This is a genomic window from Ignavibacteriales bacterium, assembly GCA_016709765.1.
Classification (GTDB): Bacteria; Bacteroidota; Ignavibacteria; order Ignavibacteriales; family Ignavibacteriaceae; genus IGN3.
The window spans coordinates 980,417-1,038,087 of sequence record JADJMD010000013.1 but is presented as its reverse complement, the minus strand read 5'-3'; the positions used below and the strand labels follow the sequence as shown (position 1 = coordinate 1,038,087).

At 33.8% G+C, this 57,671-nt stretch carries 59 protein-coding genes and 1 riboswitch (2 of these 60 running past the window's edge); of the genes, 27 read left to right on the top strand and 32 right to left on the bottom strand.

Annotation, left to right across the window (positions count from 1 at the left end; genetic code table 11):
• The 14 genes from IPJ23_14200 to IPJ23_14135 all read right to left on the bottom strand — a co-directional run.
• Nucleotides 1-2,520, bottom strand: the 5' portion of a protein-coding gene (locus IPJ23_14200) for a response regulator (protein MBK7631828.1). It extends 1,656 nt beyond the left edge of the window; only the first 2,520 of its 4,176 coding nucleotides appear in the window; it begins with the start codon at nt 2,518-2,520; its stop codon lies off the left edge, out of view.
• A gap of 251 nt (nt 2,521-2,771) precedes the next feature.
• Nucleotides 2,772-3,110: a DHCW motif cupin fold protein gene (locus IPJ23_14195; protein ID MBK7631827.1), complete on the bottom strand. Its 339-nt coding sequence runs from the start codon at nt 3,108-3,110 to the stop codon at nt 2,772-2,774.
• 3 nt (nt 3,111-3,113) lie between these two features.
• Nucleotides 3,114-3,692: a YdeI/OmpD-associated family protein gene (locus tag IPJ23_14190; protein ID MBK7631826.1), complete on the bottom strand. Its 579-nt coding sequence runs from the start codon at nt 3,690-3,692 to the stop codon at nt 3,114-3,116.
• A 7-nt stretch (nt 3,693-3,699) separates the two neighbouring features.
• A complete protein-coding gene (locus IPJ23_14185; GenBank protein ID MBK7631825.1) occupies nt 3,700-4,857 on the bottom strand; it encodes a hypothetical protein in 1,158 nt (385 codons plus the stop codon).
• Between the two features lie 196 nt (nt 4,858-5,053).
• Nucleotides 5,054-5,899 carry a hypothetical protein gene (locus IPJ23_14180; GenBank protein MBK7631824.1) on the bottom strand — a complete coding sequence of 282 codons (846 nt, stop codon included), beginning with the start codon at nt 5,897-5,899 and terminating at the stop codon, nt 5,054-5,056.
• A complete protein-coding gene (locus tag IPJ23_14175; GenBank protein MBK7631823.1) occupies nt 5,856-6,911 on the bottom strand; it encodes a hypothetical protein in 1,056 nt (351 codons plus the stop codon). The genes IPJ23_14180 and IPJ23_14175 overlap by 44 nt, the downstream gene beginning before the upstream one ends.
• Nucleotides 6,908-7,312 carry a hypothetical protein gene (locus IPJ23_14170; GenBank protein MBK7631822.1) on the bottom strand — a complete coding sequence of 135 codons (405 nt, stop codon included), beginning with the start codon at nt 7,310-7,312 and terminating at the stop codon, nt 6,908-6,910. The genes IPJ23_14175 and IPJ23_14170 overlap by 4 nt, the downstream gene beginning before the upstream one ends.
• 46 nt (nt 7,313-7,358) lie before the next feature.
• Nucleotides 7,359-8,291 carry a hypothetical protein gene (locus tag IPJ23_14165; protein MBK7631821.1) on the bottom strand — a complete coding sequence of 311 codons (933 nt, stop codon included), beginning with the start codon at nt 8,289-8,291 and terminating at the stop codon, nt 7,359-7,361.
• A gap of 49 nt (nt 8,292-8,340) precedes the next feature.
• Nucleotides 8,341-9,321 (bottom strand): hypothetical protein, encoded by a 981-nt coding sequence (locus tag IPJ23_14160; GenBank protein MBK7631820.1) that lies wholly within the window; start codon nt 9,319-9,321, stop codon nt 8,341-8,343.
• A 52-nt stretch (nt 9,322-9,373) separates the two neighbouring features.
• Nucleotides 9,374-10,450 carry an OmpA family protein gene (locus tag IPJ23_14155; GenBank protein ID MBK7631819.1) on the bottom strand — a complete coding sequence of 359 codons (1,077 nt, stop codon included), beginning with the start codon at nt 10,448-10,450 and terminating at the stop codon, nt 9,374-9,376.
• Between the two features lie 36 nt (nt 10,451-10,486).
• Complete coding sequence (locus tag IPJ23_14150; protein MBK7631818.1) at nt 10,487-11,563, bottom strand: OmpA family protein; 1,077 nt, start codon at nt 11,561-11,563, stop codon at nt 10,487-10,489.
• 65 nt (nt 11,564-11,628) lie between these two features.
• Complete coding sequence (locus IPJ23_14145) at nt 11,629-12,129, bottom strand: rubrerythrin family protein (GenBank protein MBK7631817.1); 501 nt, start codon at nt 12,127-12,129, stop codon at nt 11,629-11,631.
• 227 nt (nt 12,130-12,356) lie between these two features.
• Nucleotides 12,357-13,250, bottom strand: coding sequence for a metallophosphoesterase (locus IPJ23_14140; GenBank protein ID MBK7631816.1), 894 nt, complete (start codon nt 13,248-13,250; stop codon nt 12,357-12,359).
• Nucleotides 13,251-13,452: 202 nt separating this feature from the next.
• On the bottom strand, nt 13,453-13,917 hold the full coding sequence (locus IPJ23_14135) for an 8-oxo-dGTP diphosphatase (protein ID MBK7631815.1): 465 nt from the start codon (nt 13,915-13,917) through the stop codon (nt 13,453-13,455).
• A 206-nt stretch (nt 13,918-14,123) separates the two neighbouring features.
• Between IPJ23_14135 and IPJ23_14130 the strand changes: the two genes are divergently transcribed.
• A complete protein-coding gene (locus IPJ23_14130) occupies nt 14,124-14,411 on the top strand; it encodes a hypothetical protein (protein ID MBK7631814.1) in 288 nt (95 codons plus the stop codon).
• Nucleotides 14,412-14,484: 73 nt separating this feature from the next.
• On the opposite strand, the gene rfaD is transcribed toward IPJ23_14130, so the two are convergent.
• Nucleotides 14,485-15,459, bottom strand: coding sequence for an ADP-glyceromanno-heptose 6-epimerase (rfaD, locus tag IPJ23_14125; protein MBK7631813.1), 975 nt, complete (start codon nt 15,457-15,459; stop codon nt 14,485-14,487).
• A gap of 160 nt (nt 15,460-15,619) precedes the next feature.
• A riboswitch (SAM riboswitch) is annotated at nt 15,620-15,737 on the top strand.
• A 62-nt stretch (nt 15,738-15,799) separates the two neighbouring features.
• On the opposite strand from rfaD, the gene metH reads away from it, so the two are divergent.
• Nucleotides 15,800-19,492 (top strand): methionine synthase, encoded by a 3,693-nt coding sequence (gene metH / locus IPJ23_14120; protein MBK7631812.1) that lies wholly within the window; start codon nt 15,800-15,802, stop codon nt 19,490-19,492.
• Nucleotides 19,493-19,742: 250 nt separating this feature from the next.
• Complete coding sequence (locus IPJ23_14115; protein ID MBK7631811.1) at nt 19,743-20,075, top strand: RNA-binding protein; 333 nt, start codon at nt 19,743-19,745, stop codon at nt 20,073-20,075.
• A 56-nt stretch (nt 20,076-20,131) separates the two neighbouring features.
• Here the strand turns inward: IPJ23_14115 and IPJ23_14110 are convergent, their stop codons facing one another.
• The 3 genes from IPJ23_14110 to IPJ23_14100 form a co-directional block, all read right to left on the bottom strand.
• On the bottom strand, nt 20,132-20,569 hold the full coding sequence (locus IPJ23_14110; protein MBK7631810.1) for a hypothetical protein: 438 nt from the start codon (nt 20,567-20,569) through the stop codon (nt 20,132-20,134).
• Nucleotides 20,570-20,573: 4 nt separating this feature from the next.
• Nucleotides 20,574-20,966 (bottom strand): DUF134 domain-containing protein, encoded by a 393-nt coding sequence (locus IPJ23_14105; GenBank protein ID MBK7631809.1) that lies wholly within the window; start codon nt 20,964-20,966, stop codon nt 20,574-20,576.
• An 87-nt stretch (nt 20,967-21,053) separates the two neighbouring features.
• The gene (locus IPJ23_14100; GenBank protein MBK7631808.1) at nt 21,054-21,461 is read right to left on the bottom strand and encodes a DUF2721 domain-containing protein; all 408 of its coding nucleotides are present in this window, start codon (nt 21,459-21,461) and stop codon (nt 21,054-21,056) included.
• A gap of 254 nt (nt 21,462-21,715) precedes the next feature.
• Between IPJ23_14100 and IPJ23_14095 the strand changes: the two genes are divergently transcribed.
• Complete coding sequence (locus IPJ23_14095; GenBank protein ID MBK7631807.1) at nt 21,716-21,967, top strand: RNA-binding protein; 252 nt, start codon at nt 21,716-21,718, stop codon at nt 21,965-21,967.
• Nucleotides 21,968-22,553: 586 nt separating this feature from the next.
• Here the strand turns inward: IPJ23_14095 and IPJ23_14090 are convergent.
• A complete protein-coding gene (locus IPJ23_14090) occupies nt 22,554-24,614 on the bottom strand; it encodes a S9 family peptidase (protein ID MBK7631806.1) in 2,061 nt (686 codons plus the stop codon).
• 443 nt (nt 24,615-25,057) lie between these two features.
• Here IPJ23_14090 and IPJ23_14085 point away from each other — a divergent pair, with 443 nt between their 5' ends.
• The 9 genes from IPJ23_14085 (at nt 25,058) to IPJ23_14045 (ending at nt 35,123) form a co-directional block, all read left to right on the top strand.
• Complete coding sequence (locus IPJ23_14085; protein ID MBK7631805.1) at nt 25,058-25,870, top strand: T9SS type A sorting domain-containing protein; 813 nt, start codon at nt 25,058-25,060, stop codon at nt 25,868-25,870.
• A gap of 18 nt (nt 25,871-25,888) precedes the next feature.
• Nucleotides 25,889-26,314 carry a hypothetical protein gene (locus tag IPJ23_14080; GenBank protein MBK7631804.1) on the top strand — a complete coding sequence of 142 codons (426 nt, stop codon included), beginning with the start codon at nt 25,889-25,891 and terminating at the stop codon, nt 26,312-26,314.
• 289 nt (nt 26,315-26,603) lie between these two features.
• Nucleotides 26,604-26,981 (top strand): hypothetical protein, encoded by a 378-nt coding sequence (locus tag IPJ23_14075; GenBank protein ID MBK7631803.1) that lies wholly within the window; start codon nt 26,604-26,606, stop codon nt 26,979-26,981.
• 374 nt (nt 26,982-27,355) lie between these two features.
• Entirely contained in the window at nt 27,356-28,597 is a 1,242-nt protein-coding gene (locus IPJ23_14070; protein MBK7631802.1) for a TlpA family protein disulfide reductase, read from the top strand.
• Between the two features lie 277 nt (nt 28,598-28,874).
• Entirely contained in the window at nt 28,875-29,126 is a 252-nt protein-coding gene (locus IPJ23_14065; GenBank protein ID MBK7631801.1) for an RNA-binding protein, read from the top strand.
• Between the two features lie 240 nt (nt 29,127-29,366).
• Nucleotides 29,367-30,320, top strand: a complete 954-nt coding sequence (locus IPJ23_14060) for an NmrA/HSCARG family protein (protein ID MBK7631800.1) — start codon at nt 29,367-29,369, stop codon at nt 30,318-30,320.
• A 219-nt stretch (nt 30,321-30,539) separates the two neighbouring features.
• Nucleotides 30,540-32,681, top strand: coding sequence for a TonB-dependent receptor (locus IPJ23_14055; GenBank protein ID MBK7631799.1), 2,142 nt, complete (start codon nt 30,540-30,542; stop codon nt 32,679-32,681).
• Between the two features lie 17 nt (nt 32,682-32,698).
• Nucleotides 32,699-33,343, top strand: coding sequence for a hypothetical protein (locus IPJ23_14050; protein ID MBK7631798.1), 645 nt, complete (start codon nt 32,699-32,701; stop codon nt 33,341-33,343).
• A gap of 307 nt (nt 33,344-33,650) precedes the next feature.
• Nucleotides 33,651-35,123, top strand: a complete 1,473-nt coding sequence (locus tag IPJ23_14045; GenBank protein ID MBK7631797.1) for a tetratricopeptide repeat protein — start codon at nt 33,651-33,653, stop codon at nt 35,121-35,123.
• Between the two features lie 98 nt (nt 35,124-35,221).
• On the opposite strand, the gene IPJ23_14040 is transcribed toward IPJ23_14045, so the two are convergent.
• A complete protein-coding gene (locus tag IPJ23_14040; protein MBK7631796.1) occupies nt 35,222-35,785 on the bottom strand; it encodes a hypothetical protein in 564 nt (187 codons plus the stop codon).
• 386 nt (nt 35,786-36,171) lie between these two features.
• On the opposite strand from IPJ23_14040, the gene IPJ23_14035 reads away from it, so the two are divergent.
• The 4 genes from IPJ23_14035 (at nt 36,172) to IPJ23_14020 (ending at nt 37,833) form a co-directional block, all read left to right on the top strand.
• Nucleotides 36,172-36,423 carry an RNA-binding protein gene (locus IPJ23_14035; protein ID MBK7631795.1) on the top strand — a complete coding sequence of 84 codons (252 nt, stop codon included), beginning with the start codon at nt 36,172-36,174 and terminating at the stop codon, nt 36,421-36,423.
• A gap of 311 nt (nt 36,424-36,734) precedes the next feature.
• Entirely contained in the window at nt 36,735-36,974 is a 240-nt protein-coding gene (locus tag IPJ23_14030) for an RNA-binding protein (protein ID MBK7631794.1), read from the top strand.
• Nucleotides 36,975-37,141: 167 nt separating this feature from the next.
• Nucleotides 37,142-37,369 carry a hypothetical protein gene (locus tag IPJ23_14025; GenBank protein ID MBK7631793.1) on the top strand — a complete coding sequence of 76 codons (228 nt, stop codon included), beginning with the start codon at nt 37,142-37,144 and terminating at the stop codon, nt 37,367-37,369.
• Between the two features lie 302 nt (nt 37,370-37,671).
• Nucleotides 37,672-37,833, top strand: coding sequence for a hypothetical protein (locus IPJ23_14020; GenBank protein MBK7631792.1), 162 nt, complete (start codon nt 37,672-37,674; stop codon nt 37,831-37,833).
• A gap of 104 nt (nt 37,834-37,937) precedes the next feature.
• Here the strand turns inward: IPJ23_14020 and IPJ23_14015 are convergent, their stop codons facing one another.
• Nucleotides 37,938-38,321 (bottom strand): DUF559 domain-containing protein, encoded by a 384-nt coding sequence (locus IPJ23_14015; GenBank protein ID MBK7631791.1) that lies wholly within the window; start codon nt 38,319-38,321, stop codon nt 37,938-37,940.
• A 378-nt stretch (nt 38,322-38,699) separates the two neighbouring features.
• On the opposite strand from IPJ23_14015, the gene IPJ23_14010 reads away from it, so the two are divergent.
• Nucleotides 38,700-38,933 carry a hypothetical protein gene (locus IPJ23_14010; GenBank protein MBK7631790.1) on the top strand — a complete coding sequence of 78 codons (234 nt, stop codon included), beginning with the start codon at nt 38,700-38,702 and terminating at the stop codon, nt 38,931-38,933.
• A gap of 106 nt (nt 38,934-39,039) precedes the next feature.
• Complete coding sequence (locus tag IPJ23_14005) at nt 39,040-39,450, top strand: antibiotic biosynthesis monooxygenase (GenBank protein ID MBK7631789.1); 411 nt, start codon at nt 39,040-39,042, stop codon at nt 39,448-39,450.
• A 371-nt stretch (nt 39,451-39,821) separates the two neighbouring features.
• Here IPJ23_14005 and IPJ23_14000 read toward each other — a convergent pair whose 3' ends face one another.
• Nucleotides 39,822-40,283 (bottom strand): isoprenylcysteine carboxylmethyltransferase family protein, encoded by a 462-nt coding sequence (locus tag IPJ23_14000; GenBank protein MBK7631788.1) that lies wholly within the window; start codon nt 40,281-40,283, stop codon nt 39,822-39,824.
• 402 nt (nt 40,284-40,685) lie between these two features.
• Here IPJ23_14000 and IPJ23_13995 point away from each other — a divergent pair, with 402 nt between their 5' ends.
• From IPJ23_13995 to IPJ23_13980, 4 genes are all read left to right on the top strand, one after another.
• Nucleotides 40,686-41,438, top strand: a complete 753-nt coding sequence (locus IPJ23_13995; GenBank protein MBK7631787.1) for a hypothetical protein — start codon at nt 40,686-40,688, stop codon at nt 41,436-41,438.
• 85 nt (nt 41,439-41,523) lie between these two features.
• Entirely contained in the window at nt 41,524-41,892 is a 369-nt protein-coding gene (locus tag IPJ23_13990; protein MBK7631786.1) for a zinc ribbon domain-containing protein, read from the top strand.
• A 240-nt stretch (nt 41,893-42,132) separates the two neighbouring features.
• Complete coding sequence (locus IPJ23_13985) at nt 42,133-42,552, top strand: hypothetical protein (GenBank protein MBK7631785.1); 420 nt, start codon at nt 42,133-42,135, stop codon at nt 42,550-42,552.
• A gap of 489 nt (nt 42,553-43,041) precedes the next feature.
• Nucleotides 43,042-43,917, top strand: a complete 876-nt coding sequence (locus IPJ23_13980) for an OmpA family protein (protein MBK7631784.1) — start codon at nt 43,042-43,044, stop codon at nt 43,915-43,917.
• Nucleotides 43,918-43,995: 78 nt separating this feature from the next.
• Here the strand turns inward: IPJ23_13980 and IPJ23_13975 are convergent, their stop codons facing one another.
• From IPJ23_13975 to lhgO, 7 genes are all read right to left on the bottom strand, one after another.
• Entirely contained in the window at nt 43,996-44,334 is a 339-nt protein-coding gene (locus IPJ23_13975; GenBank protein MBK7631783.1) for a DUF4234 domain-containing protein, read from the bottom strand.
• Nucleotides 44,335-44,451: 117 nt separating this feature from the next.
• Complete coding sequence (locus tag IPJ23_13970; protein MBK7631782.1) at nt 44,452-45,759, bottom strand: citrate (Si)-synthase; 1,308 nt, start codon at nt 45,757-45,759, stop codon at nt 44,452-44,454.
• A 119-nt stretch (nt 45,760-45,878) separates the two neighbouring features.
• Nucleotides 45,879-47,243 carry an MBL fold metallo-hydrolase gene (locus tag IPJ23_13965; protein MBK7631781.1) on the bottom strand — a complete coding sequence of 455 codons (1,365 nt, stop codon included), beginning with the start codon at nt 47,241-47,243 and terminating at the stop codon, nt 45,879-45,881.
• Entirely contained in the window at nt 47,240-47,935 is a 696-nt protein-coding gene (locus tag IPJ23_13960) for a hypothetical protein (GenBank protein MBK7631780.1), read from the bottom strand. Before IPJ23_13960 ends, IPJ23_13965 begins: the two co-directional genes overlap by 4 nt.
• A 115-nt stretch (nt 47,936-48,050) precedes the next feature.
• A complete protein-coding gene (locus tag IPJ23_13955) occupies nt 48,051-48,692 on the bottom strand; it encodes a hypothetical protein (GenBank protein ID MBK7631779.1) in 642 nt (213 codons plus the stop codon).
• Nucleotides 48,689-49,732, bottom strand: a complete 1,044-nt coding sequence (locus tag IPJ23_13950) for a DNA methyltransferase (protein MBK7631778.1) — start codon at nt 49,730-49,732, stop codon at nt 48,689-48,691. Before IPJ23_13950 ends, IPJ23_13955 begins: the two co-directional genes overlap by 4 nt.
• 5 nt (nt 49,733-49,737) lie before the next feature.
• Nucleotides 49,738-50,952, bottom strand: a complete 1,215-nt coding sequence (gene lhgO / locus IPJ23_13945; protein ID MBK7631777.1) for an L-2-hydroxyglutarate oxidase — start codon at nt 50,950-50,952, stop codon at nt 49,738-49,740.
• A 190-nt stretch (nt 50,953-51,142) separates the two neighbouring features.
• Here lhgO and IPJ23_13940 point away from each other — a divergent pair, with 190 nt between their 5' ends.
• The 3 genes from IPJ23_13940 to IPJ23_13930 all read left to right on the top strand — a co-directional run bounded on the left by IPJ23_13940 (nt 51,143) and on the right by IPJ23_13930 (nt 52,659).
• Entirely contained in the window at nt 51,143-51,421 is a 279-nt protein-coding gene (locus IPJ23_13940) for a hypothetical protein (protein ID MBK7631776.1), read from the top strand.
• Entirely contained in the window at nt 51,418-52,053 is a 636-nt protein-coding gene (locus IPJ23_13935) for a YceI family protein (GenBank protein MBK7631775.1), read from the top strand. Before IPJ23_13940 ends, IPJ23_13935 begins: the two co-directional genes overlap by 4 nt.
• Before the next feature lie 81 nt (nt 52,054-52,134).
• Nucleotides 52,135-52,659: an LOG family protein gene (locus IPJ23_13930; GenBank protein ID MBK7631774.1), complete on the top strand. Its 525-nt coding sequence runs from the start codon at nt 52,135-52,137 to the stop codon at nt 52,657-52,659.
• Nucleotides 52,660-52,774: 115 nt separating this feature from the next.
• On the opposite strand, the gene IPJ23_13925 is transcribed toward IPJ23_13930, so the two are convergent.
• From IPJ23_13925 to IPJ23_13915, 3 genes are all read right to left on the bottom strand, one after another.
• Entirely contained in the window at nt 52,775-53,818 is a 1,044-nt protein-coding gene (locus IPJ23_13925) for a glycosyltransferase family 9 protein (GenBank protein MBK7631773.1), read from the bottom strand.
• 109 nt (nt 53,819-53,927) lie between these two features.
• Nucleotides 53,928-56,897, bottom strand: coding sequence for a DUF2723 domain-containing protein (locus IPJ23_13920; GenBank protein ID MBK7631772.1), 2,970 nt, complete (start codon nt 56,895-56,897; stop codon nt 53,928-53,930).
• 72 nt (nt 56,898-56,969) lie between these two features.
• Nucleotides 56,970-57,203, bottom strand: a complete 234-nt coding sequence (locus IPJ23_13915) for a hypothetical protein (GenBank protein ID MBK7631771.1) — start codon at nt 57,201-57,203, stop codon at nt 56,970-56,972.
• A 240-nt stretch (nt 57,204-57,443) separates the two neighbouring features.
• Here IPJ23_13915 and IPJ23_13910 point away from each other — a divergent pair, with 240 nt between their 5' ends.
• On the top strand, nt 57,444-57,671 hold the 5' portion of the coding sequence (locus IPJ23_13910) for a hypothetical protein (protein MBK7631770.1). 153 nt of this gene lie beyond the right edge of the window; the window shows 228 of its 381 coding nt (coding positions 1-228); the start codon lies at nt 57,444-57,446; its stop codon lies beyond the right edge, outside the window.

The following is a 57,671-nucleotide window of genomic DNA, read 5'->3' as shown; positions in this document are numbered from 1 at the left end:
ATAACGCCTGATTAAATAAAGTCCGCTCAGGATAATAATTAAATAAAACAAATATGCCCATGCGGTCGTCCACCACGGTGGTTTGACAATCAAGGCAACGGAGGTTCCGACTTCATTCCACACACCATCATTGTTAGAACCCCTAACTTGAAACACATATTCACCCGGCGGTAGATTAGTATAAGTAGCAGTTCTGTTAGTTCCAGAGTAAATCCAATCGGCATTAAAATTCATAAGCCTGTAAGAATATTGATTTTTTCCGGGAGCAGAATAATCTAACGCTGCAAACTCAAACGTTACCACATCATCATTATATGAAATAATAATTTTATTTGTTTCGGATATGGTTTTTTGTAAAACCGAGTTTTTGCTTTTATGAGAAACATACTGATCTTCAAGTTTAAAATTTGTTAATACAACATTAGGAACATAGTGGTTGTCTTTTATCTGCTCTGGATAGAAATAATTTAAACCTTTAATTCCACCAAAAAACAACTCGCCTTTTTTGCTTCGAAAATATGCCCCGGTATTAAACTCATTACTCTGCAAGCCATCATTAACATTATAATTTCTAAAGGAAGCATCTTGAGGATTAAATTTAGACAATCCTTTATTTGTACTTAGCCACAAATTACCTTTTTCATCTGGTAACACTCCATAAACCACGTTGTTTGGTAATCCATCTTTTTCTATAAAGTGAATAAAGACACCGCTTGAAATATTGAATTGATTTAAACCGCCACCCGATGTTCCTATCCAAAGTAAACTATCTGGTTTAATTGGATCGGGGCAAATTGAATTAATAATATCATTGTTTATACCGTTAGGGTTTGCGGGATCATTTTTATAAGTATAAAATAAATTCTTTTGTAAGTCAAAAGAGATCAGGCCATTTCTTGATCCAATCCAAAAAATTCCTTTGGCGTCTTGATAAATTACAGGTCTTGTTCGTTGGTTATATGTGAAAGACTCTTGATAACGATAATTTTGAAACATACCTTTATCAGCATTAACCAATTTACAAATAAAGCTTTCAGTAGCTACCCATATGTTCTTTTGATGATCTTCAAAAACAGTATAGACTTCTCTTTGAGGCAAACCGGAATTATTTGCCGGATTAAATTTATATAGATGGATTTTTTCATTTTTGGGATCGTAACTATATAGACCTTGATTAGTAGCGGCCCAAATTTTTCCATCATTGGCTTTTATCATTGACCAAGCCCCCGTATTTCCAAAATCATCTGGTCTATTCGAATCAGCTTCGTAACTCTTTATTTCCCCGGTTTTACGATTCCAACGAAACAATACATCTGTGCTTATCCAAACAATATTATCACTTTCTTCCAAAACAGCCCGTACGCTAAAACCGGTTATTCTGGAGCCGGGATTGCTTTTATTTATTAAAGTAGAAAACCGGTTAACCTTTGGGTCATAAAAATTAATTCCCATTCCTGCGGTTCCCACCCAAAGAATACCGGTTCTATCAACATATAAGCTTGAAATGCTATTGTAGCTTATTGAGCTTCGATTGTAAAAATCATTTCTAAAGTAATTATATGAAAATGTATTTGGATCAAAACTCATTAGTTCGCCCGGTGTTGCCAGCCACAGAATTCCCTTGCTGTCTTCAACGATCTGCATCACGCTTCCCCAGCCATATCTATAAACATCATAATGATGTGGAAATAATTTGTATTCTCCAGTGTGCCGATTAAATTCTACCAACCCACTTAATGTGCCAAGCCAAAGTATCCCGCTAGAGTTTTCGAGTATGGAATTAACCGCATTATCAAAATCATTTGTCGGGGCTTTAAGATTTTTTGTTTGGATTTGGTAATGTGTAAAAGTTTCATCCTTGGAGTTAAATTTATCTAAACCATTTAGAGTGCCAACCCAAAGAACGCCATTAGAATCGAAAAACAAATTTGTTACAATGTTGCTGCTTAAACCACCAGGTTTGTCAGATTGAGAAGTAAATTGTTTGAATTTAATATCATTAGAATTATTTCCTGTAAAGGATAGTTTATAAATTCCCTGGCCCCTTGTTCCAATCCATATATTTCCTAGGGGATCTTCTATTATTGATTTAATCTCTTCTGAATTATAAGTTTTAAAAGTGCTAGAGCGAAATTGAAAATGATGAAACGTTTCAGTTGTTCTTTCAAAATAATTTAAGCCGCCGTTTAATGTACCGACCCAAATGTATCCCCGGCTATCTTCAAATAGTGTTGTTATAAAATTATCTGTGATTGTTGTAGAATCAAAAGGATCGTGCTGGTACACAACAAAATTATAGCCATCATACCTGTTTAATCCGTCTTTAGTGCCAAACCACATAAAACCTTTTTGATCTTGTAAAATGGATGATACAAAATTTTGTGAGAGCCCATCGTCACCGGTCAGGTGTTTAAAATTAATTTCTTGTGAGCTAATTTTTATGGTAAATAAAAAGAAAACGATTAAGAAAAGTGATAAAATAGGTTTGGGATAAAACCGGGTATTATTTTTATTAAGCACGATTTTATTTTTTAAATAAATAGTTTTGGTGTTAAAAGTCGCACAAGGCATACTTAATCTGCATGTTTTATTATCAAAAGAAATATAAAGAATAATTATTTAAAACAGCAGATTGGCAAACCTAAGGTGATAGGTAGCATTACAATAGTAATTCACATGTGTTACGAGCAAATAGAAGCATTTTTAAACAGTTAGTAACTATTATTTCACCGTTGGAATACGCACAAATGGTTCATGTTTGATGATTTTTCTTATTTAAGAAAATCACCATCAATAATTAAGAGCTTAACTTTTTCTTTCGAAACGGAACGATGCGAACTTAAGTCATCAGAAACGATATAAGTCATTCCTTCTTTTAATATATTGTTTGTACCGTTCTCATGTTCATTAATAACTTCTCCGCTTAAACAATGAACGATATGTCCCTTCTTGCACCAATGGTCTGCCAGATAACCGGCACTATATTCTACAATGCGAACTCTCAACCCATCAAACGGTAAAGTCTGCCAGAATGAAGTTCCTGTTTCTCCTTTATGTTCTTCTTTGGAAATATTATTCCAATCGATCATTTGAAAAGGTATTTTATTCATAATTTATTTCTTTCCATAATTCATTGCTTTTATTTTTTTGCCAAGTGCACAATCTGTTATTAGTTCCTCCAATCTTTTCAATCTTGTCTGTTCTTGCTTTGCACTCATAATCCAGCGGGTTGTTGTTTTTTGGTAAGAAGGTGCTGTAGATTGAAAAAACTTCCATGCGATCTTGTTGGATTTAAATTTTTTATAATAAAGTCCGTCAAGTATTATGGCTGAATTTTCATAAGAATAGATTTTTGACTTATCTTTTTTGCGAAGTCCATAAACCGCCAAGCCTTCTGTTTTCATCAATCCAAGCTTTGTAAGTTCTTTAACTTTCTTGATATTAACCTTACTCCAATTACTTTTTGGATTTCTTGGTGTAAACCTGATACAATAACTTTCTTCATCAACACTTCGGCGAATACCGTCTATCCAGCCGAAACAGATAGCCTCATCCACAGATTGAGACCATGTTATCGTTGGTTTGCCTGTTGATACTTTATAATATCCAACAAAAAGTTCTTTTTCTTTTTTGTGATTTATTTCAAACCACTTGCGCATATCTTTTTGTGTTGGAAAGAAAATTAATTTCATAGAATACTTAATGCGTGTAATTAGTTACAAAATAATTAAAGTATTTACATTCTTTTAATGCTTCTATAACGAATTGTGTGTTTGAATATTCATTAACAAGTTTTTTGAAATAAGTTTTATACTTATCAAATTTTATAGCTTCTTTATCCTTTGTTTTTTTGCTGCTATACCACATATAAATTTCTGGATGTTCTTCATTATAAAAACGATTTTGTTCGCACTTTGCCGCCATAAAAAAGCACAGTGCAGCAAATTCTTTGTTCTTTGTTTTCATAGCCGCTTTTAGATAATTATCTTCTGCTTTTGAGCAATCATATAAATCATAATTCTCACCATTAGAATATCCCCAGCCTAATTCACCGCGACTGTTAAAACAAGAAGCCATCCAGCTATTGCCGTAGAAAGTTATATTGTAATATCCATTAGCCAAAAGAAAATAATATTCGGAAGCTTTCTCATTGTTCTTCTCAGTAACTGCTAAATTTTTTAACTCGATCATTCTTCTTGAAAAACTAAGCAAGCGATATGTTACTTTATTTTCTGCCCGATAATCACAATCGTGACAATCATTAATATGAATTAAAAATGGATCTGCCGGAAACTCTTCAGTCACATCTGAATTTTGATGATAATAATCTATATTTTCTAAATGTGACCCAATTTTCGAAACAGCTTCTTCAAACATTCCTTTTGCAATGTATTTTTTAGCTAGTATGGTTTCTAATTCACGAAGAGAGTAGTAATAATTATCCATCAAAAACTTTATCCAATCCGATAGATGCTTCTCATCCCAAGGCGTATCCCAATAATCATACGATTTAATCATTTTATAAATTTTCTCAATTGGCTGTTTATAGTAATCGTTTGAAATATTGTAGTTGAATGGATTTTTTGAAGCGAAAAAAGTTTCCCAGGGCTTGTTTTTTCCGGAAATACCAAAAGAAAGGTGGGCTTTTATAGTATCACCCTGAATCCAATACTGTTTAGCAAGAGTGTTCATTATATAAAGCAAAGCATCTTCAGCTCTGAGATTTTTAAGCGACGGTGTTTCTTTTAACCATCTTATATCCTGATTAAGCCAAATCTCTGTTGTTGTATCAATGTTTTTGATAGAATTTACTTTACATATAACTTCTGCAATTTGAACTCGTTTGACAAAGTCCATATTGTTTTTAGGACACAATCTTTTAGCTTCAAAAAAATATTTTTCTGCATCTTGCGGATGACCTTGTAAGGCAGAAACATATCCTGCGGCAAAATTCCACAGATAAGTTTTTTGAGTTTTATTTTCGTCAGCGATTTTTGTAACAATTTTATATAGAGAAGAATCACTGCGGTAATAACCATTGTCATAATCAGGGTTAATATAATTTTATTGTTTCCGTAAGCAAGGAGTCCCAATCAAACTTGAAGCTAATCAGCGCTTGTCTGCTCCTGCTTGGGCAAGTATCAAATAGTCTAGCAAATAGAACGTTTGATTTTGCTGTGTTGCCTAAAGACTTGGTTGCACCAGCATAATGCCCGAAGGACCAGAGATAGCTTCCTGTTTTTTGTTTACCAAAATATTTATCAAACAAGTTTAAAGTTTTTATATACTGCTTTGAATAATGGGCCAATCTTATTGCCTGATAAGCATACCTTTCTTTAAAAAAAGAACTGTTTGATTTATTATATAAATCTATAGCGGTATTAAGTAATCCATCCATTACAACCGAGTCTTTTTTGGGTTCTTCCCATTTATCAGAATAGGCAACAAAAGGTTCACACAGCTTGGCGTATTTTAAATATTCTAAAGCCAAAATTAATTTGTTTTTATCTGCATAAAGTAAAACAGAATTTGATTTCCACAGTTCACTTACTTTGGAAGATTCATCAGATAAAATTTCTAAATCATTTTTTTTTGTAGCATAAATAAATTTTTCAACGTCGTCAATAGACGGCTTATTATCAAAATACAGTAACCATTCTTTCAGGTTATCGAATCGTGGACCGATACTTCCATCCTCATCGACATCATTAAATATATAGTCTGAGAGAAAAAACGGTTTTAGATAATTGATATCAAAAAGCGAAGCTTCAAATATTTTATAATAATTGTCATATTCATCATAATAAGGTCCGCATCCTCTTGAGTTATCCGAATTAAAGAAAAGAACAAAGCTGCTAATTAAAGCAACCAACAATATTTTCAAGCTTATCTTTATCATAGTTTTTTATAACCTCCCCATTAAGGTGATAGATAGAAACATTAAATTTTTTGTTTTTAATATGCGGAGCAATTAATTCTGCCGCGTTAAGTGTTGTTTCAAAATCAGTTTCTTCTGTGCGAAGATAATCTCCGATTAAAATATAATTACCTTTTAAAGAACATTCTTTAATAGCACGATAAATATTTTTATTTTCTTTTACAAAGTTCGGATTATTTTCTACCTCGCTAGTTCTAAGATCATTGATAAGATTTTTTAATTTACCATTTCGGAACCAGCAAGCCCAGCTAAATGCAGGCAGAACGACATCAAGATCAAGTGGATATTTATCAAAGTTTACCAAATATCTTTTGGCAACGTCTTTATCATAAATAGAGTTTCTTGTTCTCATATCAGAAACATCAGACATATTGTAAAACATCAACATCCCGCGTTTAATAGGTGGAACACCAGTTTGGGTAAAAAACTTTACCTGATGCAATCTTATAGTCGCCGTCAATTCTATCTTGTCTTTTTCGGTTAGCTGTCTGATTTGAGTAATAAGATTAAAATACTTTTCTCTAGTTGTTTCTGTCCAATCGCAATCAAGTTGTAGTTCTTTAATTGTTGTTTTATCAAAAACAGCAAGTTTGCCAAATATTTTTTTATGAATGTTTTGTGATAATTCGGTAACGAGAGAATCTGGGATATTAATAAGCGTTCTGTTTGTTATAAACACAACAGGAATTATTTCAACGCCATCAACTTTTTTTGTCTCAATCGTTACGTCGCCAACGGGAACTGCCGCGCTTATGATTGGATTCCAATCAACATCAAAAAACCTCACATAAAGTTTTTTAATTTTAGTTTCCTTTAGCCAATTTAATTCTTTGTTGGATAACTCAAATTTGGTTTTCCAAAAATAAACTCCGAGAGAAACGTTTTTATTGGAATTGTTTGAGCAAGATAAAGTAAATAGAGAAACGAATCCTGCGGTAAAGAAAAGTAATACAACAAGTGTTTTTTTTATCAAATTTTTCTGCGAATAGATGTTTTATAAAAAATAAAAGGCGCTATTGTTATCCACACCAAAAATAAACTCCAGACTCTGCCTTCTGCAAGATTGTAATCGTGGAAAAGTTTTTGCCAGGAATTACCCATTATGTAATGACCAAATCCAAACTCAAATAGAATTGTTAAACCAAGCCAGATTAAGCCAACAAGAACCGCGTGTTTTATAGATTCTATTTTCCATTTACGGAAGATGAAGTAAAATATTATTCCAAATAAAATAACTCCGGTTGCTGTTGAAATTTGGTGAGCCGCCAAATCTCCTAATGGTTTTTTGTAAATAAGCTCACGTAAGGTTGCATTAAAAATTGCTACAAAAGGAAATGCGAACCACCATAGAATATGTGCGTATGTGTTTTTCATAATAATTTTTTGGGACTCACTTTCTAAGTGGTCCACACCCTTGAATCTATTTTTTTTGAATTAATGAACCCAACTCTTTCAGTGGAAGTTCGTTCATAAGCAATTGTCCATAATGCGGGTGACCATTGTTTTTAATGTGCTCTTCCATGTTAAATTCATTTGCCGGGCGATACCACATTCTAATAAACTGAATTGATGTCTTTGGCAAAGATTGATCCCAATAATCTTTATTAAACCGCATTATTTGAAGACCATCTTGTTTTCCATTAACATTTAAAATAGCATCATCACTGCCGTAATAGGCTGGCGCATTAAGCTCCTCTTCAGTCATTTTATCAACCAATGGTTTAATAAAATCATAGAGCGATTTATCTTCCTTAGCATAAGCCGTCAGCTTTGCATTAACAACTTCTCTTACGGTTAATGGAATCCAGAACTCGGGTCGGCTGGAATTAAAAACTATTAAATTGCCGTCTCCATATAATCTCACTCCCGGTGCAATCTCTTTTACAAGAGGAAAAACGGCAAACAAACCTTTTAACTCACCGATATCAAAATTATTTCCATGTCCGGCTTCCGTATTATTAATATCGATTTCGTAATGCGGTGGCTCTATTGTCCATTTTGTTTCTTTTTCATTCTCAACAATGAATAACTGAAATGCAAAATCCATCTCACATCTATATGCAAAATTATAGTCTCTAGTTTTATATTCTTCATCCCAGATACTGTTAAAAGTTATTGGCAGATCAAATCCCTTTGGCTCTGCCAGCATTTTTAAATTCTTATGAAACCTTTCTGCAACAGAAATTAAATTGTTCTCAAAATTAGCTTTATCTTTTTTAGGAAGATTATTCAAGCTGCTTTTAACAGACCACTTGCCGGGTTTTTCAGACAGAAATCGATTTCCACTTTGTGGAAAAATTATTGAAGACAATAAAAAACACAAAACTAAAATTTTTATTTGATTTGAAAGCATTTTTAATATTCTTTTTTGTTTAAAACAACTTGTACTTCTGTTGGATTAGTTATTTCTTTATAGGCTCCAATGGCGCCAACTCTGGATTATAGGGTTCGAGGGGTGCCAGCTCAGGCATTCCATTTTCATCATGAATCACCGGATCCAAAGGCGCCAATTCAATATAGGGTTGGTTTAAAATGAGTTTTATTTCAATTTTTCTAAAATATTCACCAGCATCACTTTCGTTTTTACTATAATAGCTTCCTATAGATTCAATGGTGTATTTTTTATCAGAACCCTTCAACATAAATGTGTCAAATGGTTTATAATCAGTAATCAATAATGGAGTACAATTTTCAGATTTAGATAAATTATGATCGGGAACGAAAGTAACGTTTGAAAAATCTATATTGCTTGGTGTATCATATGGCATAAGTTTACTTTCAAAGTCATCCCATGAATACGCTTCTCCATTTCCAGTAGAATTGTAAAGACCACCTGTAGGTTCTATCCATATTACATAGGAAGGATTGAGCGGCTGTAAAATACCAAAGGGTGCCATAAAAGATTTAACTTCTACCACCACTCTATCCAATTCATTACTACCTGAGCTAGATGAAATATAGGTACATGTAAAAATTTCATTTCCTTTTTTGTCGTACTTATAACCCATTGATTTATTTTGTTTAATAACCATTACAGGATATTTTTTTTCAAAAGAGGGTTTTGAAAAATCGGCATTTTCATACTTTTCAATATGTGAATACCCCTTTAGAACTGGACAATGATCCAATGGATCGCATTCTTTTCTGGTTTTGGGATTATTGACATATCTTTCCACCCTACTTTTCATGATCTCTGCACTCATAAAACCTGATACTTGGGTTATACTTATTTCATATTCAGGGTCTTTTTTATCGGGATAAGGATGTGTTGTTGAATCATTTACAGTAATAGTATAATATGCCTCAACATAATCGGATTGAGCATATATACGATTGGTAAACAAAAAGATTAGTACAAATCCGATTTGTGCAAAAATTTTCATCATAATCTTTCTAGAATTAAATATTTGGTTTAAAAATTAAAGTTCCAGAATGTTATAGTTTAATAAACTCAACTCTTCTGTTCTTTGCTTTGTTAACACCAGAATCATTTTTTGCTATTGGTTCAGATTCGCCCTTGCCGTCAGTTTCAATTCTGGTTTCATCAATTGAAAAATCTTTTACTAAAGAATTTTTTACAGATGCTGCACGGCGTTTTGAAAGATCAAGATTTGATTTGTCATCACCATCAGAATCGGTATGACCAACAACTTTAATTTTTACAGCTGGATTATCTTTTAACACCTGTGCAATTTCTTTAATTGTTGCAAAAGATTCGGGTTTAATTTTATCTGAATTAACATCGAACGTAATACCGTAAGAAATTAATTTACCTTCGGTTATTAATTTGTTTCTCATATCCGGCAAGCCTGCAGCTATTCTAAAATTACTTATAATTGGGTTAGCATCGTCTGTCGTTTCTATACGGAAAATGTTGTATTTGTAATTTGCCTGTAAACCTTTAGGAACATCTAATATTTTGTTTTCATTTACATAAACCCTAACTCGCTGTTTTTGCACCCAGAAAGAAAGATGATATTTTTCATCTGCATTAAATGTAAAAGCAACCTGACCATTATCGCCCTGCCATTCGCGTGCTTCAGACCAATTATTCCAGAATACAACGTCATAATCCGGTTTCATTTTGAAACCTGCTTGTCCGGGCTGTCCGCCGTAACCAGGATTATCCGCATCTCCAGATAAGAAAAAGAAGTCAATTCCAACGATTGCTTCAGAACCCACAATATTGGTTGGAACAATATCAAACTCAACAGTAAAGTTATCTGTAAAGTCTTCTTTTGTGTAAGGAATGTAATATCCGCCCTTTGTTATTTGAAACCATCTGCCCTCATAATTACTTGCTGTTACAATTTCACCGCTACCATTTGTATTCCATTGAACAGGAAAATCGCCAACTGTTTCTGTGCTAAAGTCATCGTAGAAAATAACTTTTTCTCCTGGAATGAAATCGTATTTAGAATTTATTTTGTTGCCATCTTGTGCAATCGTTAAGCTTGAAATAAAACCACACAAGAAAATCAGAACCACGGAAATGAACAATAAATTTTTCATTATATAACCCTTTTACATGAATTAAATGTTTTTTATTTACAATTTTATAAACTCAACTCTCCTGTTAAGAGCTTTGTTTACAGCTGAATCATTTTTTGCAACTGGCTCGCTTTTACCCTTGCCATCAGTTTCGATTCTAGCGACATCAATTCCAAATTCTTTTACTAAAACATTTTTAACAGAAGCGGCTCTTCGTTTTGATAAATCTAAATTTGATTCGTCATCGCCATCAGAATCAGTGTGACCAACAATTTTAATTTTTACATCAGGGTTATCTTTTAGAATCGCAGCAATCTCTTTTATCGAAGGATAAGACTCCGGTTTTACAATGTCTTTGTTTACATCAAAATAAATTCCGTAACTAATTAGCTTTCCTTCAGTGAGAAGCTTGCTTCGCATATCCGGCAAGCCTGTTGCAATCCGAACATTGCTGATCATGGGCGTGCCATCCGAAAAACGAATCATATTGTACTTGAAATCTTTTGAAATTGCTTTGGGAAGATCAAAAAGCTTTTCTTCACCTATATAAAGTCTTATCCTTTGCTTCTGGACCCAAATAGAAACTCTATATTTATTTTCAGCTTTTAACTTTGGCTCATCTTCTTTTCCTGATATATCGGGGGTTTTGCCTTTATCATTATAGTATGCTTTGCAATAGTTGTTGTATTCAAAACTGAATTTTACTCCAGCATCTCCGGGCCTTGCCAAACCGTATATTAAATCCTTTGGTTTTGAAGTGCTCAACAAATAAAAATTAAAGTTAGTGCTGTTATTCTTTGCATCTTTATGCGGAATAACATCAAATTCTATAGTATAGTTTTCTGGTAATTCTACAGGTGAATCAAGCGTAGTTATTCCTTTTGCATTTGTGATGTTGAACCATCTGCCCTCTGAAACTGTGGTGGTTACAACCTCACCGGAACCAGTTGTATTCCATTGGATTGGAAAATCGCCAATGCTTTCTCCGGTAAAATCATCATAGAAAATGACGTTCTCTCCGGGTATAAAATCATACTTGGATGTTATTGTGCTGGTTTCTTGTGCATTTAGATTTAATGCGAAGAGAAATGAGAAAACAAACAAAACAAGAGAACCCAAGAATAGCTTTTTCATAATACACTTCCTTTGTTTTCTAATATTTTGATAATAACGTTTTTTCAGGGAACCAGTTGAATTACTTAATCCACCTTTACATATTTAGAGGCCAATGTTCCGCAAATAGGACAATTGTTTTCTGGCTTTCCAAACTCAATATGTCCGCAAACAGGACACAGATAAAAATCTGTTACGTCTAAATCTTTCCCTTGTTCGGCGGCGGCAAGTGCAAGTTTATAAAGCTGCGCATGAACATCTTCTGCTTCAACGGCATACTTAAACATTCTTTTAGCTTTGTGATTATCGGTTTCGGCTTGTGCAAGCATTGGAGGATACATCGAAGTATATTCATAAGTTTCCCCATCAATTGCTGCTTTAATATTTTCAACAGTCGAACCAATTCCATCTAATGCGCCAAGATGCCCTTCTGCATGAATTCTTTCTGCTTCGGCTGCAGTATTAAAAAGTTTTGCTATGTTTGGAAATCCATCGCGTTCAGCTTTTTTTGCAAATGCACGATATTTTTGGTTGGCCTGACTTTCGCCAGCGAAAGCTTCTTTGAGGTTTTCTTTTGTAGTTGGCATGATCTATCTCCCTTGAATAAACAAATTATAGAATATATATGTATTAGAATTTCTGTTACAAACTTAGGAAAGTATTAATGAAGAGTAAATGAAGAATTAGACGAAAAAGACATAAGCTTTAACGCTCCTTGGCTAAACAACGTTGGTGGAGGGTATACTCCCGGAGCCAATGTGCCGTGGGCCGAAGCGTAGCGGTTAGCCTATGTTATAGGCATTACGGATCGTAGTTATACACTAATATGCCCAATTTTATCAAGAAATAATTGATTTAGATTTTCAATATCATAGTTTAAATACCCAAAAGGTGCTCTTAATATTCGTATTTGGGAATTGATTTTAATATCCAATTTTTTATGTTTGTGTCCACAGACCAACAATACATTTCGATCAGTAATATTTTTCTCTATAAATTCTAAGTATTTATCACTACCTTCATATGCGTCGAAAGGATCGGGTTGTTCTTTTCTTATAATACAATTTTGATGTGGTGCTGTATGCATCACTAAAATGATATTATTAATAGAGGAAGGTAATTTATAATAGACCTCATTGAACTGATTGAATACTTTTTGAAAAATTTCATGATTTTTCATTTTTTTTTTACGAATTTTCCAATCAGAATTTTTTCTATCAACAAGCCAAATAGAGGAATTGAAATCACTCCAATACATGTTTCCAAATTCACCAATATCATAATCACTTATTTGATATTTGGTATCTAATCTTTTATCTCGTAAAGAATAATCATACCAGCCAACAGTTCCAATTATAGCCATATTTTCAAAAATAAATGGCTCTTTTACAGGATAGATAAAATCATTATTTGAGCATATTGTTGGTAATTCAATTTCATATTTATATGAGCTATCAAAGCCATCTTTTAATTTACTCTTTGATTCAATCCAAAGATCATGATTCCCGGGAATAAATACTTTTCTGCAGTTAATTGATTTAAACCGATACAGCGATTTATCAATTTCATTTGATGTATTTGCTAAATCACCAGCAATAATAAAAATATCGGGTTTATTTTCAATTACATAATCTACCAAATAATCTATGATTTTATTATTATTCTCAGAAATATCGACATGTAAATCAGAAGTATATATTATTTTCATTTATGATTAAATTCCAGTAAACCAGTATTGTTTTTAACTCTTTATTTACCGAAACACAAAATATTTAAATTATTTTCTTACTTTTACCGTTTATAGTCCAACAAAAAATAAGACTTTGCGCATAGAAAATAATAAAAATAACCGATTACGTGAAGTTTGTTTATAATCTTAAACACACGTATAGAAATTCTTATATATTGCATCAATAAAAACTAACATCGTGATTAACGTACTTTCCATTTTCATAAATAAACTTTGCGCTGAAGAATTTATCTTCAAATAACCAGGGAATAAATATTTTATCGCCATCCCAAAGATTTAACTCTGTTAATTTCTTGTTTTCTATCCATGCAAGATTTCCTTCCGGGGAATCAATCAAATTACCTTCAAAATCATTAGCAATAAAAAGAAAAACATACCAATCTTCTTTTCCATCAAACATTGGAAAAGTTATAAATCCTTTCATTGTAATGGACTTGACTCTTAATCCGCACTCTTCTTCAATTTCTCTAATTGCGCAATCTTCGGGTGACTCACCTTGTTCAAATTTACCGCCTAGGCCATTCCATTTTCCTTCGTGATAATCGTTTTGTTTTTTTACACGATGAATCATTAATGTTGATTCTGTTTTATTATCCATTACATAACAAAGTGTGGCAAGTTTCATATGGTGTCCTGATTTTTCCTCTAAAAATTTATGCTATTGCAAAATATACTAAACCAATTTAAGTTCTAATCGATAATAATTTAGAAAAAAATATTTTAAAGATTTTTATTTTTCTATTTGCAGATTTATCATACACATATAAATTAACATATGTAATTATTAAGTTTTATCGGAGAAAATTTATAATGGAATCAAAAGAGTTAAATATGCAAACAACTGACGAAATTGAAAACTCTATTGTGATTAGTGAAGAATATTTATTTGTTTCAGAAGCTTTTTTTGCTGCAAAGAAAAAAAAGAAAGATGAAGACGATGATTTTGACGACGATGAAGAAGAGAAAGACGATTATTATGACGATGACGAAGAAGAAGAAGACGATGATTTGTTTGATGATGAACCCAAAAGCAAGGATGATTTAGAAGATGAATTTGAAATAGATGAATTAGATGAAGATGACCTTTTTGATGACGAGGACGAACCTCCCTTTAATTAAAGCTAACTTTTTAGAGTGAGATTTTTATTTGATTAATAACAATTAAAAATCTCACTCATGTTTTAAACCCTATTCAATATCCCAAAAAAGTATTTTTTAAAAGATAGTTTTTAACATAATCAGTAACTCCAACCTCTAATGATGTTGTTGCTTTTGTGTATCCCGCAGATCTTATCTTAGTAAGATCTGCTTCCGTATAATATTGGTACTTTGCTGCAAGATGTGGTGGCAAATCAATATATTCTATGTTAACAGGTATTCCAATAGCATTAAATAAAGTTGTTACAAGATCATTCCACGTTCTAGCTTTTCCTGCACCAACATTATAAATTCCATTTGTATCGGGTTTATCTAAAAAATATAAAGTCATATCAACAGCATCTTTAACATAGATAAAATCGCGTTTTTGTTCGCCATCTCTGTAATCAGGATTTAGAGATTTAAATAATTTCACTTTCCCAGTACCTCTAGCTTGTTCAAAAGCCTTATGCACAACCGAACGCATATCATTTTTATGATATTCGTTTGGTCCATAAACATTAAAATATTTTATACCAACAATTTTATCCAAAACTTTATTTCGTTTTGCCCACATATCAAAAAGTTGCTTTGAGTAACCATACATATTTAATGGACGCAATGTTTCAATTTTATTTTCATCATCATCAAAACCTAGATTGCCATCGCCATAAGTTGCTGCAGAAGATGCATAAATAAACCGAATATTTTTTTCAACACAATATTTAGCAAGCTCTTTTGTGTAGTGAAAATTATTATTCATTAAGTGGTCAGCATCTTTTTCTGTTGTAGAAGAATTTGCGCCCATGTGTATAATTGCTTCAACATTATAAGGAATTATATCATCCAAAATTTGTTCAATAAAATCATGTTTGTGTATAAAATCTTCGTACTGTAATCCAACCAGATTTTTCCATTTCTCATCTTTACCAAGTTCATCAACAATTATAATATTGCTTTTCCCAAGCTGATTTAATTTCCAAACAATTGCACTTCCGATAAACCCGGCACCGCCTGTAACAACTATCATAACAAAAATCCTTTGTTTTTTAGATAGAGCAATTTAGCCATATTTAATCGAGTTTTAAAGATATGTAGCTTAAGGTTTTCGTTTGATATTAGTCTCATTGACAATGGAATTATAATTTATATATTTACAACAGATATTAATAGTTCTTTTAAAATTGTAATTCTTATCAAGAACGGCGTAGGGAACAGGCCCGCAGATGCCGTAGCAGCCGGTTTAGATTTATTCTAAACGTCGGGTGCTAAATCCTGCCTCGAGTTATTATCGGGGGAAGATGAGATGGAGATTCGTTAAACACCTCTTCATTTCATTGTTAGAGGTTTTTTTATTTTAAAGAGGTTATATGAAAGCAACAGTTAAAAAATTAAAAAAGTTATTGTCGGAACGAATTCTTGTTATCGATGGCGCGATGGGCACAATGATCCAACGCCACAAATTAACGGAGAAAGATTTTCGTGGTGAGCGTTTTAAAGATTACCCATCCGATTTAAAAGGCAACAACGATTTACTTTCTATAACGCAGCCTGAAATTATAAAAGGAATTCACAGAGAATACTTTGCTGCAGGTGCGGATATTGTTGAAACAAATACTTTTAATTCAACTGTTATATCTCAAGCTGATTATAATATGCAATCTCTTGTGTATGAACTGAATTTTGAATCAGCAAAAATTGCTAAAGAAGTTGCAGATGAATTCAATAAAAAATTTCCAGATAAACCAAGATTTGTTGCCGGGGCTTTAGGACCAACAAACAAAACGCTTTCGCTTTCTCCAAACGTTAACGATCCGGGTTACCGCGCAGTAACTTTTGACGAAGTTGCAGAGGCATACTATGAAGCTGCACGCGGCTTAACTGACGGCGGCGCAGATATAATTCTTATAGAAACAATTTTTGATACGCTAAATGCAAAAGCCGCAATCTTTGGGGTTGAAAAATTAATAACACAAAGATCACTAGATATTCCTGTGATGCTTTCCGGTACTATCGTAGATCAAAGCGGAAGAACATTATCAGGACAAACTATTGAAGCCTTTTATACAGCGGTATCCCATGCAAAAAACCTTGTTAGTGTTGGTTTAAATTGTGCGCTTGGCGCAAAACAAATGCGTCCATTTGTAGAAGATCTTTCAAATGTTTCAGACAAGTTTTTATCTGTTTATCCAAACGCTGGCTTGCCGAATGAAATGGGTGGATATGATGAAACTCCACAAACAATGGCAAGCGTGTTAGAAGATTTTCTTAAAAGTGGTTTTGTAAATGTTGTTGGCGGATGCTGCGGTACAACGCCGGAACACATAAAAGAAATCTCACAAATTGTAAAAAATTATAAACCAAGAATTCCCAAAACGCAAGAACCTTATTTGCGCTTAAGTGGACTTGAACCAGTTGTGCTGCGCCCAGATTCAAATTTTATGAATATCGGTGAACGTACAAATGTAACAGGATCAAAAAAGTTTGCTCGACTTATTAAAGAAAACAACTACGATGAAGCTCTGTCTGTTGCTAGAGACCAAGTTGAAGGCGGCGCACAAGTTTTAGATATAAATATGGATGAGGGCATGCTGGATTCTGAAGCAGCTATGACCAAGTTTATTAATTTACTTGAAGCAGAGCCAGATATTGCAAAGCTTCCAATTATGATTGATTCTTCCAAATGGAGTGTAATCGAAGCTGGATTAAAATGCCTGCAGGGAAAAGGAATTGTAAATTCAATTTCACTTAAAGAGGGCGAAGAAGTTTTTAGAGAGCATGCAAGAAAAGTTTTAAGTTATGGAGCCGCCGTTATCGTAATGGCGTTTGATGAAAAAGGACAAGCCGATACTTTGGATAGACGTAAAGAAATTTGCGCTCGAGCATATAAAATTTTAACACAAGAAATTGGTTTTCCTCCGCAGGACATAATTTTTGACCCAAATATCCTCGCTATTGCAACTGGAATTGAAGAACATAGCAACTATGCCGTTGATTATCTTGAAGTCGCAAGATGGATAAAACAAAATTTACCTCTTGCAAAAATCAGCGGCGGAGTGAGTAATCTTTCTTTTTCTTTTAGAGGAAACGATACTGTTCGTGAAGCAATGCATTCAGCATTTCTTTTCCATGCCATAAAAGCTGGAATGGATATGGGAATTGTTAATGCAGGTCAGCTAGAGGTTTATGAAGAGATTCCAAAATCGCTTTTAGAAAAAGTTGAAGACGTTATATTTAATAGAAAACCCGATGCAACAGAACGACTAATTGAATTTGCCGAAACAATTAAAAAGAAAGATAAGGTTGAAGAAAAAGCAGAAGACTGGCGTAAGACATCAGTTGAAGAGAGATTAAAACACGCGCTTATAAAAGGAACTGTAGATTTTATTGATGTAGATGTTGAAGAAATTAGAAAACAGTATTCTCAGCCTATAGAAATTATTGAGGGACCTTTAATGGCTGGCATGAGTGTGGTTGGTGATTTGTTCGGAGCTGGAAAAATGTTTTTGCCGCAGGTCGTTAAAAGTGCAAGAGTAATGAAGAAGGCTGTTGCTATATTAATCCCCTATATCGAAGCGGAGAAAGAAAAAAACAAAAGCACACGAGAACAAGGAAAAGTTTTGATGGCAACCGTTAAGGGGGATGTTCATGATATTGGGAAAAACATTGTTGGCGTTGTTCTTGGCTGTAACAATTATAATGTAATAGATCTTGGCGTAATGGTTCATACTGAAAAAATTCTGCAAACAGCCATAGATGAAAAAGTTGATGCAATTGGTTTAAGCGGACTTATAACCCCTTCACTCGATGAAATGGTTCACGTTGCAAAAGAAATGGAAAGACGCGGAATGAATATTCCATTATTAATTGGTGGGGCAACAACTTCTAGAATTCATACTGCTGTAAAGATTTCTCCAAATTATAGCGGTCCAGTTATTCATGTTTTAGATGCTTCACGAAGTGTTCCCGTAGTATCAAATCTTTTAAATGAAAACGCCATTGAGAGAGAAAAGTATATTCAATCTTTTAAAGATGAGTATATACAATTACGAGACGATTACTCTAAACGCAAATCAGATAAAAATTATATTTCTTTGGAAAAAGCAAGACAGAACAAATTAAATATTAATTGGGAAAAAACGGAAATCAAAAAACCCAATAAGCTAGGCATAACAATTCTTAACGATTTAAATCTTGCTACTTTGCGCGATTATATTGATTGGACACCATTCTTTACTACCTGGGAACTTAAAGGAAAATATCCAACAATATTTGAAGATAAAACTGTTGGAACAGAAGCTAAAAAACTTTTTGATGACGCTAATACACTTTTGGATAAGATAATTTCTGAAAAACTTCTTACAGCAAACGGAGTGGTTGGATTGTTTCCTGCAAACTCAATTGGTTTTGATGACATTGAAGTTTATTCTGATGAATCCCGAAAAGGAGTTAAAAGAGTTCTACACACGATGAGGCAGCAAATTCAAAAATCACAAAGGGAACCCAATGTTGCCCTGGCAGATTTTATCGCACCAAAAGAATCTGGGATAGAAGATTATATAGGTATGTTTGCCGTAACAGCTGGAGTTGGAATCGAAAAGATTGTAGAAAAATTTGAAAAGGAGCACGATGATTATAACAGCATTATGGTTAAAGCAATTGCAGATAGATTGGCAGAAGCTTTTGCTGAGCATCTTCATGAACTTGTTAGAAAAGAATATTGGGGATATGCAACTGATGAAAAATTCTCAAACCAAGAACTAATAAAAGAAAATTATGTGGGGATCCGCCCGGCTCCCGGTTATCCAGCTCAACCCGATCACACAGAAAAGCCAATTATCTTTTCTTTGCTTGATGTTGAAAAAAATACGGGAATCAAACTAACCGAAAGTATGGCAATGTACCCGGCAGCAAGTGTAAGCGGATTATATTTCTCTCATTCCGAATCAAAGTATTTTAGTGTTGGAAAAATTGAGCAGGATCAGGTACTTGATTATCACAAACGCAAAGGAATGAGTGTTGAAGAACTTGAAAAATGGCTAAGCCCGATTTTAGCTTATTAAGTTGTTTTCTGCTTTTAATCAAACAAAATTAGATTAATGTCAGATAATGTGACCTCTAATTCTGTCTTGGTCTAGGCTCAATTGCTGAGTTGTTTGCCAGAATTAATTAAACTATCTTTCAATTGCCTGATTAAAATTTTGAAGTCATACCACAAAAAGTCGTTCTATTTTTAATCCACAGGAAAAAGAGCCGCATAAACAATATGCCCTCTTGTTATTAATATTTTTTTTATAATTATCAGGAGTTACTATGAATATCTTCGTTGGCAATTTGTCAAACGATGTTACTGAAGAAGATTTAAATAATCTTTTTTCAGAGTTCGGACAGGTAAAAGAAGTTAAAATTATTCGCGATATGTTTTCGCAGCAGACTAAAGGATTTGGATTTGTTGAAATGCCTGGGCTTGCAGATGCACAAAAAGCGATTAACGGATTAAACACTAAAGAAGTTAAGGGTAAAAAACTTGTAGTAAACGAAGCTCGCCCTAAAACTGACAGCAGAAAACGCTTTAATGGCGGCGGTGGCGGTGGTGGCCGATCAGGCGGAAGCGGCGGCGGACAAAATAACAGACGCAGATATTAAAATCTTTATAGAGCCGGTTTAAGTTTTTTTAAACCGGCAATTGTTCTAATTGTATTTTAATGTTTATTCCCGCTGCAAACATTTTCTTCTGAAATCACCAAATTACCGCTAAGATATTTTAACACTGCATCTTCTGGAATTTCTTCATTCGTAAGAATTGGTTTGATGTTATTTGCTTTTAAATCCTCGATCAGTCGCCACCCACCATGATTAAATATTAGCGCATTGCAATCTTTTAATCCATCAATTAAGTTATGATGATTGTGTTGATGACCACTTCCTTCATCATGCCGATGATTTTCATGATTGTGGTCGTGATGTTCACCATGGTTTGTAAATGAATTTATTCTGATAACCTTGTCTATGATTTTTGAACCGTCCGTTTCAAATACTAGAAAAGCTTTACACCTTCCAATGTGACCGGCTACCTTTTTGTTATCATTAGTTGCAACAGCTATTTTTAAGTTGTTATTTGATTTTATATTATTTGACATATAATTACTCCTTTATATTTGATAAACAGTTATTACATTTTTTATTTTGCAGCATTGTTCTAGATCTGCATCCACAATTACTGCAAATTTGTTTTGATTTAGCATTAATTGAATGAGGTAAAGTTTCCGAAATACGAATTGCTTTTCCATTAATGATGGCGTCAGCCACTTTTTGGTGTGCTCTGATTATTATTCTTCCAAAAGTTGCGCGAGAAACAAGCATTTTTACCGCAGCCTCTTCTTGGAATAATCCATTCAAATCCGCCAGCCGTATTGCTTCAAGCTCGTCCTGTGCTAGTTCTATTTCATGAAGATCAGGTAAAGAGATTCCGCGTGGTTTAAAATAATATGAAGCAGGACTGCATCTAATCTTTCTTTTCTTTTCGGGTCTTGGCATTTTTCTCTGTGTTTTTAATTATGAGCATATGCTCATAACAAACATAAGCACTTTCTGATAAAAACACAAAAGTAAATTGTTATTAAACTAATCCTTTTTATTTGGCGAGGCTTCAATATCGCTTAAGTGTAACTCTAATGCATCTACTGATATCGCAATTTCTCTAAGCGAAAGAACCAAAGAGACTAAAAGCATAATTAAGCTTAATCCAAAAACATATTCTCCCAATTCAACTTTTCCTGAAAATAAAAGAAACATACATAGAACACATAAAAACAAACTGGCAATTCCCACCCCTTGCATATGTTTGATTAGATATACGCGCTTGCGCATATTTTCGATTTGGCTTAATAAAACATGGTTTGGTTTTTCTTTATAATTCTGATGTAAGGAACGAATTAAAGTAGCAAGAGTTAAAAATCGGTTTGTGTATGCAAGCAGCAATAATGAGATTGTTGGAAATAAAAGAGCGGGAGTGGTAATGTCAATATTCATTTAAAAATCCTTTAATAATACTTTAGTAATAGTTATGCAAAGTTATGAATTATCGGCTATACATATAATTAACCCGTGCTAACTATTGGTTGTAGTAAATATAAAAACCATCATTTTTTCCATAAAATCAGATAGTATAAACAACAATGGGCTTAGAAAACAATAATTAATTAGGTAATTCGCACTATTAGTGTTAATTTTCACGCTCCGGTAATAGGCCGGAATTTTTTTACTATTTATTTTTAGAGGTTCTAGTGAGTACTAAGTTATTTGTGGGTTCTCTCCCATGGTCGGTAGACGACGAAGCATTAAGAGAAGCATTTGAAGGACACGGAAGTGTTGTTTCAGCAAAAGTAGTTAAAGACCGCGATACCGGTAGATCCAGAGGATTCGGTTTCGTTGAAATGGAGAACTCCTCCGAAGCAGAAGTTGCTATGAAAGCATTAAATGATTCGGAATTAAAAGGAAGAAATATCGTAGTTAATGAAGCAAAATCACGCAGCTAATTACATTTTATGATTTGACTTACTTGAGGCGTCCTATGGACGCCTTTTTTATTATACATTTACACTTCTTCTTTTTTTAGTTTTGATCCAGCCACAACACCAATCGCCCCTATCAACGGATTTAATAGCAGCATAAGCAAGGGTGTTACCCAAAAAAAAAAAAACATCTCCCCCCCCCCCCCCACCCCCCCCCCCCCCCCCCCCCCCCCCCAACACCCCCCCCACAAAAAAAAAAAACCCCACCACCCCCAACCCAAAAAAAACCCCCCCCCCCCCCCCCCCCCCCCCCACCCAAAAAAAAAAAAAAAACAAACAAAAAAAAAAAAAAAAAACCCCCCCCCCCCCCCCCCCCCCCCCCCAAAAAAAAAAAAAAAAAAAAAAAAAAAAAAAAAAAACAACAAAAAAAAACCCCCCCCCCCCCCCCACAAAATAACCCCCCCCACCCCCCCCCCCAAAAAAAGGGCCCCCCCAAATTTTTACAAAAAAAAAAAAAAATTTTTTTAAAAAGGGACACCTTTTTCCCAAATTGTATGAGGGGTTTGTATTGAGAGACGTAGAAATTTCTACGTCTCTCTTAGAAAAATCTTTATTTGAAAACGTTATTCTTAACCAATTCTTTTGAATCATAAGGAGCAGATGCCCCGCCAAGATATTTGTTAAACCACTCAAGATGTGAATTATAATAGAGCGGCATTGATTTCACATTGTTTGGCCAATGGCCATCATTTTTAAATATTATTAATCTGCTATCTATTCCTAATGATTGAAGAGTATTAAAATATTGTATACTTTGCGTATAAGGTACACGATAATCTTTTTCACCTGTGATAATTAAAGTTGGAGTTGCAAAATTTTGCACATAGTTAGAAGGCGAAAACTTATTGTATAATTCGGAATTCCATGGCTGCCCACCAAAATCCCAATTTGCAAACCACAACTCTTCTGTGGCGCCCCACATAGATTCTAAATCATATACGCCCATCATTGAAGCTAAACATTTGAATTTTGTTGTATGCCCCTGCAACCAGTTCATCATATATCCGCCATAAGACCATCCCATTGCGCCCATTCTGTTGCTATCCACATAAGGAAGTTTTTCTAATGCTTCGGTAACTTTCATTACATCTTCAAAAACTTTTCCGCCCCAATCTTTGGAAATTGCTTCAGTATAACTGCTACCGTACCCTGTTGACCCATGCGGATTTAAAAACGCAACAACATAACCGGAGCCCGGATAAACCTGCCAATCGCCGCGGAATGAATCCATCCATTGCATTTGGGGTCCGCCGTGTACATTTATTACAAGTGGGTACTTTGTGTATTCCTGATAACCGTGTGGCTTTACTATAAAAACATGAACCGGAACACCGTCAGCACCATCAACCCACATTTGTTCAGCAGGACGAATATCAACTTCTTCCGCTAATTTTTTATTATAAAATGTTATTTGCGAATACATACCGGCGCTTATATTGTAAGTAAATATCTCTGTTGGCTTATCAACAGTTGTAAAAGTTAGATAGAGAGTTTTTCCATCATTACTAGCCTGATAGCCGCGCACTGCTTTATCATCTGTTAATTTGGAAATATTTTTTGTTTGGATATCAACACTGTAAACAGGACTGTATCCATGATTATCCGCTAAAAAACAAATTGATTTTGAATCGGAAGACCATGAAAGATTATCTGTTGTGTAATCAAAACTTTCAGTTAGGATTTCTGATTGAAGTGTTTGAGTGTTGTAAACAGCAACTCTATATCTATCTGCCTCAAATCCCGGAATAACTTGAGTTTTATACGCAATATATTTTCCATCTGGCGAATAAACCGGAGCACCATCCCAGGCATTGTTTGCTAATGTTACATTAACAGAACCAGTTCCTCCAATAGGCAATAAATAAATATCTGTGTTTGTAGAATTAGAAATATTTTTTTCTGGGGTAGATACATAACTTAATACTCTACTATCAGGAGAAAAGGCATACTTTGGTCCGCCGCCAAGCATGTATGTTCCTGAAAGAACATCGCTCTTGACAATAGTTTGATATTTATTTTCTCTTATATCAAATAAAACAAGATAAGACTCTTTTTCTCCTTTGTAATCTGTCCAATGTCTAAACATAAGTTCGTCAGCAATGTATGCCTGCATCGGACCATCTGTGGAAGAGGTATCAAATTTTTTATTGCAATCATTGTCTGTTCCACATTCGGGGAAAAGTTCTGCAACAAAAGCAATATATCTTCCGTCATTGGAAAGCACAGGATCTTGAACTCCGGCATAAAAATCAGTTATTTTCAGGGTATCTTTTGTTTCAAGCGAGTATTTATAAACCTGATTTTTATACATCAAATAAAGTTCATCGTTTGAAGACCAGAAGGGCGAATGTGCTCCGGCTAATTTTTCTGAAACGCTGATAAGCGATGAACCATTAGTATTCATTACATAAACGTTGTTAATTGTTTTACCTTTTGGAAGGTCGTACTCAGTAACCGTATATGCAATTTTATCTCCTGAGTTTGAAAGTACAGGTGTGCTAACGTTTTTTATTTTATATAGATCTTCAATTGTAAATGCACGTTTCTGCGCGCTAACGGAAAACGAAATTAAAATTGCCAAAATAAAGAATATATGTTTTTTTGATTTCATTTTATTTCTCCAATAGTATTAAGGAATAATTGTATTAAGTGCTTTAAAATTAACATCTTTTAGTTAGTTAATAAACAAATTCTGGTATTTAAAATTTAAACAAGTTTAATTTGTATAGGTATTTAACAATTAAAAATACAATTAAAATATTTTCATTTATGTTTTTTGTCCCAACCCCGATCAAAAAATAATGTCAGCAACCTATCAGACAGCCTGAATTGTTAACTCGCAATAGCTGCTAACTGCAAATCGATTCTTTTTGACAATGTTATAAATTATTTACTTATTTGTTTTGTAAAATTTTTATTTAAAGCAAATGAATTTGGGAGTAAAAGTTGTTTTGATTAAAAATCAAATGTTCACGACCATATTAGTGTGGCTTGGGATTTGATTTGTAGTAATGAATTCTAAATATATATTATATACAATACGCGGATGGAAATATGAAACTGTTATTCGGATTTCTGTTCATTTGTTCGGCTCAGCATTTCTCGCAGTCATATCTCAATATTCTATTATCCAACGATAGTTATAAAAATTCTCAAATCAGTGAGTTGAAAAAAATTACATTCAATACCAGTGGTGATGTAATTTATTTTCATTTATCTGATCTTTCGGTTGTATCCGAAAACACTGCAAATATTAAGAGATTTCTTTTTAGTGATACTCCCCAGGGCAATCCGTTGCCTGTTGAACTTTCTTCTTTTAGTGCTGTTCAAATTGGATCAGATGTTCTGCTGAAATGGAGAACAGAGACAGAGTTAAACAATTATGGATTTGATGTCGAGAGGACAATTAATATTATTGGTTCAACCGAGCATTGGGCCAAAATCGGATTTGTTGAAGGTAACGGGAATAGTAATAGCCCAAAAGATTATTCTTTTCGTGATGTTCCAAAAATAGGAAGCAAATACTATTACCGGTTAAAACAAATTGATTCTGATGGAAAAATAGAATACAGCAATGTGATAAACATTGATATAAAAATGCCGAATGAATATGCGATTTATCAGAATTATCCAAATCCATTTAATCCGGCAACAAGCATAACATATAACCTGCCCGCTGATGGAATGGTATCACTTAAAGTTTATGATATGCTTGGCGGTGAAGTAACAACATTGATTAATGAGAATCAGAAAGCAGGGGTATATACAATTCCTTTTAATGGTAGAGATCTATCTAGCGGAATTTACATCTGTAAAATGTCCGCGGATAAGTTTGTTTCTTCTATAAAAATGATTCTTATCAAATAATCTTAAACGGAAACAAAAATGAAAAATATTATAATTACTCTTTTGGTAATATTTATAATTGATACTGCATATTCACAAAAAATTATATTGCATAGAAGCACAGGCGGAGATCAAACCTTTGAATTAAGTAGTATTGATAGCATCACCTTTCTTCCTTTTGTCTGTGGCCAAGACATCATATATGAAGGGAAAACGTATGGCACCGTTTTAATCGGCACTCAATGCTGGATGAAAGAAAATCTGAATGTCGGAACTATGATACAAGGCAATTCTAATCAATCAAATAATGGTGTTAAAGAAAAATATTGTTACAATAATGATACTGCGAATTGTTCTATTTATGGTGGATTGTATCAATGGAACGAGGCAATGCAGTATGTAACAACAGAAGGAGCGCGTGGAATTTGTCCTGAAGGATGGATACCAACACGAGCAGTTCATTAGCATCAGTGTTTCAGTTGGTTGGCCATTCTCTAAAAGACAAGACCAGGGCATTAGACTAACACTTGTGGATTTTCAGGACTGCTCGTTGGTTTCCTGACCGTTATTTCCAGTTAGCCCACTTACTTTGACACACCGTAGGCTCTTGAGTAACTATCCTTTCCCGGTCCCCTAAAGACTAATCAAGTAATTGTCATAAAAGTATAAGGATTTATAAAATGAAAAAAATATTTTACCTGGTTATTGCACTTTTAATGATAAGCACATTATCGGCGCAAAATAAAATTTAACATTGTATTATCCTGATAGTACAACAGTTGTAAACATTGATGGTCTTGATTCTATGACAGTATTTATATGCGGTGTAAGTAAAGTTAGCTACGGAGGCAAAGACTATAACACTGTGCTTATAGGCAACCAATGCTGGCTAAAAGAAAATCTTAATGTTGGAACAATGATTAATAGCACAGGCAGTGGATTTCTACAAACAAACAATGGAATAATAGAAAAATATTGTTATGATAACAATCCTGCCAATTGTGAAATTTATGGCGGACTTTATGAATGGCCGGAAGCAATGCAGTATAGCACAACACCAGGTTCACAGGAAATCTGCCCACTTGGATGGCATATACCAACATTAGCAGATTTTCAAACTTTATCAACTTAAGTTGGTGGAGATGGAAATTCATTAAAAGCAATTAGTCAGGGGAGTGGTGCTGGACAAGGTACGGATCTTTATGGTTTTTCTGCTTTACTCTCTGGGAACAAGCAGACAAACAGTTCTTTTGTTGATTTAGGATACGACTGTTACTTTTGGAGTTCAACTTAAGGGGTTGACAATGTGCCTTTTACTTACTGAGTCTGATCAGTAAGGTAGATTATCAGCCTGATCTTATACTCTAGTTACGGTTTTAGTGTGCGCTGCATTAAAGATTAGTTAATTATGAAATTTTTTATTTTTTTTTTTTGTGTTAATAATTTTTCTTTTCAGAGGCGCAGGATATTATAATCAAGGCTGTCAATTCAGATGGAAAGGCGGCTTTGTTTTCTTTATCCGGTGAAAAATCTTTTTTCATTGATTCAATTTCTGCAGATAACTACACATATAAATTTAATTTTGGTACTAATCATTCCGGTTTTTATCGTCTGATCTTTAATAATAAAAAATGGTTAGACTTTATTTATGATGGCGAAGATATTGAGATTGAAGTTGATGCATCAAGTAAAAACGCACCACCTAAAATCATAAATTCTGATGAAAATAAGATCTATTATGATTTTATAGAGCTTAACAAAGATTACAAAACCAAATCAGAACTTCTATTTTTAATATTAAACAATTACCCAGATAACGATAACTATTATCAAACAACAAAGGAAACTCTTGCAAAATTGCAGGAAGAGTATCTTTACTTTGTTAACATCACTGCCCAATCAAAACCAAGTTCATTCATTTCGAAATATGTTCTTTCAGCACAGCTGCCGATTATCGATGCAGATCTAAGGGGAAAAGATCAGTTAAATTATCTTAAGTTATTTGCACTTGATAAAGTTGACTTTACAAAAGATGAACTTATTTACTCTGATGTATTTACAAACAAAACAATTGAATATTTAAGTTATTACAGCAATCCTCAATTGCCAATGGAGCTACTTGAAAAAGGATTTCAAACCGCTGTTGATACGATATTACATAAAGCAAAAGTAAATGACATTGTTTATAAACATATTACAGAATATCTGCTTGATGGTTTTAAGAAATTCGGTTTTGATAATGTAATAAACTACATAATCGAAAATTACGTTGTTAAAGATGATATATGTCTTGATGAAAAACTTGAAACGGCATTAGAAAGAAGAATTCAGCAATCAAAAAATTTTAAAACAGGACACATAGTCCCCAATATTTTATTACCAGATTCCTCCGGCTCTTTAGTAGATCTGAGTAAAATAAAATCAGAAAAAACATTAATTATTTTTTACGCTAGCTGGTGCCCGCATTGCAAAAAGATGCTGCCGGAAATTTATGAACTCTATAAAAATCAGGAAGTTAAAAAAGTTGAGGTGTTTGCTGTTTCAATTGATACATTAAAAACAGATTGGCTGAGTTTTGTAGAATCAAACAAACTAAACTGGATAAATGTCTGCGATTTGCAGGGATGGGATGGAAATACAGCGATTGACTATTACCTTTATGCAACACCCACAATGTTCATGCTCGATGGTCAGAAAAAAATCATATCCCCACCAGTATCCGTTCAGGAATTAAAAAGTATTTTTTAATATTTTTCCATTCTCCTTACTAGTGTCATCCCTGGTGGAGACGAGGGAAAAATGGTTGCTTTTATAATTGAACATTCAAAATTTAGCATTAAACAGTTAACTGACCTTGTCTTGTCTTTCTACGTTTCACTCTCCTTTTATCAAGCGCAAAATTAACTGCTATTATTGATCCAAAACGAACTATTAAATTAAAAATTAGCTAATAGCGCCAAATCTGCCTATGTTAGGCTCTCCGGTAATATTCCGGAATTTTATTTATTATTTTTAGAGGTCCTTTGTGAGTACTAAGTTATTTGTGGGTTCACTCCCATGGTCGGTAAACGACGAAAAGTTAAAAGAAACATTTGAAGCACATGGCTCTGTATTATCTGCAAAGATAATCATGGATCGTGATACAAATAAATCCAGAGGTTTTGGATTTGTTGAAATGGAAAATTCTTCAGATGCAAGCAAAGCAATAAAAGCTTTGAACGAAACAGAAATCGATGGAAGAAATATAGTAGTTAATGAAGCTAAAGCACGCAGCTAACTGATATTTTGTTGTTATTTCTAAAGGCGCCTAACGGCGCCTTTTTTATTATACATTAACAATTACAAATAAGGTTTTTTATCCCTCCCAAATGACCGCTATCACTCGGCAAAACATTTATCTTCAAACTCTACTTTTTGTAGAGTATCTTTAAAATATATTAATTGTTACAGTCCGGTTAACAAAGTTTACAAATTCTATTCATACAAATAATCTATTAATCAATAAAGGAGGCCCTTTATGTCAGAAAAAAAAGTTATAGCCGTGCTTGGTTCAACTGGCGCGCAAGGCGGCGGATTGGTTCGTTCAATTCTTGCGGATAAAAATGGAGAGTTTGCGGTTCGTGCTTTAACCCGGGATGTAAATTCAGATAAAGCAAAAGCATTAGCAAAAATGGGCGTTGAGCTTGTTGCTGTTGATATCGATAACGAAGAAAGCTTAAACAAGGCTTTTAAAGGAGCCTATGGTGTTTATGCTGTTACTTTTTTCTGGGAACATTTTTCACCCGAGAAAGAAATAGCTCAGGCAAAATCAATTGCAAACGCAGCAAAGAATGCAGGTGTAAAACATATTATCTGGTCAACACTAGAAGATTCGAGAAACTGGATTCCGTTAAGCGATAACAGAATGCCAACTTTAGGCGATGGCAAGTATAAGGTTCCGCATTTTGATGCCAAGGGCGAATCCGACAAATTTTTTACTGATCAAAAGCTTCCGGTTACATTTTTATTAACCTCTTTTTACTGGGAAAATTTTATCTATTTTGGAATGGGACCAAAAAAAGGACCTGATGGAAAACTTGCTCTCAATATCCCGCTTGGTGATAAAAAATTGCCGGGTATTTCAGCAGAAGATATTGGTAAATCAGCACATAGTATATTTAAAAAGGGAAATGAATTTATTGGTAAAAAAATAGGCATTAGCGGAGCTCACCTTACCGGAAAAATGATGGCAGATTCTCTCACTAAAGCACTTGGACAGGAAGTTGTTTACAATGCAGTTCCGTTTGATGTTTTCAGAGGCTTTGGTTTTCCGGGTGCAGATGATCTTGGCAATATGTTTCAGTTTAATCACGATTTTGCCGAGTATTTCTGCGGGGCAAGAAGTATTGATTTTTCTAAATCACTCAACCCCCAGCTGCTAGGTTTTGATCAATGGCTTGCTAATAATAAATCTAAAATTCCTTTAGAATAAAAATCAAGAATTAAAATATTTTATAAGAAAAGCCACGATTTTTTCGTGGCTTTTCTTGTTATGGTTATTTATTAATTAATTGAAACCTAAATTAACGCTGCCACTCGATTTTGTGCTGGACTGTTTACCGATGAAAATCAACCATTTACCTATTATAATTTGTTCACTGTATAGTAATCCATTAAGTTTTAATAATATTTATTTCATAATCTATAATTAATGCTGAAGAAAAATTTCTATACTTTTTTTTTGATTCTTGTTTGTTCGGCATCTATTCTGTCACAAACAAAAATCACGGGTAAAATTACGGATGAAAACAATCAACCGCTTCCGGGGGCAAATGTGTATTTAAAAGACACTTATGATGGAGTTTCTTCAGAGGCCGATGGGAGTTTTTCATTTATTACAGACGAAGAAGGAGAATTTGTTTTAGTTGTCAGTTTTGTTGGATATCAATCTCACTCAGAAAACATAACCATAGACAGGAAAGAAAAATATCTTAAGATTCAACTAAAAGAAGAATCTACGGAGCTTGGCGCAGTTGTTATTTCTGCTGGTTCCTTTGAAGCCAGTGATGAAAATAAAGCGGTCATTCTTCGCCCGCTTGATATTCTAACAACCGGTGCCGATGGAGATATTTATTCCACGTTAGAAACTTTACCAGGCACGCAGCAGATAGGAGAAACCGATGGATTATTTGTGCGCGGCGGTTCTGCATCAGAAACTAAAACACTCATTGATGAAATGACAGTACAAAATCCTTTTTACGGAAGTGTCCCGGATATTCCTTCGCGAGGGAGATTTTCACCAATGTTATTTAAAGGTACAATCTTTAGCACAGGCGGTTACTCCGCACAGTATGGGCAGGCGCTTTCCTCTGTGCTTGTTCTTAAAACACAAGACCTTCCGCCCAAAACACAAAGCGCAATTAACATAATGCCGCTTGGGCTTGGAGGATCGCACACACAGCTCTGGGAAAAATCTTCATTCTCTTTTGAAGGTGGATACTATAATCTTGGACCATACTTTCAAATTCAAAAGCAGAGACCCGACTGGGATAAAGCACCGGAAAGTTTTGCCGGGTCGGCGAATTTTAGATATAAAACATCTCAAACGGGTATGTTGAAAGCGTTTACATCATTTAGCACAGGCTCGCTTTCTCTTTACTTTCCCAATCTTGATAGCCTGCCCCAAAAGGATTTTTATCATCAAAAGAGTAATAACTTTTTTGTTAATACAAACTACCGTGATATTCTCTGGGATGACTGGACTTTGTTCGCGGGTTATTCCGTTGGTGTGGATAAAATTGATAATAAGATTAATAATAATCTTGCAAACACAGATGATATTTTTCACACAGGAAAAGTTACGATTACAAAAAATGTTTTATCAAATGCCTTTTTAACTTTTGGTGGAGAGATTCAAAACCTCGATCATTCAAATTCGTTTAATGATCTAATCGGAAACACTAACGAAACATATCTTGCCGGATATCTTGAAACAGAAGTATTTTTTACAAATGATTTTGCCGGTAGAATTGGCGTAAGAACAGAACACTCAAAACTGCTGGACAAAACTAATTTTGCGCCGCGTTTATCTTTTGCTTACAGACTTGGAGCGTATGATCAGCTTAACTTTGCCTACGGAAAATTCTACCAAACTCCCGATCCGGACATTCTCTTATTTTCAAAAAATTTCGAGTTTGAAAATTCTGATCATTACATTCTGAATTATCAATACATCGGCACAGATAGAACATTCAGGATAGAGGCATATTATAAAAACTATGATAACCTTTCAAAGGGAAGTGTAGTTTCATATCCCTATTTTAATGTGCCTGTTGTGCCATTTGGCAGTAATGGCAGAGGTTATGCAAAAGGTATTGATATATTCTGGCGCGACAAAGAAACCTTTGAACATGTGGATTACTGGATTTCATATTCATATCTTGATACAAAACGTGAATTCAAGAATTATCCCTCACTCGCATCTCCGCCATTTTCTACCCCACACACATTTTCGATAGTTGCGAAAAGATGGATACAGCCAATAACCACATTGGTTGGACTAACCTATACCTTTGCAACGGGTCGGCCATATTTTAATCCAAATAATCCTGAGTTTTTGGGAGACAGAGGAAAAAACTATCAGAACTTTAGTCTAAATGCGAGCTACATAACAAATATATTCGGCAACTTTACAGTTGTTTTCTTTTCGGTGGATAATGTTTTGGGATACCATAACATTTACGGGTATAATTATTCAACGGATGGAACAATAAGCATTCCGATACTTCCGGCGGCACATCGTTCGGTATTTTTCGGCCTGTTTATTTCATTAGGTGAAACTAATCCATATTAATATTTAAGGAGTACAAAATGAAAAAATCACTATCGTTTTTTCTTTCGCTGCTGTTTTTAACAGTAGCAATTGCAGATGACAAGTACGAAAAAGAAATGAAAAAAAACATTGATAAAATATCAGAATGCAAAACTGCAAATGATTTTTTAAAACTTGCAAATATTTTTGAACGTATTGCTGTTGCAGAAAAAGACAAATGGCTTCCTTATTACTACGGATCATTTGTTACGGTGCTTGCAAGCTATTCAGACTCATCCAACAATAGAAAAGATATTTATTTAGATAAAGCAGAAAAGTTTATTGATGTTGCAGATTCTCTTAGCCCGGATAATTCCGAAATTTATGCATTAAAAGGAATGCTATCCCAGGCTCGTATGCAGGTTGACCCAATGAATAGATGGCAAAAATACGGTGCAGAAGCAAACAATAACTTTGCTAAAGCAATGGCAATTGATACTCTTAATCCCCGCCCCGAATATCTGATTGGTGTTGGGGTTTATTACACACCAAAACAATTTGGCGGTGGGTCAACAATTGCAAAACCAATTCTTGAAAAATCTTTATTGAAGTACGAACAGTTTGTGCCTGAAGATGATATTATGCCGCGTTGGGGTAAAGAACAAGTAGAGGAATACTTAAAACAGATTGCTGAAGTAAAATAAATTTAATGTTTATTTATGGCGGAATAGAACTAAGATCTAAATCTATTCCGTCAGATAATTATTCTATTCGCTTCAATTGTTCTTGTTGTTTACCCACCCATCCTGATTACAGACCCCAATGGCCGATCATATTTATTATTATAGTTTATACTTTGGACTATGTTAATAGCATAACTGCAATTGTCATCCACACATTTTGCCGTTAATCCCAAATGTGTTGAAACTGCATGCTCTTAAAAGTAAGTTTTCACGTCATTAAGGCTCGGTTCAAAAAATATTTATCTTATAATCATATCAAGAGGCACATATGCAAAAAATTATTTCTTCAGTAGAACTGGCGGCAATTCTAATTCTTTTTATTGTCTTTTTATCAACAGGCTGTAAACAGCAAGTTGATGATGGAAAAGTAGCAATCACAACATCTTCAACAAACGCTAAAGATGATTTTATAAAAGGCAGGGATCTTTTTGAAAAATTGAGACAGCGGGAATCCTTAAAATATTTTGAAGATGCAATTGCAAAAGACAACAAGTTTGCAATGGCTTATTATTACCATTCACTTGCTAATCCAACGACAAAAGGATTTTTTGAAGATCTTGATAATGCAGTTGAAAATTCTGAAAGTGCATCTGAGGGGGAGAAACTAATCATCTTGGCATTAAAAGCAGGCGTAGATGGAAATCAGAAATTACAGGAAGAACATCTTACCAAACTTGTTGAGCTTTTTCCTAAAGATGAAAGAGCCCATGGACTATTGGGTCAATTTTATTTTGGCCAGCAGGAATATGAAATGGCGGTTGAGCACTTAAAAAAATCTACTGAAATTACACCAAATTATACCTCATCTTACAATATGCTTGGTTACTCTTATAGAAATTTAGAAAACTATACAGAAGCAGAAAAAGCATTCAAAAAATACATAGAACTAATTCCCGATGATCCAAACCCGTATGATTCTTATGCGGAGATGTTATCCAAACAAGGCCGTTATGAAGAATCAATAAAACAATATAAAAAGGCTCTTGAAATAAATTCTGATTTCTTTAACTCGAAAATGGGAATATCTAATAATCTTATTTATATGAATAAATATGATGAGGCAATAGATAATTGCGATAAAAGTTTTACTGATGCAAAAAACAACGGAGAAAAAAGATTTGCAATCTTTACAAAAGTAATTGCTTATGTTGATGAAGGAAATACAAATGCAGCTTTAGATGAAATGCAAAAACAGTTCGATATAGCAAAAAGTATTAATGATGTCGGAAATATGTCCGGCGATTTAAATGCAGTGGGCAATATTCTTTTTGAAGCTCAAAAATTTGATGAAGCAAAAGCTAAGTTTACACAAGCGTTGTCTGTTATAGAAAATTCAAATTTGTCTGATGAAGTTAAAGAAAATAACAGAAGATTGAATCTTTATAATCTAGGCAGGGTTGCTTTAATGACGGGCAATATTAATGAGGCAAAAGATTTTGCAGCAAAGTTCAGCAAAAGCACAATGGAAGCAAATAACACTTTTCAAATGTGGCTTGCACATTCTTTTAATGGATTAATTGCTCTGCATGAAACTGATTATAAAAAGGCTATCGGTGAATTTGAAAAATCTAGTATGCAAAATCCGCAAACAATATATTATCTGGCCGTGGCTTATGCAAAGGATGGAAATAAAATGGAAGCAAAAAAATATGCAGAGAAGTGTGCTAACTTTAATGCACTGATTAACCTTAACCAGGCTTTTGTAAGAAACAAAGCAAAAGAAATGTTAACAACATTATAAAAAGAAATTAATCAGTTATTAAAAAGGCGGAAAATGATTCCGCCTTTTTAATTTTGTTTGCTATGTAAACAACTTACTATCACAATTTACCTTTTGTTTTACGCTGCAGGCCACAACCAGCCAAATACACCACCAGTAAGCAATCCATAAATCAAACCATCAAAAATATATTTAAAGGTAGTTGTCCAGTTTCTTTTAAACCAGATACTGTCATGAAAAAGTGCAAGTGTGTAACCGATAAAAGCGGTACAACCTGCAAAACGGAATACTGTTAAATAATGTGCGCCGGGTGCAAGTGCATGACCGGCAATATATGCAGCAAATACTCCAACAACTATTGAATACACAAACCACATTACAAGACTTGAACCCATACTCATTGGACCAGATGGGTAAACGGTTATAATAGCAACAGGTCCTTTTTCATATTTGTCTTTATACTCCTTTGAGTTTCTTTCTTTATCATCTTTTGCATACGGAAAAACATAATCACCTGCAGGTATATTGGACTTTCTAAGTTCATCCATTATTCGTACCTCATCGGGTATCTGTTTAAAATCACTATTGTGATGTTTAACTAACATGTGCAGCAAAAAGCTTGCAAAGAATACTACAACGGCCGATACAATAATAGGAAGCCACAACTGAATTATTGGATCCATATTGTCTCCTTTAATAAATAATAAATTAGATTTGAATTAGCCCACGGTGGAAAATAGCTAAAAATATCCGAGAGTTGCAATTAAAAAAATTGTAATTGTCTCTCCATTATTCTGAGGAGCAAAGCGACTTTCCTACCCTGCTACCGGCAGGCATGCGTGAGTATCCGTGGTTCTATTCTTTTGCTTTTAATTTTGACTTCGGAATTTATAATTCTTTCTTTTCTTGCGTCTGGCATATTTCGTTTTCATATTAAAAATGGTTACTGCTTATATTGGTCTAAAAGCCACTATTAAAAATCAAAATTAGCTAATGGCACGTGGTTTACCTATGTTATCATTATCCGGAAATATTCTGGAAATTTATTTATTATTATTAGAGGTTCTTTGTGAGTACTAAATTATTTGTAGGTTCTCTACCCTTTTCGGTTAGCGACACAACTTTAAAAGAAACATTTGAAAAACATGGTACTGTATTATCTGCAAAGGTTGTTATGGACCGGGATACCAATAGATCCAGAGGTTTTGGATTTGTTGAAATGGAAAATCCTACGGATGCAACTAAAGCTATTAAAGCTTTACACGAATCAGCAATTGATGGAAGAAATATTGTAGTTAACGAAGCTAAAGCTCGCAACTAGTGGCTCAGCCACCCCTATGGAAATAGATATTCTGTTGTGATTTCTTTAAAGGCGCTTAAACGCGCCTTTATAATTTTCAATCGAACGCTGAAGAAATATTTGAACAAAGAGATTTATGTAAATATCATACACAAAAATTATTTCTCCAGTCCTTCTCTTCAAACCGGTTAATATGAACTTAAAAGTAGATTATGCTATTAAGCGACTGACCGATATTAAATGTAAAATCAGCTTATGGTTAGTGGTTTAACTAAGTAATTAAAATCAGCTACTAATCCGGTATATTATTTATTAATAATTAGAGGTTACTATTGAGCACTAAATTATTTGTGGGGTCACTCCCGCTGTCTTTTAACAACGAAATGTTAAAGCAAACATTTGAAAAACATGGTTCTGTATTAACAGCAAGAGTTATGACAGAACGACCCTCAGGTAAATCCAGAGGTTTTGGATTTGTTGAAATGCAAAACGCGTTAGATGCATACGAGGCTGTTAAAGCTCTTAATGATTCAAAAATTGAGGGAAAAAGTCTTGTTGTTAATGAAACTTGATAATGAAATTATTTTATAACGCATAAATTTATAAATATATTTTTTCTGACAATTTCTAAAAGGCGCTTTAAGGCGCCCTTACTATTTTAGACCTTACAAAACTTCTTACGTCTCACATCTAGCATACTGCAGTTTTTGCCTCTTACATCATTCAGTTATATTTCTATATGAAAAAATTTATTTTCTTTATCTTAAAAATAGTTGCAGTCATTTCCCTGGTCTTTAGCGCCGTATTTGGTTGGATGAGTATTAATTCTTTTATGGAACGAATAAACCACGGACCGGGATTGATGTTTGCAGATGCAGAAATTTTTCTATTCCTTACTTTATTCTTTTTAGCACTTAGTATTGTTTTGTTCTGGATAGGAAAAAAACAACAAAATAGAATCACATAATTAAAATCTACGTTTAACCTTTCACCTCTTACAACTTTTGTTTCTGGTTACTCATTGATGACTGCAGACTTTTTCCATTTCCCATCCTCTTTTTTTTGAATTTTTCCTTTCAAATTTTCTAAGTCATTCAGAGGAGCATCGCATCGTAACAATCTGTTGTTAAATCCTTTTACCACTTACTTTATCCATTAAACCACTTTACTATCACAAGCAAAAATATTTTAATTATTTTTGTATAGTATTTTTACTTTTGCTATTGCAGTATTTATTAAACGATTATTAATTATTAAGGAGAAAATTAAATGAGTAGAAAAGTTGAAGTTGCAGGCATAATGGGACCAATCTGGTTCATCGGTTGGTTGTTTACTATTGGATTTTTAAAGTTGACCTTTTTTAAGGGACTGCTAGGACTTGTTTTGTGGCCATACTACATAGGAGAATTCCTTTCCGGCAAAGTGATGTAACCTTATAATCATTGAGCGGCTATATTTTATTTAATGAAGTCACGGAACACACCCCGAAGCTCCGCTTTTCCCCTCTCGAGAGGGGAATTTAAAAGGGGTGTGTACTATTGTTTTGTAGTATCATCAATCCATTTCTCAATTTGTTTAACAACTGAATCACAGTTGTAGAAAACATCATCATCTTTAAATCTGAGAAACTGTACACCAAGCTTTTCTAATTTTTCTTGTCGTACTGCATCGTATTTTTCATTGCCAATGTGTGAACCATCATCGATTTCAATCGCAAGCAATAGTTCATTGCAAAAGAAGTCTACGATATACTCATCAATTGGTTTTTGCCTGTGAAAGTCATATCCGCGTAATTGTCTGCCTTTAAGAAAAGTCCAGAGTAGAATCTCTGTTTTTGTGCTGTTGTTTCTTAGCTGGCGCGCCTTTTCTTTTAATGCCGGATTGTATGGAATTATTATTCTGTTTGTTTTGAATTTCATAGATATAAAATAAAATTATTTGTAGGAATTTACACACCCCTAATCTTTGCTTTTCCCCTCTCGAGAGGGGAATTTAAAAGGGGTGTGTTTGTATTACCTGCTTTTTATGCTTTTATATTTTTCACTTAACATCTTTTATTTGAAGTTTAACGATTCCCCTTCTGAATTTTTCTTTATTGCTGACTGAGAATTGAAGACTGCTGATTTTTTTCATTTCCTCCGTCATTCTGAGGAGCGAAGCGACGTGAGAATCTATAGTCCTATCCTTTTTGCTTTTTAATTCTGATTTTTTAATTTTACTCCGTGCTGGGGGGATTACTATTCTAATCCCTGCCGTTATTCAAAATATATTTTATATTTAATGAAAGGGTATTCATTATGAATGACGTTTTGGAAAACAAACTTACTATGTACGAAGCCATGGTAAGTTTATTAGATGGTAATACAGCCAAACTTGCGCCTATTACCGCACTTACTCCTGTTATAGCAGATTTCAAAGATCGTATACTTGCAATAAAAGAAAAAGATACGCTTGCAAATACTGCTAAAGCAGGCAAAACACAAACTAAAATCTCACAAAGCAGTGCATACGCACAGCCAATTACTTCTTAAGATTTTTATATTGTTTGAGTTAAAACAATTTTCTATTTTTCATCCGGGTAAGCAACCCAACGGTTAGATTATATTTAACAATTCATAAACTAAAAGGTGAGTGTCTATGGTAAAAAACACTTTAAAAACATTTCTGTTCTTTTTTGCTTTAACGGTTTTTCTTACTGCTTATCCACAAGAAAAATCAGAATCGGTAAACAAAGAAAATAACAGCCTTACTGTGCTGGTTAAATACAAATCACAGCCGGAAAAAGAGGCGGAAGCTCTCTCTGCTCTAAATACACTTTTACAGCAAGTAAAAAAAGAACCAAACTTTGTTAATATAAAAGTACTTGTTGATCCCGCAGATAAAACAAACATTCTGCTTTATGAGGAGTGGTCGGATGAATCATATTATAAGGGTGATCATGCCAACACACCGCATCTTCAAAAATTTATGGTTGAGGCACGTAAATTTTTAGCAGGTCCGCCGGAGATTACTTTTTGGAAATTGAATAATAACTATACTATAGATTAGCAGCAGGTAAAGCAATTTCTATAAAAAGCCTTCCTTAAAACAGAAGGCTTTTCTGTTGGCATTATTTTAAAATTAGATGTTTGATATAGCATTCTGATCTGCTTTTTTATTCATTTCGGGTTGAACAATAAACCATACTGCGGGTGCAAACACAATCCACAAAACAAACAGAAGTCACATATTAAAATTATTTGTGAAATTTTTTCATGAAGTTCGGAGAATCTAAAGTATGATCACGTGTTACCATACTCAAAAGGCGGAACTTCATTAACCGCAGATAACATACGCATACTGTGTATGAAGCAGAACCTTAAAAAGTCTAACAAAATATTAACAATACCGCCAGTATTTTGCCGGGTATGTGAAAGACTCTATAAAAATTTAATGATTACTTTATCCAGGTAAGCTTTATACTCGGCGCCAAATTTTTCTTCAAGATACTTATGTTCTCTTTTTTTGAGAGAAGAAAACAGAAAGTAGTTTAATATTATGGTGGTAAGTACAAGCCAGGAGTTAAACAGCAAACAAATACCGGGTATTATAAAAATAAGATAAGCAACGTACATCGGATCTCTGAAAATTTTATAAAGTCCCTCAGTCATAAGTTTATTCTTATCAAAAAACTTTAATAATCTTCTACCGCACGCAGCTACCATAATAACACCGGGTATAATTAATGCAGCACCCAGGTAGATAAGAACAGTACCATCATTTTTGATAATTGAAAAGACTGGCTTTGATAGATAACTTATTATTGCAGTTATTATTAGATATACAAAAGTTGGTACAGCAATAAGAGGGGCAACACCGGTTATTTTCATTTTATCACTCATTATATCAAGCTCCTGCTTTATTTAATTGAGTTTAAGATTATTTAAGCGAAACATAATAAAAATAATTGAAAACAAAAGTGATGAACAGATAGTTGCTGTTATAGAGTATTAGCAGGTTCAAATAAGTATAATCATAAAAAGTATAATTTATAGCTGTCACGGTCGCACCGTGGTAGTAGAGTTACGGAACGTCCGTGACTTAAAAATCAAACATTAAGAAGTCCAACAAAATTATAACAATACCGCCAACCTGCCTAACGCAGGCAGATATTTTTTAGTTAAGTAAAAACTAGAAATTGAGGTTGTATAAAAAGAAATATTTAATTTTTACATTTTTATGACAACTAACAGATTGCTTTTTGCTATTTTTTAAGTGTTAATAGCAAGGGAGAGTTACATATTATGTTAGCTATTCAAGATTTTTTGCCGGAACCTGGTAAAGAGCAACTGATACAAACAACATTAGTCTGGGCATGTCCCTCCTGCAATTTGGAAAACACACTTGTTGTTAAAGTACAAGCGCGATATGTGGAAATTTTCAGCTACCCTTTTCTTCCGATAGGCAAAGAAATAAATGTTCACTGCTCAAACTGCGGTTATCAATCCAACCTGGAAGCACTTCCGGATAATTTAAAAGAATTGTGCACCAGAATTCTTAAAAGTACAACAACACCTATACAACATTATAAAGCACTGATTTATTTAACAGTATTTGTAAGTCTTTTTTTTCTTTGGAAATATTTTCAAGAACCAGGCTTTGTTGAACTGTTGAAAAATCCAAAAGCCGGCGATCTTTATGTAACCTCTATCGGGCTAAGCTTAAAAGGCTATGCAATGGTTACGGCAGTCGATCAAAATTTTGTTTACTTAACATTCCATAAAGATAGACCGGATTCATTATTTAATAAGCTACGCACTAATAAAGTTTTAGAGATTGAGGATGCATTTACTCCTTACAGCAAAGAACAAATATATCAATTATACAAAAAAGGATTTATACTGGATGTTGAAAGAAGTGATTTGCCTGATGGAGTGCGGATGTATCCAAAGAAAATAACAGATTATGAGAATGCAGTTAAAGATGTTTCGCCCAGAAAAGCATCCGATGGAATAAAAGAAACTAAAGGAAAAAAAGCAGCACCGGCCGCACGATAAAAACACATATTAGATCATTTACAAAAAGATTTTGAAAGTTTAGTTGCTTTAATAGTATTAACCAAAACAAATTAAAGGGAAAATAATGAAAGAAGAAGAATTGTTTTGCTCAGTTTGTAACCGCGTTGTAAAACAAGAAGATGAAATCTGTCCTCACTGTGGTTCAGATCTGATTGAGTTCGAAGACGAATCACCGTCAGAAAGAAAATATAAAGTTCTTATGAGGATAAGAGAAAGCATTAAAATATTTATTTCTGTTTTAGGTGCCGCACTAATCATCGGTCTGCTTTATGGCATTTTCCGTAAAGATATGGATATAATAATGCTTACTATCGTTCCTATTATAGATATAGGTATGCTTCTGATCTTTTTTGAATTAATTAAAGTTTTTATAGATCTGGAACAAAACTCCAGAACCCAAACGAGATTATTAAACAAGCTCTTGAAAAAATAGTTTTTCAGCTTGCACGTTTAATTCTCCCAAGTGTATAATAAGAGGCTTTGTGTATAGATAAAGGGCAATGTGTGCTTTGCGGCTCATAAGAAAAATTACATTATGACCGCAAGAATAATCTTTACAAATCATATAGCTATTTATTATCACATCAGTAAAATCAGCCTCTTGTAACATATTGATAGGCAATGGCATTCTGTATTTATAAGTTTCGCACAGTAAATATAACAGAGGTGCGATATGAAAAAGGCAGTAATAATATTTCAGAGTAAAAATAACACTACTAAAAAATTTGGCGAAGAAATTGCTCAGTTCTTGCTAAAGAGAGGTCTTGCCGCTGAACTTATTCCCATTAACAGTTTTGAACCAAAAAAACTTGAAGGTGCGGATTATTTACTTCTTAGCGGTGGCAGAAACGGTTCTTTGGTTTCACTAACGCAGCCGGATAACGAATGGGTTACCCTTGTAAACAGCCTTCCCACGCTTGATGGTATAAAAACAGCCTTGTTCACTACTTATAAATTCTTTTCAGGCGGTATGATTAGAAGTATGAAAAAATATCTTAAGGGAAAAAACGGAAACCTTCAGTTTGCATTTAAATCAAGAGATGGATCGCTTTCAATTTCTGATAAACTAACCTTGAATGATTTTATAGGATAGTTAGATAAAAAAGCTTAGAAAAAAGTAATTGCACATTACTTTGCAATAACGAGTTCAAATTATACTTATTAAGTTACAAAGCCTTCCAATTTTAGGAAGGCTTTTTTGTAAGATTATTTAATAACTTAAACATTACCAATGGTTTGCTGGTCAGCTTTTTTTTCATCTCGGTTTGAACGATAAACCAAACCGCTGGTGAAAAAACAATCCACAAAACAAATAACAGCCATTTGTTAAAATGATCCGAAGAAATTTTTTCACAATTTCTGATATTAATACTTAAGTAAAGCCACTTGCTAATTATTTTTGGTAAATTAAGAAAACGGGTATAACTTGCATTAATAAAATTAGCTGGTGCAGGATCGTCTAAACCAAAAACAACCCCCTTTCAAATTTGTTAAGCCGATGAGGATTGTTTTATTCACCATATGACAGCAGCACTTTATAGTTAACGCAATTTTTAATTCATTATCCAAAAGGAAATAATTTATGATCTTGAAGAAGTTTAGGATTCAATTGGGTGCAGAAGTTTTTCTTTTCGTTTTTTTATTAACTAACATTTCAACATTTGCACAAGCAGATGATCCGGATTGTAAACCGCACCCACTATTTTCTAATTTCCCTAACTCATATACTATGCATGGCGGCTGCTCAAGTATGGATTTTGGAGAACTAGACATATTTGAGAATGATGAGTATGTAAAAAAGTCCGGCGAATTTTTGTCTGTAAGATATCAGATCTACCCAAATGCAAAAGGCAAGTTTCCATCTAATACAGAACTGTTTACCAATTTTATTAATGCAGTTAAAAAAGCGGGCGGCGAAGTAGTACGAGAAAATATTGGATCAAGCTTCGTACATTTTAAATTAAAAAAGGGCAATGATATTTATTGGATAGTAGTAAGGGGTTCTTCCGGTGATGGCCAAATAATAAGCGCCTATGAAATTAAAAGTGTACGGGAATCACTTATGAATCAGTCTGTGGTGGTTACAGCTGAAGAAATAAAAAAAGATATTTTTTCGGCGGGAAAATCAATTATATATGGAATCTATTTTGATACTGGCAAATCAGAAATAAAGCCGGAATCAGATCCAACATTAGACCAAATAACAAAATTTTTGAAAGATAATTCAAACATAAAAGTTTTTATTGTTGGTCATACAGACAGTGATGGAAAGTTTGAAAGTAATATGAAGTTATCAAAGGACAGAGCTAATGCAGTGGTTAATTTATTAGTTACAAAATATGGGATTAATAAAAACCGTTTACAGGCAGATGGTGTTGGTCAGCTTTGTCCAATATCAACAAATTCAACGGATGAAGGGAAAAAGTTTAACAGAAGAGTTGAAGTTGTGCTGCAATAATCCTTCGTAGTTTTTTCTTAACACTAAAAAGCCTTCCATATTTCGGAAGGCTTTTTTTATAAGACTATTTTTATATAATTAAAGATTACCAATACTTAGCTGATCTGCTTTTTTATTCATTTCTGTTTGAACGATAAACCAAACTGCAGGTGCAAACACTATCCACAAAACAAACAGCAGCCACATATTAAAGTTATCTGATGAAATTTTTTGATAAAGCTCTGAGAACTTATAGTAAGACCAGAAATTAGCAAAGGGGATGAAAAGCAAAACGGTCCACAATGCAGGTGAGGCTTCCATATCTTTACCGACAAATTTCATTTCTTCCGAAATTTTATAGAACCAGTAGATAGCATAAATACCAAAAGTTATTATAATTAGCCCAACTTGCGCCAGCATATTTCTTTTTTTGATCATTCTAATTCCCTTCTGATGTGATAATAAAATAAGTTATTTAGGTGCTTACTAAATTAGCCGGGGATTTTTATAAAACAGATGATGCCTCTAAAAAGGCACCATCTCTAATTGAAAGAATTATTTTATTCCTGCAGCTTCTTCAAGCATTGCAGTTGTAACAGATTTTGGTCTTTCAAGCGGATAGCCGAGACCGCGATCCCAAATAATATTTGCAACAACGCCAAGCGCTCTGCCAACAGAAAATAGAACTGTATAGAAATCATATTCCTTTAAACCGTAGTACCACTGTATAACCCCTGATTGTGCATCAACATTTGGCCATGGATTTTTTGCCTTGCCTTGTTCCAATAAAATCGGCGGAACAACTTTAAAGAGCAGATCAACATATTTAAATAATGGATCGTTTGGCAAATGTTTTAAACAAAACTCTCTTTGTGCCTGGTAACGTGGATCAGTTTTTCTTAGAACCGCATGACCAAATCCCGGAATTACCTGTCCGCCTTTTAAAGTATCCCAAACAAACTTTTTCATTTCTTCTTCTGTTGGAACTTTGCCGCCCATACTATCATAAACACCCTGCAGCCAGCTTAGCACTTCCTGGTTTGCAAGCCCGTGTAATGGTCCTGCAAGTCCGTTTGTCATTGCAGAGATAGAATAGTAAAGATCAGAAAGTGCGCTTGCAACAAGATGTCCTGCATGTGCGCTAACATTTCCGCTTTCGTGATCGCTGTGGAGAATGAAATACATTCTTGCAACATCATCGTAAGGTTTTGCAATGCCCATCATATGTGCAAAATTTCCACCAAGATCAAGCTTAGAATCTGATTCAATTATATCACCGTTTTTGTATTTCCATCTATAAATAAAAGCAGCTATGCCGGGAAGTTTTGCAAGAAGATTTAAACCATCCTCATATGTAGGTGACCAATAATCATTTTTCTTTAAATGACCTGTATTATATTCTTTTACAAATTCAGATTCGCGCTGCATTGCAAGTATTGCCGTTGAGAACATTACCATTGGATGCGAATCTTTAGGCATCGCTTTTAGAATATCAAAAACATATTTAGGAACAACGTGTCTTTTTCTAAATTCTTCAGCAACTTCCTGCACATCTTCCATCGAAGGAATGTCACCAGTTAATAAGAAGAAAAAGAAGCCTTCAACATAAGGCATCTCACCACCTGGAACCTTTGGAAGTTTTTCCATTACTTCGGGAATTGTAAAACCACGGAAACGAATTCCTTCCATCGGATCGAGATAAGAAATATCTGTTACCAAACTTTTAATATCCCTTGCACCGCCAATGACCTGGCTGATATCAACTTCATCAACTTTTACGTTACCAAATTCTTTAAGAAGACGTGTTGTACGTGGGCGCCAGGCTTCAATTTTGTCCTGGACTTGTTTTTTCAAACGTGACATCTTTTACTCCTGAGATAAATTTTTAAGAATGTAATTTCTGTTTTTTCCTTACACAAAAGGAAAAAGATTTTTATTTGATTTTAATATACAAAGAAAAAACAATTATTTGCGCTTAGCAACTAAAATAATTTTATCTCTTTTCCGACTTCTGCAATTTGTACTTTAATATTTTTATACTGCTTAAGGATCGCGCTGCCAATCCAATCTAAAGCATCTTCATCTCCGTGAGTTAGAATTACATTATCGGGTTTTAGTTTGTCAACAATCTTTAGCAATTCTTCTCTTCTTGCGTGTGCAGAAAATTTAAAGTTTTTTATTGTGCAATTAACTTCGATTGGCTCATCAGAACTGGTAAACTGTATTTTATCTCCGTGTTCAGAATTTGCAATTGAGAAACCAGGAGTATCTTCAGCCATATAACCAACAGAAAAGATTGCGGAATCTTTCTGCTTAAGCCATCGCTTTGCAAAAGTAAAAGATGAAGTACCTTGAATCATCATTCCACTTGAGGCCAGTACAATGCAGGGATGTTTAAAAAACTCTTCGGGATTAAATATTTCATAATAATCTTTTTGCGGAATTGAATTTAATTCAAAGTCTTCATTAACTCTGCGCACTGTAAAACGGTTGTAATCGTAAGCACGATTTATTTTTGTTCCGAGTCCGCCTGTATAAATATCTACGGTTGTAAGTTTATGTTTTTGCATCAGCAGCCAGATAGTTGCAAGCATTTCCTGCATTTTGCCCAAAGAAAAGACAGGAATAAGAACTGATCCACCGTTATTTAAAACATTATTTGCTTCCTTTGCAAAACGCAATGATTCTGCACTCCAGTTTAAAAGTAAATCAGAATCTGTTGCCCCGTAAGTTGTTTCAAGAATTAATGTGTCAACTTTTGTTTCCGGCAGATCTGCGCCGTTTAGAAGTGTTTGAGATGTAAGGTTAATATCGCCGGTATAAAATATTTTGTGGCCGTTGTTTTCTAAAAGTATTCCCGCAGAACCAAGAATATGCCCCGCATCATAAAAAGTGCAATTAACTTTTGAATCTTTTGATTGATGATAAGAATTAAGTTCAAATTGATTTTGATATTCTTTATAGTCTATCATCTTAATTAAAAGATCAACTTCATCGTGTGTGTAAAATTCAAAATCAGGTTCTTCTATTTCTTTTTTTAGGATTGAAACCGAATTGTGAAGTGTAAGTTCAGCAAGTGCTCGTGTTTGCGGCGTGGTAATAATCTTAACGTAAGGAAATTTTTTTACGAGAAAGGGGAGCGAACCAATATGATCTTGATGTGAGTGAGATATTAAGCAGTAATCAATAGGTTTGTCATTTAGCAAATTAAAGTTTGGAAGTGATTCGAGCCCTTGTTTTTGGGGATGAATTCCGGAGTCTAAAATTATTCCGGTGCCGTTAAAGTTTAAGTAATAGCTGTTTGCGCCAATTTCATTTCCACCGCCAATCGGAAGAAACGAGATCATTTATTTTCTTCTCTCATTTCGTTTTCGATATTATCCAGATCAACTTGGTTAAGAACTACTTTTTCAGGAATTTTAAATTTTGATGCAGGAACCGAACCATCTTCGTTAATTCTAGTAGCAGCAACTGTTCTGTTTATCCCCCCTGATTGAGTTTCTGATTTTAATGTTAACCATTTCCAAACCCAAATTTTTGTTCCGATATTTTTCATTTCATAAATATCGCAATTCTTTCCTAAAAATTCATCCGATCCAACTTTGTTATACCCATCGCTTAACAACATTTGTTCGCCAAATTCATTAAATCCTTTTTGGTTTTTTAAATCTTCTATTGATTTTAATATCGGGTTTCTTGTTTTTGTACCGCTGTTCTGATCGATGTTAATCATATACTGATACTCACCGTCGATAATGTTTACAAGATTTAAAGACTTAGTAAATCCGCCAACGCTTAAAACCGAGCGAGTATATTCAGCCTGCCTCATTCCCCAATCATCAAAGTATAAAGTTTTTGTTCCTTCCTGCGAACCGGTTATTATATATTCAATCACTCCGGATTTAATGCCGTATCGTTTCTGAAAGTCAGATGATGATTTTGTTTGAGAATTATCTGAGCTATCTTTTGAATTATCTCCGCAGCTTGCAAAAGTTAATGCAAATAAAATAATAATCGGCAATAAAAATAATTTTTTCATCGTTTTCTTTTTTTCTGATTTTGTTGAATAGAAAATAAGGAAAGCTAAAACTTACATCAATAAAATTTACTTAATCTAAAAAATTTCTTGTGTCAAAATTGACGTGAAAAAATAATTATTCCTTAATTGCCCAAATTACATCAGATAAAGTTTCTTTATCTTTTCCTAAATTAAATTTTAAAAGATAGCTTGGATTAAAACCCAACATATACTTTTCAATTCTTACTTTAAGCCACGCAATATCTGATTTTAATTTCCAGTGTTCATTATTTGGTGAATATAAAACAACAAACAATCTATTCTTCAAGTGTTTTCTTTGCTGCTGCGATTGATGTTGGTATAACCATTTAATTAGTTCATCTGTTTTTTTTATTGCATCATTTATCGACAGCGGAAAATTTTTAGGAAAGACAGAAGTTTTGTGATCAAAAGAAACCCCATCAATTGCAAAATCTACAAGTTTGTCTTTTGTGTTAAAAGCTGGTTTTACATTTGGAAGGGAACAGAAAATGTTTTCAACAGCGTGTGCTGACCAGAAGTTGTACCATCGGTTTATTGAGTAATTAAAGTAAAGATCAAATTCTTTTTCTGATTTGAATCTTTTATCTATTTCTTTTAAAACTTCTTCAAAAGCAAAGGTATGGTAAATAAAGTTTGTTTGTTTATCGAAGTTGTCGTTTTGTTTTTGTCCCCATTTGTAAGGATGTGTAAGTCGTTTTTTAAGTTCAGATTCTATTTGAGTTAAATTGTATTTCATTTCTTCTGAAAAACAAAAATGTACTCATGCTTAAAGACATAAAATCCGCCTGCTAATGCGCGGTACCGCCACAACTCTTTTTGATTTCGCTTTGCTGTGGTTTCTTCAAAGTTTTTTACAATTGTGGATTTTAAAATCATTCCGCGTTTTAAAACTTCCTGCATCACATAAAACCCTAACGGAATCCATTCGCCATTTGAGTATTTATCACTGATAACAATGGCAGCAAATCTTTTTCTATCTAACGAAGGAAGACAATTATCCAAAACGTTTCCAAATCCTTTCAAAAATTCTCCAATTGATTTTGCGTTTGATAAATCGTTTTTATTTTCACTAAACTTAATTATATCCCAATAAGGTGGATGGAATATTTGAAACTGGAAAGATTTTATTTTTAGTTCAGATAGAATATTTTGAAATGCAACTGAAGCACTGTCTCCGTTTACAAATTCTAATTTCACTATATCTGGATTTTCTTCATTTGCAATACTCTTTTTAGTTTGTTCTAAGACTCTTTTAGATAATTCAATTCCAACCGCATTTCTACCCAAACGCTGGGCTTCTATTAGAGTTGTTCCGCTGCCAAGAAATGGATCCAAAACCCACTCGCCTTTTTTTGTGTATCTGCGTAAGAGCTGATTTGGAATCTGCGGAATAAAATTTCCCCAATATCCTGCGTGATGAGCACCTGAATTATCGCGTTTATTTAATACCCACAAGCTGTCTGTTATAATATCATCATATTCTTTCCAACGATTCAGATTTAAATCATTAATCTTACTTTGTTTTATTTCTGTTAAGCTCTTTTTCAATCTTTTAACATAATACTTTGTTCGTTCGATAGTTTGAGTTTCTAAAATTTGGTTTATTTCTCCGATTAAATATTCTTTTGAAACGGTTGAGAATTCATTCCGTAGATCAACGCTTTTACTTTTTTGTTTTTTAAGATTTAACAATAAATCAGAAAAATCTTTTTTGATTTCATTTAAATCAGATAATTCTAAAGAAGTTAAAATTATGTTTAGCAAATCTTTTTTCATTAAAATTATTTTACTTCTTCGTTAAATCGTTTTATTACCATTTCCGAAATAGTTTTACCAATACTTAAAGAGGCTGTTGCTGCCGGTGATGGTGCATTTAAAACATGAACCATTCTTTCTGCTTCGACAATTCTGAAATCATCAACAAGCTTTCCATCGCGTTCTAATGCTTGCGCCCTAACTCCCGCGCCGCCTACTTCTATATCATTCATTTGTATTTCTGGAATTAGCTTTTGCAATGATTGTACAAATAATTCTTTACTGAATGATCTTCTAAATTCCTGGAATCCCATTTGATAATACTTTGCAGCCATTTTCCAGAATCCCGGATAAAGTTTCATCTCTAACAAATCTTTAAATGAAAAATCTGTTTTCTTATAACCTTCACGTTTAAATGCAAGCACAGCGTTTGGTCCTGCCTCAATACCACCATTAATCATTCTTGTAAAATGAACTCCTAGAAATGGAAATTGCGGATCGGGGACAGGATAAATTAAATTATTAACCAAATATTCTTTTTCTTTTTTGATTTGGTAATACTCGCCGCGGAAAGGAATGATTTGCAATTTTGGATCAACACCAAAGAGTTTAGCAATTCTATCTGATTGTAAACCGCCGCAGTTTACGACAAACTTTGTTAGGCATTCCTCGTGTTCTGTACGAAGAATTAAATCTTTTCCATCTCTTTTAACGGCAGTTAATTTTGAGTTTAATTTTATTTCACCGCCTTTTGCTTTTATTAGTTCTGCATATTTATTTGTAACCGCAATATAATCAACAATACCGGTTTGCGGAACAAACAAACCATCAATACCGGATGCATGTGGTTCATATAGTTTGATTTCCTCTGCGGCAATTCGTTTGATGCCGGTTAATCCATTTGCTCTGCCGCGTTCTTCCAGCATATTTAGAGCAGGAATTTCCGCTTTATTTGTTGCCACAACTATTTTTCCACATTTATCATGTGGTAAATTGTGTTCTTCACAAAAAGCATACATCATATCTCTACCAGTTGTACAGTTGGTGGCTTTTAGTGAACCCGGTTTATAATAAAGCCCAGAGTGAATAACGCCGCTATTATTTCCTGTTTGATGTGCTGCAAGGACAGATTCAGACTCTAATAAAAGTAGTTTTACGCTTTTTTCTTTTAAAATTGAAAGAGCGGTTGCCGTTCCAACGATTCCACCGCCAATTATTGTAATATCGTAAGTTTGTTTCATGTGTGATGTATTCAACTTTATAAGATTTTTAGCAAAAAAGAACTTGACAATTAAGCTTATGTGTTATAACATATAATCGTTGTTTTAGAAAATTTAATTACAAAGTATGTCTCTTTTCAGCATCAAATTTAACTAAATGAATGAACCAATTAAACAATTTTTAGACAATTAAATTTAGTGCGTGATTACTATGAATAAAAAACAAAAATATTTTTTAACGATTGGAATTATTTTAATAGCTGCCGCGTTATTGTATTGGATTGCACAAGGCAGTGAAATTTTAACAAAAACTCAGGTTCTTGTTGATAAAACAACTGATCTGGACAGAATGCTTGGCGTAGAAAACAAACAATACGTTGATAAATTTGTTTTGGGTCTGGATTATGCCGGAGGCTTTTCCACCGTGGTTACTCTAATATCAGGAATTTTTATTTATTTATTTAGAAACAAACAAAAGGAAATCAAATGAAAAAAACTCTCTCAATCTTTGCGGTAATGATGATCTTTACTGCATCAATTTTTGCACAAGGTTTTAAAGTTAAAGCTAGTGGTGAACAAACCTTTAACTTTACAGATAAAGGCGGAAGAAACCAGACCACCTTTTTTAGTACAACTCCGCTTGAAGATATTAATGGTTTAGGAAACGGCGTAACCGGCAGTGTTAGTTTTAATGTAAACGATTTGAAAACATTAAAAGGAAAAATTTCGGTCTCTGTTGCCTCAATTAAAACAGGGATTGATTTACGTGATGAACATATGCGCAGCGCAGGATGGTTAAATGCGGAAACCTATCCTGAAATTTCTTTTGAAATTAAGAAAGTTAGCGATGTAAAATCTCTTTCAGACAATAAGCTTTCTGCAAACATAACAGGTAGTTTTACAATGCATGGTGTAACAAAAGAAATAAAAGCCAAGGCAACATTAACATATCTTGATGAAAGTGAAACTACAAAACAAAGAGCACCTGGCGATTTATTAGGCGTTCAGGCAAAGTTTGATGTTAAACTTTCCGATTTTGGAGTAAACAATAAAGTAGTTGGACAAAAAGTTTCTGAGAATATTGAAATAGGTGTAAATATAACCGGATCGAATGCTAAGTAAGTGAAATAGATGGATTAGTTACAAACCCGATTCAGAAATGAGTCGGGTTTTTTTATTTTAGCACATCACAATTTTTATTTTATGAATAAAACAATTACAATTTTTGGCAGTGCGTTGCCTGAAGAAGATGATGCGCAATATAAATTTGCATATCAACTTGGGTCGGCTTTAACAAAAAAAGGATTTAATATTTGCACCGGTGGTTACGGCGGGATAATGAATGCGGCATCAAAAGGAGCGTATGATAATGGGGGATTTGTTTATGGCGTTACCGTCGATCTTTGGAATTCCGAGCCGAATCCATATATAACTATTGAAGTTAGAGAAGAAAAATTATTTGACAGAATAACAAAGCTAATTGAACTCGGTGACGCTTATGTAATTCTTCAGGGTGGCACAGGTACATTCTTAGAGTTTGCAGCTGTTTGGGAATTTGCAAACAAGAATCTTCAATCACCAAAACCTATTATTTGTCATTCCCAAATGTGGAGAGAAATTGTTGGTATAATGAACAAACAAATGGCGCATGAAAAAAGAAGGACAGATTTGATAAAATGTTTTGATAGTGTTGATGAGATTGTTGAGCTATTAAATAAAAATCTGTAGGCGGCTCTCTAATAATTCCCAAAAGCATAATTTTCATTCCCGCAAAAGCGGGAATCTGTTTTATTTAAAGAGTTCTGGATTCCCGTTTTCACGGGAATGACAAACGCATCATTAGCTAAATACTTTTATAAACCATTTCAACATCCAATTCTTTTACACATTTGAATTGAACATCTGTGCGTGAGCAGATGAGTGGTTTTGGTGAGTAGAAGAAACATGGTGCACAATCTAAATTTAGCGATACAATTTTGTGTTCTGTTTTCCATGGGTGAATGTAATATGTATTGGTTGGTCCGATTATCGCAATAACTTTTAATCCCAATGCAGAAGCAACGTGCATTAACGCTGAATCATTTGTAACAAACACAGTGCATTGTTTCATTATTGAAATGCTTTGCAAAAACTTTTCTGTTTTTATCACAAACGAATTTTTAGAATCAATCATTTTATTTATTGATGATTTTAATTCTTCTTCTTCAGGTCCGCCGAATAAAAGCACTTTTGCGTTTTTTTCTTTGATGAGTTTAATACCAAGCTCAGCAAATTTTTCAGGTTCCCATCTACGCTTTATATGATTTTTTAAAGTTGCACAACCGGGATGAAATCCAACCACAAAATCATTCTCTAAAATATTATTTTCTCTAAGAAAATTTGCCGCATAAGATTCATTATCTGCAGAAATCAAAATCTGCATTGATGGTTCTTCGCCAAACTTTTTGTTCAACAGTTTTTCCACAAGCTTAATGTTTGTTTGTGCGTTGTGTGTTTCATCATTCTCTAAAAGCTTAACATTGTTTAACCAGCTTAGATTTTGATTATTCATTCTTAAATAATCCACAGCGGCGCGCTGCTTTGCACCAATTAGAAAACTTATAATATTATATTCTTTTCTGTTAGACGGATAAACATTTATTGATGCATCGTATTTGTTTTTTAATCCCAAAATAAATTTTAAAGAATTTATTGTGCCTTCTTTTAGAAAATCAAAATGAATTACATTGTTAAAATTTGGATTACTTTCATAAATTTCTTTGATTCCTTTATACATCACAAGAGCATCTATTTGTGCGGTTGGATTTGATTGCCGCAGTAGTTTTAAAGCAGGAGTAAACATCAAAGCATCGCCAATGCCGGAAAGTGCAAGTACTAATATTTTCATAAAAAAATAATATTAAGTCGGTCTTTAAAAAAGTCATTCCCGAAAAAGGGGAATCTATTGTTTATTTTAATATAGATTCCTGCTTTCACGGGAATGACATTAGAAAAATTTATTTTGCTTTACTTGTATCTACCCCTTGAACAAGTGCCATGTACTTTTGAATGTTTGCCTTAATGTTTGGGTCTTGTGGATAAATTGTTTCAAGTTTTTGCCAAATCTCAAGCAACTTATCATTTCTTTCTTGCGATTCATAAAGATCAATTAATATTCTGTAAGGGTTATAATACGATTGAACATCTGATGGATCTTTTTCTAATTTTTCAAGAGCAAGCTTTTCAACATCCAAAGCATACTTATTAAACTTATCTTTTTCACCGGCACGCAAATAAAGATTGCTTATTTCATAGAGCAAACCGTAATCCATGGGTAAAAGTTTAATCGGAAGTTTTTCATCCATTGCATCTAGTGTATTTATTGCAAGATCATTTTGCCCGTTGCCAATGTAATAAAGCGTTAATCTTAAAAACGCGTTTCTATAATTTTGTACCATTCGCTTGTGGTTATCATCAAAGAAAATATTTGGATTATTTAATCCGCGGAATTTAAATCCTGGTTGATAATCTTTACTGTAACCAACTGCTTCCGTAAGATTTGCTTTTATAATATTTGGTTCTATAAACTCATCGTTTGCTTTGCGTTTTTCAGGAACCAAACGGAAAGCCATTCCTTCCATTCTCAAATAATCACTCAACCCAATTTTGCTGTCTTCAGAACAAGTAACCGCAAAATAAATTGGTCTTTCCCAATTATTTGATTCAACAATTTCTTTAACCATTAAATCCTGCACACGAACAGCCTGTACCTTTCCATAATTAAGTGTTGGGTTCATTGTCCAAGTAATCGCCCCTTGTTTTAATACCGAGGTATCACGCAAACCAAACTGCTGCATAATATCAGAATACGTAACCCGACTATTTGGGCTTGGAAGTGGAACAGTAATGTTTTTTGCAGACCATTGTATGGGCCGTAACTCTTTTATTTGTAGATCGCTTAAGCGCATTTTTACAGTGCCAACTTTATAAGGATCGTTATTTTTAAGCTGCGATATATACCAATCAGTATTTAACAAACTTAGGTTAGCAATTCTAATATCGCGCCTTACACCCTCAACATCCTGCAAATACCAAAGTGGGAATGTGTCGTTGTCACCATTAGTGAATAACACAGAATTTGGTGCGCAGCTTTGTAATAGATTATAAGAATAATCCCAAGGAACCCAGTTGTTAGATCTATCATGTGTAAAATAATTTGCCTGTAGCATTCTAACGGGAACGAACAAAATTCCCAGAGCCAAAACACCATATGCAGCGGCATTTCTGGCAGAACTACTCTTTACTTTTTCTTGTATTAAATCAATCAAGCCTCTTAAACCGATTGCAATCCAAATTGCGTAGACAAAGAATGCGCCCACATAAAAGTAATCTCTTTCCCTTGGCTGCGGCTGCTGTTGATTTTGATAGAACGCAGTTAAGTGTCCCATAAAAATAAACATTATCATAAATACGGCTGCCATTTTCCAATCCTTGCGGAATTGAAAATAAATTCCAAGCAAACCAAGCAAGAAAGGAATACCAAATAATGAATCTTTTGTTTCGCCGGCAAAGTTAACGCCAATAAGTTTTCCAAAAATGTTTCCAATGCCATTAAATGGAGCAATGTTTGCACCCTGATCTTGTTCCCATCCTTCACGACCTGCAAAATTCCATAACAAATATCTTGTCATCATATGGTTCATTTGGTAAGTATAAAAGAAATCAAGATCAGACGAATAACCGGTGTAAACAATTTGTTGATGTGGTTCAGTTGCGAATCTTCTTTTAAATGTTGGAAAATCCCCATACTGTTCGCGATTAAGGTATTTTACAAGTTCAGTAAATTTATCCGGAGCATTTTCATTCATTGGTGGATTTTGATTTGAACGAATGATAACCATCGCAAAGGTCATAAATCCAACAAGTATAAAAATGAAAGACATAAATAATAAGTGCAGTGTTGGCTTAGATTCTTTTTTTGAATAGTGAACACCGTAACCAAGTCCGGCAAATAGAAGGACAAGAATACTCAATTCTGTCGCAATATTATCACCGCCAATTGCAGTCATAGCTTCGGTAAGAAATTTTACTACGCCAGGATAAGTTGCAAACAATGCTATTCCGCCTATTATAAGAGGCATGTAGAATGAATTTCTTGTAAAGATTTTTTTATAGTAAACACCCATAATAAGTGCACTAATGCCAACAACAAAAAGCTTAAACTTTGTATCAAAGTCTTTGTACTCTTCAGCTGTTGGCGCAGATTGTGTCTTTTGAGAACTCCACCAAAAAACAGCAAGCAGAAGAATAACCGCGGCGTGGCCCAAGAATATGTAGCCGGTCTTCTTTAATGATTCTTCATCATTAACATATTTTTTAAACATAATTATCATTACAACGGGTACTATCGCAAGTACGCTCATCAAATGTACGCCGGTAGCAAGACCTATTAGATAAGCGATCATCAAAATATATTTTTCACTGTCTTTGTTATCTGCTCGTTCATTCCAACGAATAATTAAGTATGTGACTGCTGCAAACAAAAACGTACTAAATGCATAAACTTCAGCCTCAACACCGTTAAACCAGAAAGTATCGCTAAAAGAAAAAGCAAGTGCGCCAATTGCTGCAGAAACATACGTTGTTATTGCATCAAACATATTATCTGCTTTTTTGCCTTTATAGTTTTCTATAAGTTTTACAGCAATCAAATAAAGAAAGAGAATAGACAACGCGGATGAGATAACAGAAATCATATTAACGCGATAGCCGAGGTTATCTCCGATAGGAAGCTTTGAAAAAATATTACCAAGCAGTAAGAAAAACGGAGTTCCCGGTGGGTGCGGTACTTGTAAAGAAACAGATGCTGCAATAAACTCGCCGCAATCCCAAAAGGAAACAGACGGCTGCACTGTCATAAAAAGTACGATAAAAGAAATTATAAAAACAATTCCTGCAAAAATTTTATTAAGCAGATTGAAATTCATTACTACCTCTAATTTAGATAAGCACTGTGGTTTTTAATTAAAAAATTTAATAATCGAATGTTTTTTAGACGTTCAACTTTCAGATTCGTTGTTTTTTTTGAATAAGTGGTCATATTTAGATTTATCTACAGGAACGTAAAATTTGTCATATAAATCTTTTAATCGCTTCATCGAAACAGTGTCAAAATCCTCATCATCTTTTTGGCGCTTCACGAGTTTTTTGTAATCCTCAAGCTCAGCGCGATCCATCTTATTTTCAAATCTTTTTAGAAAATCTAAATATTTTTGCTGATCTCTGAATGCCAATGAGAATCCCTTTATTATTGGATAAGCAAAATTTAATCGTGCAAAAAATAAAGAAACTTTAAGTGGCAAAAAAATTGATATTATCGGTTTTTCGTTGTAAAAACAGGAGATTGTTTTCTAAAACAATTATTCAGCGTAATAAAAATTAAATACAAATGTTGATCTTTTAAAAAATATGATTTAAGTTAAATTAACTTTTGTATTAAATCTTTACTAGTTAGAGTAAAAAAAGAGGCTGAAATGGATTATGAAATAAAGGTCTCTGAATCTGGTAAATATATTGTAGTTATTGTTAACTCCGATATGACCAAGGAACTGGCAGAGCAAGTTGGGAAAGAAGCGATACATGTAAGCAAAAAAAAGAATATAAATCTTTTTTTGTATGATTTAAGAAATTCAGTTAATAAAGAATCCGTAAACTCAAACTACATTTTTGCCAATCAAGATATCAACCGCATACAACCCGAT

Bases quoted from the DNA above. Each gene is read 5' to 3' on its own strand.
- IPJ23_14085 (MBK7631805.1), top strand. From the start codon at position 25,058: ATGAAACTGTTATTCGGATTTCTGTTCATTTGTTCGGCTCAGCATTTC.
- IPJ23_14060 (MBK7631800.1), top strand. From the start codon at position 29,367: ATGTCAGAAAAAAAAGTTATAGCCGTGCTTGGTTCAACTGGCGCGCAA.
- rfaD (MBK7631813.1), bottom strand. From the start codon at position 15,459: ATGATAGTTGTTACAGGCGGTGCCGGGTTTATCGGAAGTGCAATTGTT.
- IPJ23_14020 (MBK7631792.1), top strand. From the start codon at position 37,672: ATGAGTAGAAAAGTTGAAGTTGCAGGCATAATGGGACCAATCTGGTTC.
- IPJ23_14005 (MBK7631789.1), top strand. From the start codon at position 39,040: ATGGTAAAAAACACTTTAAAAACATTTCTGTTCTTTTTTGCTTTAACG.
- IPJ23_13955 (MBK7631779.1), bottom strand. From the start codon at position 48,692: ATGAAATACAATTTAACTCAAATAGAATCTGAACTTAAAAAACGACTT.
- IPJ23_14145 (MBK7631817.1), bottom strand. From the start codon at position 12,129: ATGCCAACTACAAAAGAAAACCTCAAAGAAGCTTTCGCTGGCGAAAGT.
- lhgO (MBK7631777.1), bottom strand. From the start codon at position 50,952: ATGAAACAAACTTACGATATTACAATAATTGGCGGTGGAATCGTTGGA.
- IPJ23_14090 (MBK7631806.1), bottom strand. From the start codon at position 24,614: ATGAAATCAAAAAAACATATATTCTTTATTTTGGCAATTTTAATTTCG.
- IPJ23_14170 (MBK7631822.1), bottom strand. From the start codon at position 7,312: ATGAAAAACACATACGCACATATTCTATGGTGGTTCGCATTTCCTTTT.
- IPJ23_14100 (MBK7631808.1), bottom strand. From the start codon at position 21,461: ATGAATATTGACATTACCACTCCCGCTCTTTTATTTCCAACAATCTCA.
- IPJ23_13925 (MBK7631773.1), bottom strand. From the start codon at position 53,818: ATGAAAATATTAGTACTTGCACTTTCCGGCATTGGCGATGCTTTGATG.
- IPJ23_14135 (MBK7631815.1), bottom strand. From the start codon at position 13,917: ATGAAACTTGCCACACTTTGTTATGTAATGGATAATAAAACAGAATCA.
- IPJ23_13985 (MBK7631785.1), top strand. From the start codon at position 42,133: ATGAAAAAGGCAGTAATAATATTTCAGAGTAAAAATAACACTACTAAA.
- IPJ23_14185 (MBK7631825.1), bottom strand. From the start codon at position 4,857: ATGGACTTTGTCAAACGAGTTCAAATTGCAGAAGTTATATGTAAAGTA.
- IPJ23_14115 (MBK7631811.1), top strand. From the start codon at position 19,743: ATGAATATCTTCGTTGGCAATTTGTCAAACGATGTTACTGAAGAAGAT.
- IPJ23_13980 (MBK7631784.1), top strand. From the start codon at position 43,042: ATGATCTTGAAGAAGTTTAGGATTCAATTGGGTGCAGAAGTTTTTCTT.
- IPJ23_14015 (MBK7631791.1), bottom strand. From the start codon at position 38,321: ATGAAATTCAAAACAAACAGAATAATAATTCCATACAATCCGGCATTA.
- IPJ23_13935 (MBK7631775.1), top strand. From the start codon at position 51,418: ATGAAAAAAACTCTCTCAATCTTTGCGGTAATGATGATCTTTACTGCA.
- IPJ23_14050 (MBK7631798.1), top strand. From the start codon at position 32,699: ATGAAAAAATCACTATCGTTTTTTCTTTCGCTGCTGTTTTTAACAGTA.
- IPJ23_14000 (MBK7631788.1), bottom strand. From the start codon at position 40,283: ATGAGTGATAAAATGAAAATAACCGGTGTTGCCCCTCTTATTGCTGTA.
- IPJ23_14045 (MBK7631797.1), top strand. From the start codon at position 33,651: ATGCAAAAAATTATTTCTTCAGTAGAACTGGCGGCAATTCTAATTCTT.
- IPJ23_13975 (MBK7631783.1), bottom strand. From the start codon at position 44,334: ATGATCAAAAAAAGAAATATGCTGGCGCAAGTTGGGCTAATTATAATA.
- IPJ23_13995 (MBK7631787.1), top strand. From the start codon at position 40,686: ATGTTAGCTATTCAAGATTTTTTGCCGGAACCTGGTAAAGAGCAACTG.
- IPJ23_14155 (MBK7631819.1), bottom strand. From the start codon at position 10,450: ATGAAAAATTTATTGTTCATTTCCGTGGTTCTGATTTTCTTGTGTGGT.
- IPJ23_14040 (MBK7631796.1), bottom strand. From the start codon at position 35,785: ATGGATCCAATAATTCAGTTGTGGCTTCCTATTATTGTATCGGCCGTT.
- IPJ23_13970 (MBK7631782.1), bottom strand. From the start codon at position 45,759: ATGTCACGTTTGAAAAAACAAGTCCAGGACAAAATTGAAGCCTGGCGC.
- metH (MBK7631812.1), top strand. From the start codon at position 15,800: ATGAAAGCAACAGTTAAAAAATTAAAAAAGTTATTGTCGGAACGAATT.
- IPJ23_14165 (MBK7631821.1), bottom strand. From the start codon at position 8,291: ATGCTTTCAAATCAAATAAAAATTTTAGTTTTGTGTTTTTTATTGTCT.
- IPJ23_13960 (MBK7631780.1), bottom strand. From the start codon at position 47,935: ATGAAAAAATTATTTTTATTGCCGATTATTATTTTATTTGCATTAACT.
- IPJ23_14180 (MBK7631824.1), bottom strand. From the start codon at position 5,899: ATGATAAAGATAAGCTTGAAAATATTGTTGGTTGCTTTAATTAGCAGC.
- IPJ23_14190 (MBK7631826.1), bottom strand. From the start codon at position 3,692: ATGAAATTAATTTTCTTTCCAACACAAAAAGATATGCGCAAGTGGTTT.
- IPJ23_13920 (MBK7631772.1), bottom strand. From the start codon at position 56,897: ATGAATTTCAATCTGCTTAATAAAATTTTTGCAGGAATTGTTTTTATA.
- IPJ23_14195 (MBK7631827.1), bottom strand. From the start codon at position 3,110: ATGAATAAAATACCTTTTCAAATGATCGATTGGAATAATATTTCCAAA.
- IPJ23_14150 (MBK7631818.1), bottom strand. From the start codon at position 11,563: ATGAAAAAGCTATTCTTGGGTTCTCTTGTTTTGTTTGTTTTCTCATTT.
- IPJ23_14055 (MBK7631799.1), top strand. From the start codon at position 30,540: ATGCTGAAGAAAAATTTCTATACTTTTTTTTTGATTCTTGTTTGTTCG.
- IPJ23_13965 (MBK7631781.1), bottom strand. From the start codon at position 47,243: ATGATCTCGTTTCTTCCGATTGGCGGTGGAAATGAAATTGGCGCAAAC.
- IPJ23_14160 (MBK7631820.1), bottom strand. From the start codon at position 9,321: ATGAAAATTTTTGCACAAATCGGATTTGTACTAATCTTTTTGTTTACC.
- IPJ23_13940 (MBK7631776.1), top strand. From the start codon at position 51,143: ATGAATAAAAAACAAAAATATTTTTTAACGATTGGAATTATTTTAATA.
- IPJ23_13950 (MBK7631778.1), bottom strand. From the start codon at position 49,732: ATGAAAAAAGATTTGCTAAACATAATTTTAACTTCTTTAGAATTATCT.
- IPJ23_14105 (MBK7631809.1), bottom strand. From the start codon at position 20,966: ATGCCAAGACCCGAAAAGAAAAGAAAGATTAGATGCAGTCCTGCTTCA.
- IPJ23_13990 (MBK7631786.1), top strand. From the start codon at position 41,524: ATGAAAGAAGAAGAATTGTTTTGCTCAGTTTGTAACCGCGTTGTAAAA.
- IPJ23_14010 (MBK7631790.1), top strand. From the start codon at position 38,700: ATGAATGACGTTTTGGAAAACAAACTTACTATGTACGAAGCCATGGTA.
- IPJ23_14130 (MBK7631814.1), top strand. From the start codon at position 14,124: ATGCAAACAACTGACGAAATTGAAAACTCTATTGTGATTAGTGAAGAA.
- IPJ23_14140 (MBK7631816.1), bottom strand. From the start codon at position 13,250: ATGAAAATAATATATACTTCTGATTTACATGTCGATATTTCTGAGAAT.
- IPJ23_13930 (MBK7631774.1), top strand. From the start codon at position 52,135: ATGAATAAAACAATTACAATTTTTGGCAGTGCGTTGCCTGAAGAAGAT.
- IPJ23_14110 (MBK7631810.1), bottom strand. From the start codon at position 20,569: ATGTCAAATAATATAAAATCAAATAACAACTTAAAAATAGCTGTTGCA.
- IPJ23_14025 (MBK7631793.1), top strand. From the start codon at position 37,142: ATGAAAAAATTTATTTTCTTTATCTTAAAAATAGTTGCAGTCATTTCC.
- IPJ23_14080 (MBK7631804.1), top strand. From the start codon at position 25,889: ATGAAAAATATTATAATTACTCTTTTGGTAATATTTATAATTGATACT.